Raw genomic sequence first — 57024 nt, forward strand, 5'->3', positions numbered from 1 at the left:
CAGCGCAACGTCATCGCCGCGCAGCTCGTCGCCCGCAACAAGATCTGAGGGAACGCCATGACTCTGCTCACCGGCCGCACCGCTGTCGTCACCGGCGGCGCACAAGGCATCGGACTCGCCATCGCCCAGCTGTTCGTCGCCCAGGGCGCCCGGGTGGTGCTCGGCGACATCGACGGCGACGCGGCCGCGAAAGCCGCCGAGAGCTTGGACGGGGACGCTGTCGGCGTCGCCTGCGATGTCACCAAGGCGTCCGATGTGGACGATCTGCTGGCTGCGGCTCCGTCTCCGGTGGACGTGTTCGTCAACAACGCCGGAATCACCCGCGACGCGACCATGCGGACGATGACCGAGGACGAGTTCGACCAGGTCATTTCCGTGCACCTCAAGGGAACCTGGAACGGCACCCGCAAGGCCGCCGCGATCATGCGCGAGCGCAAGAGCGGCGCGATCGTGAACCTGTCGTCGCTCTCGGGCAAGGTCGGCATGGTCGGGCAGACGAACTACTCGGCCGCCAAGGCCGGGATCGTCGGGCTGACCAAGGCCGCGGCGAAGGAGATGGCGCACCACGGCGTCCGGGTGAACGCGATCCAGCCCGGACTGATCCGCACCGCGATGACCGAGGCCATGCCGCAGAAGGCGTGGGACCAGAAGATGGCCGAAATCCCGATGCGCCGGGCGGGCGAGGTCGGCGAAATCGCTTCGGTGGCCCTGTTCCTCGCGTCCGATCTGTCGTCGTACATGACCGGCACGGTGCTCGAGGTGACCGGCGGACGGTTCATGTGAGCGGCTGGGAACCGCACGCCGTCACGACCGCGGAACTGGTGGACCCGGCCCCGGTCGCGGCGCTGGCCGCGCTCTTCGACAACGGCCTCCCCGCGCCGCAGCCGGGCAACGACCTGCCGCCGCTGTGGCACTGGGTCGCGCTCCCCCGCTGGCCGGTCTCCTCCGGACTCGGGCCCGACGGGCACCCGGCGCGCGGCACGTTCCTGCCGCCGATCGACCTGCCGCGGCGGATGTTCGCCGGCGGAGAGGTGACTGTGCACCGGGCCCCGAAGATCGACGAGACGGTCACCCGAAGGTCCATTGTGGACTCTGTGACGGAGAAATCCGGCCGCTCCGGGAAGCTGGTGATCGTCGTGGTGCGGACCGTGCTGTCCGGTGTGGACGGTTCGCCGCTCGTTGAGGAACGGCAGGATCTCATCTACCGCGAGGCAGGCGCTGCCGCTTCCGAGGCAGCGCCGGTGGAGCCTGCGGAGCTGGTGGGAGCACCGTTCCGCCGCACCGACGACGGCTGGGACTTCGCCACCGACCCCACCCTGCTGATGCGCTTCTCCGCCGCCACCGCGAACCCGCACCGCATCCACTACGACTGGCCGTACGCGACCCGGGTCGAGGGCTATCCCGGCCTGGTCGTGCACGGGCCGTTGATGTCCCTCGCGCTGGCCGAAGTGCTGCGCCTGGACTCCCCCGCCGCGCGGGTCACCCGGCTGGCGCACCGCAATCTGGCGCCGTTGTTCTGCGGCCAGCCCGCGCAGCTGCGCACCGAACCGCGGCCCGGCGGCGCGACCCTGACCCTCGTCGGGGCTGCCGGACCGCGCACGAGCCTCGACGCCGACTATCACGAGGAAGGCACTCCCCATGCGTGACGCCGTCATCTGCGAACCTGTCCGCACCCCGATCGGCCGCTTCGGCGGTTCGCTCAAGAGCGTGCCCGCCGCCGACCTCGGCACCGTCGCGCTCAAGGGCCTGCTGGAACGCACCGGCCTGCCCGCCGACGCGATCGACGACGTGATCCTCGGCCACTGCTACCCCAGCGCCGAAGCCCCGGCGATCGGCCGCGTCGTCGCACTCGACGCCGGGCTGCCGGTCACTGTCCCCGGCATGCAGGTCGACCGCCGCTGCGGTTCCGGCCTGCAGTCGGTGCTGCTGGCCGCCCTGCAGGTGCAGGCGGGCGCGAGCGACCTGATCGTCGCGGGCGGCGCGGAAAGCATGTCCAACACCGTCTTCTACGCCAACGACCTGCGCTGGGGAGCCACCGGTGCGGGCGTCCACCTGCACGACTCGCTCACCCGAGGCCGTCAGACTCCGGGCGGCAAGCACTATCCGGTGCCCGGCGGGATGCTGGAGACGGCTGAGAACTTGCGGCGGCAGTACGGCATCACTCGTGAAGAGCAAGACCGGCTCGCCGCCACCTCGCACCAGCGGGCCGTCGCCGCGCAGCAGTCCGGAGTGTTCGCCGAGGAGATCATCCCGGTGCCGGTGGAAACGCGGAAGGGCACCGTCGTCGTGGACACCGACGAACACCCGCGTCCCGACACCACCGTCGAAACGCTCGCCAAGCTGCGCCCGGTGCTGGGCAAACAGGATCCGGATGCCACCGTCACCGCGGGCAACGCCAGCGGCCAGAACGACGCTGCAGCGGTCTGCATCGTGACCACGCGCGAACGCGCCGCCGAACTGGGCCTGCGCCCGCTCGTCCGGCTGGTCTCCCACGGCGTGGCCGGAGTCGAACCGAAGGTGATGGGCATCGGTCCCGTGCCCGCCTCCGCACTCGCGCTGGAACGCGCCGGGCTGAAGATCTCCGACATCGACCTCATCGAACTCAACGAGGCGTTCGCCGCGCAGACGCTGGCCTGCACCCGCGAATGGGGCTTCGGCGAGTCCGACTTCGACCGGCTCAACGTGCACGGCTCCGGAATCTCGCTGGGCCACCCGGTCGGCGCCACCGGCACCCGGATCCTCGCCACCCTGGCGCGGGAAATGCAGCGCCGCGAAGCCCGCTACGGGCTGGAAACCATGTGCATCGGCGGCGGACAGGGCCTCGCCGCGGTCTTCGAGCGGGTGTCGGAATGAGCCGGGTCTTCGCTTCGGCCGAAGAAGTCCGCACGGCGATCGGCGAGGAAATCGGGCCGACCGACTGGTTCGCCGTCGACCAGGCGCGGATCGACGCGTTCGCCGAGGCCACCGGCGACCGCCAGTGGATCCACACCGATCCCGAGCGGGCCGCGAACGGACCGTTCGGGTCGACGATCGCACACGGCTTCCTGACCCTGTCGCTGATCCCGTATTTCAGCGCGCAGCTGGTCCAGCTCGACTTCGGGTCCGCGCGGATCAACTACGGGCTGGGCAAGGTCCGCTTCCCGGCCCCGGTTCCGGTCGGCTCGCGGCTGCGCGCCCGCGCGACGTTCGCCGAGGTGAAAGACGGCGCCGCCGGGGTCACCGTCACCACGCGGTACACGGTGGAACTCGAAGGCGCGGCGAAACCGGCGTGTGTCGCCGAAACTTTGGTGGTCGTGGCCGGATGACCGAGTTCTGCCGTCTGGACGAAGCTGTTGCCCGCCATGTTCGCGAGGGTGACGCGCTGCACGTCATCCTGGGACACAGCCGCTGGAGCGCTCTGGTGCGCGAGATCGCGCGGCAGCACTGGCAGCGGCCGTCGCGGTTCACGCTGATCATGGCCAGCCTGTCCTCGCTCGGCGCGGTGCTGTTCCGCTCCGGGTGCCTGGAGAAGGTCGTGACTGTCTACTCGGGAGACTCGTTTCCCGTGTTCACGCCGAATCCGGTGTTCCAGAAGTCCTATGCGGACGGCACGGTCGAGGTCGAGAACTGGTCTTTCCTGAGCTACATCCAGGGTTTGCGCGCCGCCGCGACCGGGGTGCCCGCGGTGGTCACCGGCTCGGTGCGCGATTCGTCGATGGCCGAGAACCCCGGTTACGCGGAGGTCGACACGCCGTTCGGCCGGGTCGGCCTAGTCGCGCCGCTCACCCCGGACGTCGCGATCGTGCACGCCGCGGTCGCGGACCGGCAGGGCAATCTGGCCATCGCACCGCCGATGTTCGAGGGTTCGATCGGTGCGTTCGCCGCGCGGCGCGGAGTGCTGGCGACGGTGGAGAAAGTCGTGGACGACCTGCGGCCGTGGGCTCCGTTCGTCCGCATTCCGGCCCACCGCGTGCTGGCCGTGGTCGAGGCTCCGTTCGGCGCCCATCCCGGCGGGGTCTTCCCCGGCACCGAGGGCGCTCGGCTGCCCGTCGACGGTTACGCCGAGGACGTCGAATTCTGGATCGCCGCCCGGGAAGCCAGCCGTTCGGCGGACTTCGACGACTGGATCCGCGAATGGATCCTCCTCGACCACGACGCCTACCTGGCGAAACTCGGTCAATCGCGGCTGGATCAGCTGACCCGCGCGCTCGGGCAGCCGACCCCGCCCACCGGCCGCGGCGAACACACCGGGCCGGTGACCCGGCCGGAACGCGCGGCGACCTGGCTCGCCGCAGTCGTCCGGTCGCGGATCGCCGAAACCCGCGTGGACGGCGTACTGGCCGGCGCCGGGCTGGCGAATCTCGCCGCTTGGGTGGCGGTCGAACAGGCGAAGGCGGACGGGCACGAGGTCGCGCTGGCGGCCGAACTCGGGCTCTGGGACTACTCTCCGACGCCCGGCGACCCGTTCATCTTCAGCTTCGCCAACTTCCCGTCGTCCTCGATGCTGCTCGACACCGAGCAGGCGCTGGGGAATTTCGTCAACGGACCGGCCACGCGATCGATCGCCTGCGTCGGAGCGGCGGAGATCGACCGGCACGGCAACATCAACACCACCCGTGTCGTCGGCGGTCCGTATCTTGTCGGTTCGGGCGGCGGCAACGACGTCGTGACCGGAGCTGACGAAACCTACGTCGTCGGCACGATGAGCCCGCGGCGGTTCATCGAAAACTGCAGCTACGTCACCAGCCCCGGCGCGCGAGTCCGGGCAGTGGTCACCGACCTCGGCATCCTCACTCGGCGCGACGGAGAACTCGTGCTCACCGCCATCGCGCCCGGGCCCGAGCCGCTCGCCGAACGCGTCGCCCACGTCCGCTCCCGCTGCGGCTGGGACCTCGCCGTCGCGGACGACCTGAGCGACCTGCCCGAGGTGACCGCAGACGACGTCCAGGCACTCCGCAAATACGACCGCGAGGGCTTGTTCCTCGGCGATGGCAGGAAAGGAACGGCATGAGCCGCTACGCACGATTCGAAAACCTGCGAGTCGACGGACCCGACGAGGACGGTGTCCTCGAACTGGTCCTCGACGCCCCGAACCTCAACGCAGTCAGCGAAGCCGCGCACGCCGAACTCGCCGACATCTGGCGCGAGTTCGACCGCGACCCCGAGGTCAAAGCCGTCCTGTTGCGCGGCGAAGGCAAAGGTTTCTCCGCAGGCGGATCATTCGACCTCGTCGAAAAACTCGCCACCGACTTCGAAGCGCGCTCCCGCACCATGCGCGAAGCGCGTGACCTCGTCTACAACGTGATCGACTGCTCGAAGCCGATCGTCTCCGCGATCCACGGCCCCGCCGTCGGCGCGGGACTCGTCGCCGGCGTGCTCGCGGACGTCTCCGTCGTCACCGCCAACGCGAAAATCATCGACGGCCACACCCGCCTCGGCGTCGCCGCGGGCGACCACGCGGCGGTGTGCTGGCCCTTGCTGTGCGGCATGGCCAAAGCCAAGTACTACCTGATGACCTGCCGCCCGCTCAACGGTGCCGAAGCCGAACGGATCGGCCTGGTGTCGCTGTGCGTCGACGAGGAAGCCGACCTCCTGCCCACCGCCCGCGAGATCGCACACGAACTGGCGAACGGCGCGCCCACCGCGATCCGCTGGACCAAACAGAGCCTCAACCTCTGGTACCGACAGCTCGCGGGCGCGATCTTCGACGCCTCGCTGGCGCTGGAGTTCTACGGCTTCGGCGGCCCCGAAGTGCACGAAGGCCTAGCCTCGCACCGCGAACGCCGCAAGCCCGACTTCTCCCGGGTGCACGACGCATGAACCCCGCACTGCTGGCCGGACTCCGGGTCGTCGAACTGTCCGCCTACGTCGCGACCCCGCTGTGCGGACTCACCCTCGCTCAACTCGGCGCGGACGTCGTCCGGGTCGAACCGCTCGGCGGCGCTGCCGACCGCACCCGCTGGCCCTTGTCCGACTCCGGGACCAGCCTCTACTGGTCCGGCCTGAACAAGGGAAAGCGGGCGATCGCCGTCGACCTGGAGTCCGAAGTGGACCGCCGCCGGGTCGCCGACCTGATCGTCGACGGCGGGCCGTGCGTGGTCGTCACCAACACCGAACGACACGCCGACCTCGGCTACGAAGCGCTGCGCCAGCGGCGACCGGACCTCATCCACGTCCTGCTCACCGGCCGAGCCGATGGCGGCGCCGCGGTCGACTACACCGTCCAGGCCGCCACCGGCTTCCCGCTGCTCACCGGCACCGGATCCGAACCGGTCAACCACGTCGTGCCCGCGTGGGACGTCTGCGCCGGGCTGTACCTGGCCGTCGGGCTCCTCGCCGCGGAACGGCACCGGCAGGTCACCGGTGAGGGCCGGTCGATCCGGGTCGCGCTCGAGGACGTCGCGCTCGCCACCGCCGGGAACCTCGGCTACCTCGCCGAAGCACAGCTCACCGACCACACCCGCACCAAGTCCGGCAACGAAATCTACGGCACCTACGGCGACGACTTCGAGACCGCCGACGGCGTCCGGGTCATGATCGTCCTGCTCACCGAACGGCACTGGCAGAAGATGCTCGCCGCGACCGGCCTGTCCGACGCCTTCGCCGCGCTGAGCGAAACGCTCGGGATCTCGTTCGCCACCGAATCCGACCGGTACCAGCACCGGGACGTGATCACGCCGCTGCTGGCGCGGTGGTTCGGGCAGACGCCGTACGCGGAAGTGGCGGAAGCGCTGACCCGGCACCGAATCCTGTGGGAACGCTACCGAAGCTTCGCCGAACTCGGCCGCGACGGCGGCGCGGCTCTACGGGAACTGGCACTGTTCGGCGAAGTCGACCAGCCCGGCGCGGGACCCCATTGGGCGCCGAGCTCCCCTATCCAGGTCGACGGACACCGGCTCGCACCCCAGCCCGCGCCGGAAGTGGGACAGCACAACGACGAGGTACTGCCGACCTCCGCAAGCCGGTGAAGCGGCGGCTCGTCGACCCGTACGCAACCGGGCGGTCGAGCCACGCAGCAACAATTGGCGGACTCAGCCGGGCGGGCTGGCAGGCGCGCCAAGGCAGCCTCTCTGCCTTGCCAGCCACCCGACCGGCCCGTCCGCGCCAGCTGGTCGCCGCACCCGAGCGACGAGCCCTTCTCTCCACCGGACACCTGCCGTGCCGAACGAACTCTGCCGTGACTGCTTGCCCCCGCGGGCTCGTTCCCGGATGGAACTCCCCGATCCGGGAAGCGCCTCCGCCACAGTGCATCCCCTCTTCCATATATAATGTTATATTCGTGAAGTGACCATGGCCTTCTTCACCGCGGAACCCGGCCCGGACGGCGAGCTCCTGCACCCGCTCCCCGACGCACGCGCGAGCTGGGGCGGCGGTGCGCAGCTGCGCGGGATGGCGACGAGCGGAGCGCTCGCGCGAGCCGCCGAACGGATCGTCGCACCGGGACTTCTCCGCCCTGTCCGCTGGACTGTCGACCTGCTCCGCCCGGCCGGGTACGTCCCCGCTGCCGCCCGTGCGGAGGTCGTGCGGCGCGGGCGCAGGCTCTGCCTGGTCGAAGCGACGCTGTGGCAAGGGGACGTCCTCGTCGGAAAGGCTTCCGGGCTCTTCCTCGCCGGCGGGTCCCCTTCGGTCGGCACCGCGTGGGCTCCGGAACGCTGCCCCGCGCCGCCTCCGCCGGACGTGTTCCCCGCGACGGACGAACCCCGGGTGTTCCACAGCGACGGAGTCGGCTGGACCGGATCGCCCGATCCCCATCAGAACGCCGCGCGCAAAACCCTCTGGGTGTTCCCGCAGGAGATCGTACGCGGGGAGCGGCCCACCCCGTTCCAGCACGCGGCCACCGTGGCCGACCTGGTGAACCTCGTGACGAACTGGGGAGACGCCGGCCTCGAATTCATCAACGCCGACCTCACCCTCTCGCTCGGCCGTGCGCCCGCGGCCGACCTGCAACTGGGCCTCGCTGCCGGACAGCGCGTCGAGCACGACGGCGTCGCCGCCGCGACCGCGACGCTCTTCGACCGGGAAGGGCCGCTCGGCACCGTCAGCGGCAGCGCGCTGCTCGCCGCCGCGCCGGTGGATCCCCGGCGAGTCGGCGCGCCGGAGAGCCTGCCGCCCGTGCCACATTGACCCGCCCTTTGTATATGATGTTATTTCTTGGACAGCACGAGACGGTTTTCGACTGACGATTTCGGCAAGGACCCTCGAAATCGCTTCGAGGCAGCGGGAAGGTGGCACGTGGCTGACGAACTGGCCCGGCTGCGCAGCGGCGACCGCCGCCAGCAGCTGCCCGAGGAAGTAGCGACCTACGTCCGGGAACTGATCATGTCCGGCGAAGTCAAACCGGGCGAGTTCCTGCGCACCGAACCGATCGCCGAAGCGGTCGGGGTGAGCAACACCCCGGTCCGCGAGGGATTGCTCTCGTTGCGCAGCGAGGGTTTCGTCGAACTCGTGCCGCGTCGCGGGTTCGTCGTCGCCCCGGTGTCGCGCCAGGACGTGCGCGACCTGTTCTGGGCCCAGGCGCAGTTCTCCGCCGAGCTGGCCGCGCGCGCCGCCAAGAAGATCACGCCGGACCAGGTCGCCCGGCTCGAAGCGATCAACGAGGATTTCGAGAAGGCCGCGGGAGCAGGCGACCACGAAGCCATCACCCGGCTCGGCCACGAGTTCCACCGCCAGCTGAACCTGGCCGCCGACTCCCACCGGCTGACGCTGCTGCTCAGCTCCGTGGTCAAGCATCTGCCGAACCGCTTCTACGCCGCGATCGAAGGCCACGTCGACCACACCCTCGCCGACCACGCCGAACTCGTGCAGGCCCTGCGCGGCCGCCACGCCCGCAAAGCCCGGACGATCGCGGAGCGGCACATCCTCGACGGGGCCGACAACGTCGTCCGGATGCTCGAAGAGCGCGGTCTCTGGGCAGACGAGGCCGAATAGTCCGCACAAGACAAAGGCCAGGCCCCCGCGGGAGCCCGGCCTTTTGCCTCCCGGCGCGAAGCCGTCAGGCGTTCGCCGCGATCGCCTCGGCCTGCGCGACGATCCCCTCCGCGGTCTTCACGTGCGCGATGTCGACGTGCTGGCCTTCGAAGTCGACCGCCGCGCTGCCCGCGGCCTCGGCCGCGCGGAACGCCTCGATCAGCCGGCGCGAGTGGTCGACCGCCTCGGGCGTCGGCGTGAACACCTCGTTGGCGATCGCCACGTGCGAGGGGTGGATGCACACCATGCCGCGGTAGCCGAGCTGCTTGTTGTCCACGCAGAACTGACGGGCGCCGTCCAGATCGCGGATGTCCTGCCATACCCCGGCCACCGGGTGGTGCAGCCCGGCCGCGCGCGCGGCGAGCACGATCCGGCTGCGCAGGTAGAGCGTCTCCAGTCCGGCCGGGGTGAACTCGAAGCCCAGTTCACGGCCGACGTCGGCGCTCGGTCCGGTCGCGCCGAGCAGGCTGGACACCCGGGGCGTCGCGGCGGCGATCTCCTCGCAGTGCGCCATCGACGCCGCGGTCTCGTAGCTCACGATCAGCCCGACGCTCCCGGCCGGAAGACCTTCGCGCGCCTCGATGTGCGACACGACCGCGTCGATCCGCACCAGTTCCTCGGCGTCGAACACCTTCGGCAGGAACAGCCCGGCCAGTCCGGGCCGGATGACCGCTTCCAGGTCCGCACCCTGAAGGCCGCTTACCGACGCGTTCGGCCGCACCCAGATGTCCGGGCGAATGCCCTGGGCATGCAGGCGGTCGATCGTCTCCGCGACAACCGGGCGCGCCGCGTCCTTGCTCGCGGCGGGCACGGAGTCCTCGAGGTCGAGGATCAGCGCGTCGGCGCCGGACGCGAGACCCTTGTCGGCCCACGAAGCCTTGTGGCCGGGTACGAAAAGCATAGAACGGTACGGCTTCATCAGTGTTCTCCAGTTGTCGGTCAGGATTCGTACAGGACGCCGGTCGCGAACAGCTTTTCGACGTCTTCCGCCGCCAGCACCTCGCTGGCGACCGCACGGGAATCGGCGCCCACCTTCGGCGCGACGGGAGAGCGGTCCGGACGCTCGCCGCCGAACGTCCACGGCGGGCGGAGCAGCGCGAGGCCGTCCGGCTGGCGGTCGGCGATGTCCAAGTGCCGCACCTGCGGGTGGTCGAGGTAGCCGGTCATGGACAGCACCGGCGCGAACGGCACGTCGTGCTCGGTCAGCACGCGCTCCCAGTGCTCCTTGGGCTTGCGCGCGAACTCCGCCTCGACGATCGGGACCAGCTCGAAGTAGTTCGCCTCGCGCGGCCGGTATTCGGCGAACCGCGGGTCCTCCAGCAGGTCGGTGCGCTCCAGCGCGCGGCACAGCGACTGCCAGAACTTCTGCGACGACGACAGGTGCACCGCGAGGTACTCCCCCGTCGACGTAGGCACGCAGAAGTTCTGCGCCTGCGGATGCCTGCTCGTGCGGCTGGGGTCGCGGCCGAGTTCGAAGGCCTGGGTGATGCCGTCGGCGGTCAGGGTGCTGACCGCTTCCATGATCGAGGTTTCCATCCGCTGCGGCTGTCCGGTCTTCAGTCGGCCGACGAGCGCGGCGAGCACGCCGGCCGCCGTGGTCAGCCCGGTGACCAGGTCCGCGCTCAGCCCGCCCGCCAGCTGCGGCTGCCCGTCGTCGCTGAACAGCGAGTAGAGGCCGCCGAACGCGTGCCCGATCGTGTCGTAGGCGGGCCGGTCGGCCAGCGGCCCGGTGGAGCCGAACCCGGTCACCGAGCCGTAGACCAGGTCCGGGCGCAGCGCCCGGCAGTCCTCCGGGCCGAGGCCCATCGCGGCCAGTTTGCCGGGGCGGAGGTTCTCCAGGACGACGTCGAAGCGCGGCACCAGCGCCTTGACCAGTTCGACCCCCTCGGCGGTCTTGAGGTCGACCGACAGGCTGCGCTTGCCCGCGTTGTACTGCCGGAAGTACGGGCTGCCGTCGTTCATCCGCCGCCGGAAGTCCTCGCCGTGGACCGGCTTCTCCACCTTGACGACCTCCGCGCCGAGGCCGCACAGCATCGAGGTGCCGAACGGGAGCGAGATGTAGCCCCCGATCTCCAGGATCCGGATGCCGTCGAGTGGCTTGTGCTGCATGTCGCCCGCCTTCGCTCAGGGGTGGGTCTAGATAATATTTTATATTATCTAGCGGTACGCGCGTCAACCCGCGGGACCGGTCGCCCGAAAACCTGGTCTAGATATTTTATATTACGTATGCTTCCGGAAGACTCCCCGGACCGGCAAGGAGCGTGCCCCGATGCCCGCGCAACCCCCGCTGTGGCAAGGCCACTACGACAAGCTCTTCCTCGACGGCAAGTGGGCGGCACCCGCGTCCGGCCGGGTTTTCGACGTGGTCTCCCCCTCGACCGAGGAGGTTCTCGCCCAGGTCGCCGAGGGCACCGAAGCGGACATCGACACCGCCGTCTCCGCCGCGCGGCACGCGTTCGACCACGGTCCGTGGCCGCGGATGGCGCTCGACGAGCGCATCGCCGTGCTGCGCAAGCTCAGCGCCGCGCTCGCCGAGCACGAAACCGACATCGCGCATCTGGTCAGCGCCGAGATGGGCTGCCCGATCACGCTGTCGACGAAGATGCAGGCGATCGGCCCGCGGCTCCTCCTCGACGCGTTCCTCGACCTCGCGCCGGACTACCCGTGGCAGGACACCCGCCGCTCGGCGACCGGGCACGCGCTCGTCACGCGGGAGCCGGTCGGCGTGGTCGCCGCGATCGTGCCGTGGAACGCGCCGCTGCTGATCACGATGATCAAGCTGGCCCCCGCGTTGCTGGCCGGGTGCACCGTGGTGCTCAAACCGTCGCCGGAGACGCCGCTGGACGCGTACCTCCTCGGTCACCTGCTGGAACGGATCGGGCTCCCCGGCGGGGTGGTCAACATCGTTCCGGCGGGGCGGGAGGTCAGCGAATACCTGGTCCGGCACCGCGGCGTGGACAAGGTGTCGTTCACCGGCTCCACGGCGGCCGGCCGCCGGATCGGCGCACTGTGCGGGCAGGACCTGCGCCGGTGCACCCTCGAACTCGGCGGGAAGTCCGCGGCGGTGCTGCTCGGCGACGCCGACCTCGACGCCGCGATCGCCGCCGTCCGCGCCGTGTCGCTGCGCAACACCGGCCAGGTCTGCAGCAACAAGACCCGCATCGTCGTCGCCCGCTCGCGCCGGGACGAACTCCACGACCGGCTGGTGGACCTCGTCGCGTCGATGCCGGTCGGCGACCCGTTCGACCCGGCGACCGAGATCGGCCCGCTCGCCAGCGCGGCCCAGCGCACCCGTGTCGAGCGCTATCTGGCCGACGGCAAGGCGTCCGGCGCGTCGCTGCTGATCGGCGGCGGACGGCCGGAAGGGCTCGATCGCGGCTGGTACGTCTCCCCCGCTGTCTTCGCCGACGTCGACCCGGACGCGAAGATCGCCCAGGAGGAGATTTTCGGCCCGGTCCTGACCGTCCACACCTTCGACACCGAGGACGAAGCGGTCGCCATCGCCAACAACTCCGACTACGGACTCAACGGGTCGGTGTTCTCCGCCGATCCCGAGCACGCGCTGGCCGTCGCCCGGCGGATCCGCACCGGAACCGTCGAGGTCAACGGCAACCCGGTCGGCTTCACCGCGCCGATCGGCGGGTTCAAAAACAGCGGCATCGGCCGCGAAGCCGGTCCGGAGGGCTTCGACGCCTACGTCGAACTCAAGTCCTACGGCCTGCCCCTCTCCTGAAAGGCACCCACAGTGAGCACCTTCTCCCCGGTCGAAGAAGCCGCCGCCCGGCTCGTGACCGACCTGACCTTCGAGGCGATCCCGGCCGAAGCACTCGCCGGGACCCGCAGGCTGCTGCAGGACCAGCTCGCCCTGCAGGTCGGCAGCGCGGCCCTGCCGTGGAGCCAGGCCGTGCTCGACGTGACCCGGGCGTCCCACGCGCCGGGGACCGCGCACGTCGTCGCGAGCGGCGACGCGATGAGCGCGGCCGACGCGGCGTTCGTCAACGCGACGTTCGGGCACGGCTTCGAGTACGACGACGCGCATCGCGCCAGCTCCGCGCATCCGGGCAGCTGCGTGGTCTCGGCGGCGCTGGCCGTCGGCGAAGAGCTCGGCGCGGACCTGCGCGACGTGCTCACCGCCGTCGTCGCGGGCTACGAGGTCTACACGCGGATCGGCACGCTCGCCAACCCGGACCTCCTGATCCGCGGGTTCCACCCGCACGGGCTCCTGTCCGCCTTCGGGGCCGCCGCGGTGGTCGCCAAGCTGCGCGGCTTCGACGTGGAGACCGCCGGGCACGCGCTGTCGATCGCGCTCAGCCACGCCTCCGGCACCACCGAATACACCTCCGGCGGAGGATCCATCAAGCGCGTGCACTCCGGCATCGGCACCCGGAACGGCATCCGCGCGGCAGAACTGGCGGCCGCCGGGATCACCGGTCCAACGACGTTCCTCACCGGCGGCAAAGGATTCTTCCGTGCTTTCGCCGGGCTGGACGTCGGCGACGAGGCGGCGGTCCATTTCGGACTCGACCGCACCTTCGAAATCTCCCGCATCTGGCTCAAGCCCTACTGCTGCTGCGGCATCAACCACGCGTACGTCGACGGGGCCCGGCAGCTGACCGGGAATCCGGACCAGGTCGAGTCCGTCCTGTTGGGCATCCAGACCGGCGGCGACGTCATCATCGGCAACCAGAACCGCCACGCGTACGCCCCGACGATCATCGAGCACCTGCAGTACAGCCTGCCCTTCCAGTTCGCGCTCTCGATGCTCGGCCGCGGCAACGGGTTCTCGACGCATCAGGCATACCTGGCCGGGCAGCTGGATCTGAGCGAGGACAGCGACGTCGCCGCGCTGGCCCGCAAGGTGAAGATCGAGGTGCGACCCGACCTGGACGAGCAGTACGCCGGACGCTGGGTCGCGGACCTGACCGTGTCCTATCAGGACGGCGCCGCCGAGCACGTGTTCGTGGACAATCCCGTCGGCACCGCGGAAAACCCGATGTCGCAGGCGGATCTGGACGCGAAGTTCCACGACGTGCTCTCCTCGGCACTGCCCGAGGACCGGCGGACCGAACTTCTGCACGCGATCAAGGACGGCGACCTCGACCAGCCCGTCGCCGAATTCGCCAAGCTGCTGCGGGTCTGAACAGACGAAAGCGCCGACGGGTCTTCAAGAACCCGTCGGCGCTTTCTTAGTTTCAGAACTCGATGACCGCCTTGCCGCCGGTCTGCTTGTCGAACGCGGCGTAAGCCTCGACCACGTCGTCGAGCCGCCAGCGGTCGGTGAAGACCCGGTCCGCCTCGACGCCGTGCCGGGCGATGAACCGCGCGCAGTCCGCCTGGCCGACGGGCGAGAACGTGTACGAGCCCATGACCGTGAGCTGCTTGCGGATCAAGTCCGGGCTGACGTCGAGCGTCACCGTCGAACCTTCGCCGACAAACGCCACCGCGCCCCACTTCGCCGCCGACTTCACTGCCGCGGCCCGTGCGGGCGGCGCGCCGGAGCAGTCGAGCGCCTTGGTCACGCCCTTGCCGCCGGTCAACTCCCGGATCGCTTCGACCGGATCAGCGGCGGTGGAGTCGATCGCGTGCGCCGCACCGAACTCCTTCGCCCGCGCCACCCGTTCCGCGGCGATGTCGACGGCGATGACCTCCGCGCCCATCGCGGCGGCGAGCTGCACGGCGGCCTGACCGACCGGGCCTTGGCCGAAGACCGCCAGCGTGTCGCGTGCGTTCACCTCCAGCCGGGTCAGCGCGCCGTACGCGGTGCCGGTGCCGCACGAGATCGCGGCCCCGGCGGCGAAACTGAGCTCGTCGGGCAGCGGCACGAGCGTTCGCGCGGGCACCTTCAGGTAGTCCGCATGCCCGCCGTGTGCGGTGGCGCCGTAGATGACGTTGCCGCGTTCGCACATCTGCGGCCAACCGGTGCGGCACAGGTCGCAGAACCCGCAGCCGTCGTAGTGGTGGACCATCATCCGGTCCCCCACCCGCACCGCGCGCGGGTCGACCGCCGAGCCGATCGCCGCTACGACGCCGCAGGGCTCGTGTCCGCCGATGAACCCGGCGCCGTCGCCGGCCATGCCGAACGCGGCCAGAGCCTGTCCGGCGGGAGCCCGGTAGAAGTGCAGGTCGCTGCCGCACATGCCGGACGCCCTCATCTCCAGCACCACTTCGTCCGGGCCGGGTTCGGGATCGGCGAAGGTCTGGATCTCGAGGACCCGGTCGCCTTGGAAAATTGCTCCGCGCATGAGAATTCCGTCCTTGTCAGTGCACCGCGGCGAACATGAGGCTTTCCTCGTCGGCTTCCTCCGGGGAGAACTCCGCGGCGATGCTGCCGGCGCGCGCCACGAGCACGCGGTCGGACAGCGCCTGGATCTCCGGCAGGTACGAGGAGATGACCACGACCGCGACCCCGTCGTCGGCGAGCGCCCGGATCATCGCGTGGATTTCGGGGATCGTGCCGAGGTCCACGCCGCGGGTCGGCTCGTCGATGATCGCGACGAGCGGTTTCCGGGTAAGTCCCTTGGCCAGCACGATCTTCTGCTGGTTCCCGCCGCTCAGCTCCTCGACGGTCGCCTTCGTCGGCTGCAGCGTGCGGACCTGGAACTGTTCGACAAACCGCTTCGCGACCGATTTGCGCGCACCGGGCCGGAAGAGGAACGGCAGCCGCCGCGCACCGCACAGGTGCCCGAGGTAGATGTTGTCGGCGATCGTCAGATGGCTGAAGAAGCCAGAGGCCTTCCGGTCCTCGGTGATGTAGACGATCCCCGCTTTGCGTGCCTGCCGGGGCGTGCGGAACCGCACCGGCTCGCCGTTCAGCCGCACCCGGCCGCCGCGCAGCCGCCGTCGTTTCAGGATCCCGCTGACGATCATCGCGGTCTCGCTGCGTCCCGCGCCGACGAGACCGTAGATGCCGACGATTTCCCCGGCGTAGGCGGAAAACGCCATGTTCCGCACCACCGGCAGCAGCGTCACGTCCTCGACCTGCAACCTCGGCGTCGGCTCGGGCGCGCGGTTCGGCTCCACCCGCCCCATCTCGACCGTGCGGCCGACCATCATCTTCACCACGCGGTCCCGGCTGAACTCCGGCCTCTCCAGCGTTCCCTGGACCACGCCGTCGCGCAGGACGGTGATCCGGTCGGCTTGTTCGAAGGCCTCGTCCAGCATGTGCGTGATGAAGATGACGCCGATCCCGCGCTTGCGCAGCTGCTGCATGGACAGGAACAGCTGAAGCCGTTCCTCCGGCGTCACCGACGACGTCGGCTCGTCCAGGATCACCAGCTTCGCGTTGCGGTGCACCGCGCGGGCGATCTCCACCATCTGCTTCTGCCCGACGCCGAGCGCGCCGGCCGGAACGTCCGGGCGGATGTGGAAGTTGTGCGATTCCAGCAGCTCCCGCGCGACCACGTTCAGGTGGCCGAGGTTGTTGAACACCTTCTCGTCGCCCATGAACAGGTTCTGCGCGACGGTCATCGACTCGACCAGCGAGCCCTCCTGGTAGACCATCGCCACGCCGGCCTCGACCGATTCGCGCGGCGTCGTGAACGCGCGCGGCGTCCCGTCTACCTCCAAGGTGCCCGAATCGTGCGCGACGGCCCCGGAGACGATCTTGACCATGGTGGACTTGCCCGCGCCGTTCTCGCCGAGCAGGGCGTGGATTTCTCCCGGCCGCACGTCGAAGTCCACGCCGTCGAGCGCGTATGTCCCACTGTAGCGCTTGCTGATGTTCGTCAGCCGTAACACCGTGCTCATGCGTCCTCCAGCCGCAGCAGGTTCCGGGCGCCGCGCGCGGCGGCGACTGCTTGTCCGTTGTGGACGGTCACGCCGGTGACCCCGTGCCGCGGGCTGTCTACCCGGGCATGCGCGCTCTCGGCCACGCGGCCGGTGGAGTCCATCCGGAACACCAGACCGCACGACCGCGCCGGGGCCCAGCTCTTGACCACGCCGAGCACGCGCAACTGCCCCATTTGCATCGTGTCGGTGAACGGGTCGCCCGCGCGCAGCCGCGGCACGAACCATTCCTCCGGGCTGATCGTCTCCGTCATCTCGGCCAGCAGCGCGGGTTCGTCCAGCAGCAATTCGGTGACCCGGTTGCGGATGTAAGGCGCGGCGAACCACCAGCCGTCCCCGGCGACGTGCACTCGCCCCGGGTAGACGGGAAGGTTCGCGCTCAGCACCCGCCCGCTCTTGCCCAGGGCAGACCGTGCTTCCACTCGGTGGTCCAAGCTCAGCGACAGCAGCACTTCGTCTCCGGTGACGCCGACGCCCGACGGCCACGCAAGGCGCTCCGCGACCACCTCCGCCCGCGCACCGTCGACCCGCACGAGCAACCCGGACCGGTCCCCAGTGACGAGTGCCCGGGGCCACTCCGCGACCTTCGTCGAACCGACAGTAGCCAGCAGCGCGGCCCCGTCCGTCGCGAGCGCCGTCACGCAGCCGGTGACCGGCGCGTCGGTGCACAAGTCCTCGGTCTCGCCGGATTGCGACACCGCGACCAGGCCACGCCCTTCGACTGCCGCGATGATCTGTTCGTCGCGCACGGTCAGCGCAGTTACCGGACTGCCGAACGAAGCCAGCCGCGTCACCTCGTCCGCACGCACTGTGCAGACGTCGTTGCCGCTGCTGAACACCAGCCCCGCGGCGGTCACTACCACGTCGTCCGGCTCGTACGCGTCCGCGGGCAGCAGCTCCGCCGCGGCGTCCAGCCGGAGGTTCGGCCGCAGCCCGGTGTCCATCGGGGGCACCGTCCGGGCGCGGCCCCGGTTCGGGTTGATCCATTCCTTCACGGTGTCCAGTACCGGGCTCATCGCACCGCCTCCGCCGCCTCGCGCACGGCGGTCCCGGGGACGGCGGCCGGGTCGATGTCGCCGATCTCGCTCGGGTCCAGTTCGAGCCTGCCGATCCGGTTGTTGCTGACGCCGCACAGGTACAGGTGCCCGTCGCGTTCCTTGACCGCGGTCACCATCGGGTAGTTCTCCATCGTCTCGTCCCACAGCACGGCGAGGATCTCGCCGCGGTCGCTGAACTTGATCGCGCAGGAGGTGTTGAGCTGCGGCACCACCCAGTTGTCGACCGCCGCCTCGCGGGTCATCCGCCGCCGCACCGCCGGGTAGCGGCCGAGCAGGTCGGACATCTGGGTCCGCATGGCGCACAACGGCATCCAGTAGTTGCCGTCGGAGGACCGGTTGATGTTGTCCGGATAGCCGGGCAGGTTTTCCAGCACCGGTTCCAGCTGTCCCTTCTTCGGCCCGGCGATCCAGAGCCGGTCGACGCGGCACAGCCCGGTGCTGGCGATCAGGATCGACTCGCCGTCGTGCGCGGTGCAGATGCCGTTCGGGAACACGTAGTTCGACACCACGACTTCGGTCTTGCCCTCCGGCGTCACCCGGATCACCCGGCCGTTCGGGCGGAATTCCACCAGCTCCAGCAGGAAGTCGGCGGTGTTGGTGCGGGTCGAGAAGTCCGAGGCGTAGATCGAGCCGTCCGGCGCGATGTCGAGGTCGTCGATCGCCCGCAGTCCCGAGTCGTCGATCAGCGACAGCGGGCTGCGCTTGACCTTGTTCGCGACCAGTTCGGGTTCGCCGTCGGCGCCGATCCGGTAGATGCCCATGCCGCCGACTGCGACGACCAGCCGTCCTTGCGCGTCCCACGCGTGACCGCACGGGAATCCGCCGGTGCGCGAGAAGATCTCGCCCTCGGAGTCGTCCAGGCCGCGGAACCGCCACACCCAGCCGCGCTGGTCGCCGCAGTAGACGTTGCCCTCGGCGTCCACAGCGCAGTCCTCCGCGCCGCGGATCTTGCCGAGCCCGACCGGAGGCGCGTCGGTCAGCCGGCGGTTGAGCGACCAGACCGTGCCCGGCTTCGTGACGTCGATCAGCGGACCGAGCCGCAACCGCGCCGGGTCGATCTTCAGCTTCTCCACCGCACGCTGCCGGTACTTGCCCCATTTGAGGTCCAGCACGGTGAACACGAGCAGCACCGCGGCGAGGATGACGGTGTAGTACGAGCCCTGCGCTCCGTCCGAAACGGTCGCCTGCTCGATGATCGTCACCACCGCGACACCGACGGCCGCGCGGAGCACCGAACCGCGCCCGCCCTTGATGCTGACGCCGCCGAGCACCACCGCGGTCAGCGCGATGATCTCCCAGCTGTTGCCGACGTTCGGATCGGTCCGGGCCAGCCGCGCCGACGTGAGGATCGCGGCTGTTCCCGCGAGCGCACCGGACAGCACGTAGGTCCAGAACGTGACGGCGGTGACTGGGATCCCGTTGCGCCGCGCGGATCGCCGGTCCGAACCGGTCGCGGTGACCCACCAGCCCCAGCGAGAACGCGTCAGCGCCAGGTGGACGACGATCAGCACCACCGCGAAGAGGAACCACGCGGTCGGGATGCCCAGCACCCGGCCCTCGCTGAGGAAGTCCCACGCGAGAGACGGTTTCGTGACGCCGATCTGCGTGCTGTTCGCGTTCTGCAGCACCGAAGCCGCGCCGCCGAAGGCGATCAGCGTGACCAGGGTGGTGATGAACGGGCGCATCCGCAGGATCGCGATGAGGAACCCGTTGATCGCCCCGAGCACCGCACCGGCGGCGATCGCGGCCGGGACGACCAGCGCGGTCGGCCACAGCCACACCCGGTCGGCGACCATCGCGCCCAGTCCGCAGAACCCGACGACCGAGCCGACCGAGAGGTCGATGCCGCCGCCGACCAGCACGACGGTCAGGCCGACCGCGAGCAGGCCGTACTCGGACACCTCGTCCAGCACGAGCGGTGCGTTGGCCGCCCCGACGTTGGTCGTGGCGAGCACGTAAACGCACAGCGCGAGCGCCAGGACCAGCGGCACCGCGCCTTCCATCCACCGTTTCTCGAACAGCTCCGAGACGGTGCGGTAACGGGCGATTCTTTCCGTGGGCCGGCCGCCGGTCATGCCGAACGCGTCCAGCCCGCGCCGCAGCGGAGACGTAGTCATCGGGCCCCGCTCACTTGCTCTGGTAGCACGCGATGGTGGTCTGGTCGATGTTCGCCTTGTCGACCACCGTGCTCGACACGTATCCGACCGAATGCGCGGCGCCCGGCTTCGCCCCGTTGGTGAGCAGGTTCTGCACCGCCACCGCACCGGCGGCACCGATGCCCTGGACGTCATAGGCGGCCGAAGCGGTCACCGTGCCTTGCTTGAGGGCGTTGCACCAGTCCGCGTCCGCGTCGAGCGTGTAGACGCCGACCGAACCAGGGGCGACCTGGCCACGGCCTTCCGCCGCCTTGACGGTTTGCCCGACGGTGATCGAGTTCAGGTCGAAGGTGACCATGAAGCCGCATACCTTGCCCTGTTGCTGCTGCAGCACCGATTCCGCGGCGGCCTGCGCCTGGGCGTTCTGGAACTGCGAATGCGCGACAAGCGTCTTGTAGCCCTCCTTCTCCACGACGTCCTTGATGCCCTGGTCCCACAGGATCGAGGCCGGGTCGTTGCCGGGGCCGTCGATGACGGAGATGGTCTTGGGGGCGTTGCGGGAGTTGCAGTCCGAGACCGCGCGCTTGGCGACCGACTGCGCCGCGCCGTAGACGTCGACGCCGACGAACGCGTCGCCGAGCCGGGTGGAAGGCATGTTGAGCACCACGGTGTAGATGCCCGCCTTCTGCGCCCGGTCGATCGCGTTGTCGAGCAGGCCGAGGTCCTGGTTCTGCAGCACGAGCACGTCGGCGGCCTTGCGCGCGATGAGGTCGTTGATCGTGCTGATCATCCGGTCGCTGCTGAAGTTCGAGTCGTAGACCTTGAACTCGGCCCCGAGGTTGTCGAACGTGCGCTGCATGGTGGTGCCCCAGTTCTCGGTGAGCTTGTAGCCCTTGTAGAGAATCGGGACGAAGGCGATCCGCTTGCCCTTCATCGCGTCGTGCGACTTCTGCCGCATCGGCATCAGCTGCTCGTTCGCGCCGAACACCGCGTTCGTCGCGGCGGCCGCCGAATCCGACGACCCGCCGCCGACCGAACAGGCGGACAGGCCCGCCGCGCCCAGCGCCGCCGACGCGGCGAGCACGAACAGCTTCCTGGTGATCTTCATGTGCTTCCTACTTCCGTTCCCCGGCGTCGTTGCCGGTCACAGTTCGCCGGATTTCTCGGTTTCCTCGTTGCGCGGATGCAGCCACGCGTCGAACGCGATCGCGGCGGCCAGCACCGCGCCGCGGATCAGGTCCTGCACGGCCGTGCTCAGCCCGTGCAGCACCAGCAGGTTGTTGAGCACGCCCACGAACAGCGCCCCGGCGAGGACGCCCAGGATCGTGCCGCGCCCGCCGGACAGCGAGACGCCGCCGATGACCACCACGGTCAACGCGGTGAACAGGATCGGGTCGAAGGACGTCACCGTCGTCTGCACGCTGCCCTGGATCGACACCGTCACGAAACCGGCCAGCGCGGCGAGCAGCGCGGACAGCACATAGGTGAGGATCTGCAGGGGCCGCACCGGAGCGCCGGTCGACCGGGCGGTCTCGAAGTTGTCGCCCATCGCGCGGATCAACCGGCCGGGCGAGGTGAAGGCGACGAACAGCCAGGCGAGCAGGAACGCACCCGCCGCGATCAGCACCGGACGCGGCACGCCGAGCACGGACCCGCCGCCGAGGTGCGACAGGAGCGACCCGGCCGGCACGCCGTAGACGTTCTGGCTGAGGAACAGGATGTCGATCCCGCCGATCGCCAGCATGCCGGTCGCCAGGGTCACGAACAGGGCAGGCACCTCGAAGACGGCGACGAGGACGCCGTTGACGAGCCCGATCGCCAGCGCGAGTGCGGTCATCAGCGCGATCGCCTGCCATTCCGGCATGCCTTCGCTGATGAACGCGAGCGTCGCCTGCGCGCAGCCGAGCCCGATCCCCGCCACCGAAAGGTCCAGCCCCTTGCCGAGGATGACGATCGCCTCTCCGATCGCGAGGATGCCGAACGCGGCGGACAGGTTGAGGATGCTGCCGAAATTGCCTGCGGTGAGGAAATTCGTCGTCGTGGCTCCCGCGGCGAGGGCGAGCAGCACGGTGATGACGAGTACCAGGTAGGTCTGGTCGAAGCCGCCGAGGCGTGCCCGGAGCGGCACGCGTGGCTTCGTTGCCACTGATGCGGTAGTCATGGGATTCCCGGTTCGATGGGTGGGACTGCGCGGGCCAGTGTGTCGGCCGTCACCCCGGCTCCGCATCTGTCGCCGGTCGTATTCCGCTACCCCGTTCGGCCGATCGCCCGGCTGGCCTCGGTGCCGGTGCGGATATATAATGTGCGAAATGTCGGCAAGGGAGCTGCCATGAACGCGACGGGCTTTGCGCGGCTCGACAGCGTCCGCCTCGGCGCCGAACTCGCCGAAGAGGTCCGCGAACTGGGGCTGGACGCGTGCACTCTCCTCGACCGCGCGCTGCCGGTCGGCCGCTGCGCCGAGGTGCTGCCCGCGAAACGGCTGCTCGGCCAGGTCTGGGACGCCGCGATGGCCGAGCTGGGCACGGCTCCGGCACCAGACCGGCTGCCGGGGCTGACCGCCCTGTTGAGCCGGGTCCGGGAGCTGGAGTCCCGGGTGGACGATGCCAAGGTCGCCGACGGGGTCGCGACGATGCGCCGCGTCCGCCGGGCGCTGACCCGCCTGCACACCTCGTCGACCGCCGACGAAGTGCTCTCGCGCGCCGCCGAAGAGGGCTGCACGATCGGGTTCGACCGGGTCTTGGTTTCCACAGTGGACGACGCGACCTGGATACTGCGGAAAATGGTGATCGAACAGGACCCCCGGCTGGCCGCGGAAATGCTCGCCGCCGGCCGCGAAGCCCCGCCACGGCTGGACGGATCGCTGGTCGAATCCGATGTCGTACGGCAGGCCCGTGCCGGTCTCGTCTACGACGTGCAGGAGAACCCGCGCGTGAACCGGCAACTGGTTTCGATGTCCGGCTGCACCTCGTACGCCATCGCGCCGTTGCGGGCCTACGGAAAGGTCGTCGGACTGCTGCACGCGGACAGCTACTACTCGCCCCGCCGGGAAGTCGACGCCACCGACCGCGCCGTGCTGAACCTTTACGCGGAAGGCGTGAGCGAGACGCTGGCTCGAGTGTCCGTCCTCGAAGGACTGGCCTCGCTGCAGGAGGGAATGACCCGGCTGGCCGCCGATGTGCGCATCGCCCCCCCGCCGGAGCCGGGCCCGCCGCGCCATCCGCTGCTGTCCGCCCGCGAAGCGGAGGTGATCGGCCTGATGGCGCGCGGCGACGCGAACCGGGCGATCGCGCGGAAACTCTCGATCTCCGAGGGGACCGTGAAGACGCACATCACGCACATCCTGCGCAAGCTCGGCGCGGCGAACCGGGCGGAGGCGGTGGCGTACTGGCTCCGGAATTGAGCCGCCAAACCCGGGTAATATATTTTATTCTTAACCCATGCGCACTGACGAAGCCCTCGAGAACCTGCTCGCCGCGCGGTGGAGCTGCCGCGCCTACCAGGACCGGCAGGTGCCGAAACCGGTCGTCGAGCGGCTGCTGACGCTCTCCCAGCGAACGGCGTCGTGGTGCAACACGCAGCCCTGGCAAGTCATCGTCACCGGCGGCGCGGCCACCGAACGCTTCCGTGCCGCGATGACCGATTGGGCGCGCGACCACCCGGCGAAGTTCGACTTCGCCCCGCCCGCCGAATATCGCGGCGTGTACCGGGACCGCCGCCGCGCTAGCGGCTGGCAGCTGTACCAGGCGGTCGGCGTCGAACGCGGAGACCGGAAAGCGTCCGCGCGGCAGGCGTTCGAGAACTTCCGCTTCTTCGGCGCCCCGCACGTCGCGATCGTGACCACGGACGCCGGGCACGACGTATACGGCGCGGTCGACAGCGGACTGTACGTCGGCACCTTCCTGCTGGCTGCGCAAAGCCTCGGGCTGGGCGCGATCCCGCAAGCCGCCCTGGCCGGGCACGCTGCCCTCGTCCGCCGGCACTTCGCGATCCCCGACGACCGGAAGATCCTGCTCGGCATCTCGTTCGGCTATCCCGACGAGAACCATCCGGCGAACAGCTACCGCACCGCCCGGGCCGGTCTCGACGAGGCGGTGACCTGGGTCGATCAGTGATCCGGTTCAGCCCGCCGGCACCGCTCACGGCGCGTCGAACTCCAAAGTGGACGAATCCACCACCGCACCGCCGCCGTCCGCGACCAGGACGTGGCCGGTCACCATCGAGGCGTCGCCCGACGCGAGAAACGCGCACACCGACGCGATCTCTTCCGGCTCCGCGGCCCGGCGCAGCGGCACGTGCTTCGTCGTCAGCGCATACGCCTCGTCGAGCGTGATTCCTTCGCGTTTCGCCAGGTAGGCCATCGCGCCCTCGCCGAGCGGGGTCCGGATCCAGCCCGGGCACACCGCGTTGACCCGGACCCCTTTCGGGCCGTAGTCCCGGGCGAGCCACCGGGTGATGCCGATGATCCCCGCCTTCGCGGCGGTGTAGCCGACCGTCCCGGGCGGGCCGGCGATCAGCCCGGCGGTCGACGCGAGCAGCACCAGCGAACCCTGCCGCTCCACCAGGTGCGGCAACACCTCCCCGGCCAGGTAGTACGACCCGTGCAGGTTCACGTCCAGCGCCCGCTGGTAGGCCTCCGCGTGCTCGGGCCGCGCGGTTCCCGACACCGCCGCGCCCTGAGCCGCGATCACCGTGTCGAGCCCGCCCAGCCGGGCCGCGGCCTGCTCGACCACGTCGCGGATCGCCGCGCGATCGGTGCCGTCGGCGGGCAACGCGACCGCGCCGAGTTCGTCCGCCAGCTCCTCGAGCCGTGCGGCGTTGAGGTCGGTGAGCACGACCTTCGCGCCGTCCTCGACGAGCCGCCGCGCGGTGGCCGAGCCGACCCCGCCGGCCGCGCCCGTCACCAGCGCCAGTTCGGGCTTGCTGCGCCGGAGCAGGTTGTTCATCGGGTGCCTTCCTCTCCCGGCCGCGTTCCCGCGAGGATGCCGGAATCCTTGGGAGCAGCGGGCTTTTCGTACTTCTCGCGCAACTTGAACTTGAGAATTTTTCCGGACGCGTTGCGCGGCAACTCAGGTTGCGCGACGAAGTGCCGGGGCACCTTGTAAGCCGCCAGGTGCGCACGGCAATACGCGCGCAGTTCGGCCTCGTCGAGCGACCGGCCCTCGGCGAGGACCAGGACCGCGCAGCCAGCTTCGAGGTACTTCGGGTCCGGCACCGCGACGACGGCCGCGTCGAGCACCGCAGGATGCCGGGTGAGGACTCGCTCGATCTCGGCCGGGTACACGTTCTCCCCGCCGCTGCGGATCATGTCCTTCGCCCGGCCCGCGAGGACGAGGAAGCCGTCCGCGTTGACGTACCCCAGATCGCCGGTACGGCACCAGCCGTCCACGAAGGTGTCCCGGTTCGCTTCCGGGCGCTGCCAGTACCCGGCGCACACCGCGGGACCGCGGACGAGGATCTCGCCTACTTCGCCGCGCGCGGCCGGCGCGAGCCCGTCGCCCGCGACCCGCACCTCGGTCAACGGCAGCGGCCTGCCGACGCTCTTCGGCTGGGCGTCGAAATCCTCGTCGTCCAGCGACGTCGCGATCGCGCCGCCCTCGGTCAAGCCGTAGACCTGCGTCAGCCGGACCCAGGGCAGCTTCGCGCGCACCTGCTCGACGACCCACGGCATCATCGTGTCGCCGCCGATGACGAAATGCGTGACGAACTTCGGCAGCCGGTCCTCGATCCCGTCCACGCGCAGCAGGTCGTGCAGCATGAAGGAGAACAGCAGGCAGTCAGTCACCTGCTCGGTTTCGAGCACCTCCAGCAGCCGGTCGACGGTGAAATTGCCCGACCGGATGCACACGACGGTGCCGTGCATCAGGAATGCCGGCGCGCTCATCGCCTCGAATGCACCCGCGTGGTAGAGCGGGCCCGGCACCAGCGCGACTGTCCCCGGCGAGAACCCCCAGCGCAGCGCCTGCGCGGTCGCTGCCGCGACCGTATTGGCATGGGTCCACACGGCGCCCTTGGGCAGTCCGGTCGTGCCTGAGGTGTACAGCAGCGACATCGGGTCCGCGTCCGCTACCTCCGGCGCGTCGGCCAGCGGCTCGCCGCCGAGCAACACCTCGAAGGGAAGCGCCCATTCCGGCACCGGATCAGCCGAATCCTGCCGGACCACGAACGCCTCGACCCCGGTCTCCGCGCGCACCGGCTCGACCCGGTCGAGCAGGCTGCGGTGCGCGATCACCGCCTTGCAGCCAGAGTCGGCGAGAATGAACTTCAGCTCGGCGGACGCGAGCCGGAAGTTGAGCCGCACCGCGACCACCCCGAGGCGCATCGCCGCGAAGCACAGCGGCAGGTACTCCGGGTCGTTGCACAGCAACAGTCCCAGTCGATCGCCCTTGCCAAGGCCGAGTTCCCGCAACGCCGACGCGTACCGCAGCGATTTGTCCCGCAGCTCCGCGTAGGTGAGCCGTTCGCGGCCCTCGTAGCTGACCGCGATCCCGTCGCCGCCCGGCGGCGGAAGCTGGTCGGCCGCCGCGTCGAGAATCCGGGTGAACGTCATGACGTGCGCTCCTGCCTCATCCGCGCGTCACGACTCGCGGCTCGAGCGGAAGAACGGGCTGACCGGCTTGAGGAACATCGTCGCGAACGGCGGGCTCATGAAGTCCGGCAACACCATCTCGCCAGACATCAGCTGCCGCTTGACCTCCGCCCGGAACCCTTCGAGTCCGCCGGCGGTCTCGTAGATCGCCAGATGCCCCTCGTCGACCGGCTTGACGCCGGGCAGCGGCTTCACGTCGGACACCTCGAACCGTTGCGCGCGCAGCATTCCCGGCGCGGACATGATCTGCGGAATGTGCTCCTCGTCATACCACTTCGCGAACGTCGCGTCGTCGCCCGTGTGCCGGCTCCACGCGAAGAACAAATGCCGGTCGTCCAGGTTCTCCGCCGCCGCGAACTGTTCGGTGTGGAACGGCTCGCTCACCGGCTTCGCGAAGAGCGCCTGGAACGGCTGCACCATGTACTCGGGCAGGACCATCTCCCCGGAGATCAGCTTTCGCTTGACCTCGTCCCGGAATCCCTGCGGACTGCCGTCCATTTCGTACAGTGCGAGGTGCCCGAAGTCGAGCGAGCGCACGCCCGGCAACGGCTTCGTGTCGGCGATGACGAACCGCTGCGCGCCTGCCATGCCGGGTGCGTCCATCACCTGCGGGATGTGCTCCTCGTCGTACCACTTCGCGTACGTCGCGTAGTCCGTCGTGTAGGTGCTCCACGCGAAGAACAGGTTCCGATCCCCGAAAACCGGGACCGCGGCGGAAACCATCAGCTCACTCCTCGTTCGTTCGACCGGCCGGAACGCAGCCGGGCAGTTGCTTCCTCGTCGACGCGCAGACACTCGGGGTCGTAGTGCGGGTCGCCGACGACGACCACGCCGTAGTCCCGCGCCGCACCTTCGACGCTCACGTATTCGTCGCGCACATCGGCGAGCACCTTCTCCGGCGCGCGGTCGAACGGCGAACCCCATACGCCGCCGCCGTTCGTCAGGCACCGCAGGACCGAACCCGCCTCGGTCAACCACGCCTTGCGGCTCGCGAAGTAGTGGTAAACCCCGCCGTCCGGGTCCAGCGCCTTGGTTTCCGGGTCGAGCACCCCGGCGACGGGCGTGCTCCCGGCGTAGACGTCCGGGGCAACCCCCAGCAGCCCGTCCGGCCCGGAGCTCCCTTCCCGCGGCGGGAAGATCCACATGGCGCCGGTCGGTCCCGGCTTCCCGCCGTCCGCGCCGACGCCGCTGGGCTCCTTGGTCCGGAACGGAGACAGGTGCTGCGCGGCCGCGGTCAGCCAGAGCGTGTCCTTCAGGTTCGCCGCGCCGCCGCGGTGCTTGCCCGGTCCGCCGGTGTCGATGGCGTGCTCCTTGCGCAGGAGGACGACTGGCGAATCGTGCTCGATCGTCTCCGTGGCCGGGTCCAGATTGTTGAGGTTGTACAGCACGGTGTAGCTGTCGCCGTCGCCCTCTTTGGTGGCGCCCCACGGACCGTGCTCGCCGCCGCACTGCGTCGCGCTCGTCCACGGCGTGCCGTCTGCCCGCACGCCGCTCGCATTGTGCGTGTTGGTGGAACCGTAGTCCCCGCCGATCGCGCGTTCGCCCAGCACCGGGTTCAGCGCATCGAAAATCGCGGAGATCAGCGCCCCGGACGGCTCCCAGAACATCATCGGCGCGCCCTCCGGCGGCAATGCGCTCAGCAGCGTCCCCGGCGGCGCGACCAGGTCGACGTTCCGCCAGGTGCCCGAGGTGAACGGGATCGCCGGGTCGAGCAGCATCGTCAGCGCCACGCCCAGCGCGGTTTTCGCGTCGAGAACACCGCAGTTGATGCAGGTCCTGGCTTGCGCTGAGGTGCCGGAAAGGTCGGCCTCGATGTCGTGCCCGCGTTTGTGCAGCGTCACGTGCACCTGGTAATCGACGGTGTCGTCGAGCCCGTCCGCGTCGATCAGCGCGCGACCGGTGTAGTCGCCGTCCGGAATGCTCGCGATCGCTTCGCGCATCTGCTCGGCTGACGTGTCGCACGAGTATTCGAGCGCGCCGAGAAACGCGTCGAGGCCGTAGCGCTCGATGTTCTCCCGCACCAGCCGCTCGCCCAGCTGCAGCTGCTGGTGCATGCTGCGGAAGTCCGGCAGCAGCAGGCCGCCCCAGCGGGTGTTGTCGAAGATCAGGCTGAACGTCGACCGCACCGGCTGGTCCTTCGCCCACAGCAGCATCGGCGGCAGGACGAGGCCGTTCTCGTAGACGTTGGTCTTGGTCGCCGAGAAGCCGCCGGGAACCGTGCCGCCCATGTCCAGCTGGTGGGCGCACATCGTCACGAACGCGACGATCTCGCCGTCGGCGAACACCGGCCGGGTGAACAGCACGTCGTTGACGTGCCGTCCGCCGCGGTACGGGTCATTGCAGATCAGCACGTCGCCCGGGGACAGGTTCTCCGGGCCGAATTCCTCGACCGCGTTGCGGGTGGCGTCGGGCATCGTGCCGAGGAACGGCGTCAGGCTGTTGCTGACGACGGCCATCCGGTAGTCCTGGGACGGCGGGCCGCTGATGGTGCACGCGAAGTCGTACCAGTCGCGGATGATCGGCGAGAACGCCTCCCGCAGAAACGCGGTGCTCATGTGCCCCACGGCGTATTTCAAGCGGTTCACGATCACCGACGCGGTGAAGCGGTCAGTGCGGTAGGCACCGGCGAACTCGTCGTCGGCCAGATCGCGGATGCGGACGGACGGAGTGTCCAAAGTGGTCATGACGCTCACTTCTTCCGGATGACGAGTTCGCCGTAGCGACCGACGACGAGATGCTGGCCGGCGCCGACGTGGGTCGTGGACAGTCCTTCGTGGACGATCGCCCGGCCGTCGAACTCGTCGCCCGCCCGGAGCGCTGCGCGGTCGTACACCGGCGCTTCCTGGTCTTCCTCACCCTCGCCCAGATACCGCAGGGTCGCCGTGCGGACCGGGCGGAGCGGCTCGTCCGCGGCGCGGGCGGGCAGTTCCGGATACTCGACCTTCGGGGTGTCCAGCACCGCGCGGACCCGGAACGTGACGCCCTCGACCGGGACCATTTCGAAGCGATTGCCCGACCGCTCCTGGTAGGTGTCGTGGAACGACGCGATCATCGCGGCGACCGCCGGCTCGTCGAGGGTCCCGGCAGGCACCGGCACGAACGGCGTGTCCCAGCTCTGCCCGACGAGATGCCCGTCGTAGCTGCGTTCTAAAGTCACCGCGGCGTCCGGGCTCAGCCGCTCGCGCAGCTGCTCCTCCATCTCGGCGAACAACCCGTCGATCCGCTCCGCCGCGTCCGGCGTGAGCACGGTGTAGGCGCTGCGGTTCACGGTGAACACCTGGTCGGCCGACAAGAGACCCAGCGCGGAGAACAGCCCCGGGTTCGGCGGAACGACGACCTGCTTGCAGTGCACCGCGTCCATCGCCGCGGGCAGCAGCATCGGCCCGGCGGCGCCGTAGGCGATCAGGGTGTAGTCCCGCGGGTCGACGCCGTTCTTGATCGCGACGTTGAAGACGCCCTCGGCGATGTTGTGCACCGCCATCTCGTACGCGTAGCGCACCCGCTGAGCCAGCGTGAACTCCGAGTCGAGGTTCTCGAACGCTTGCCGGGCCAGCTCCGGATCCAGCGCCAGCTCGCCGTCGGCGAACGTTCCCGGGTCGATGACGCCGATCAGCAGGCAGGTGTCGGTTGTGGTCGGCTGGGCGCCGCCGCGGCCGTAGCAGGCCGGGCCGGGCGTCGAACCGGCGCTGCCGGGGCCGACCTGGATCTCGCCGGTCTGGCCGATCGTCACCAGGCTGCCGCCGCCCGCGCCGATCGCGCTGACGTCGTTGGCCAGCGCGTTGACGACGAGATCGTGCTCCAGTTCGAAAGTGGTGTCGACGAACGGCTCGCCGCCGGTGACCACGCTGATGTCGCACGACGTGCCTCCGACGTCCGCGCACAACAGGTGGCGCTCGCCGATCAGCGAACCGAAGTGCGCGCTGGCGACGGTGCCCGCCGCGGGCCCGGAGAACACGATGCGGAACGGTTGTTCCATCGCGCGGTGCGACGGCACGAGCGTCGCCGCGCAATCGGCGAAGTTCAGCTGCCCGGTGAAGCCCAGCTCGGCCAGCCGCTTTTCGAGCCGCGCGGTGTAGTCCGCGTAGATGAGCTTCATCAGCGCGTCGACCACCGTCGTCGACGCCCGCGCGTACTCCTTGGCGAGAGGGGACACCTCGCTGGACAACGAGCACGGCACGTCCCCGAGCACCTCGCGGACCAGGTCGCGCAGGCGGAGTTCGTGCGCTGGGTTCACATAGGCGTTGATCAGGCAGACGGCCACGCCGGTCACGCCGCACTTGCGCAGCACTTCGAGTTCGGCTCGCGCCTGCGCCTCGTCCAGCTCGAACAGCACGCCGCCGGTCGCGGTGAGCCGCTCCCGGATTCCCCGGCGCAGGTACCGCGGCACCAGCGGCCGCGCGGCGTCGCCGAAACTGCGTCGCCAGCCGGGGTCCAAAATGGCCTCCGCCGGCCGCCACACCCGTCCCATGTCCAGGATGTCGCGGTGTCCCTCGGTCGTCAGGAACCCGATCTTCGGCACGTCGCGGGTGATCACCGCGTTCAGCCCGTGCGTGCTGGCGTGGTTGAACACCGAGGCTCCCGCGACGCCGAGCAGCGCGGCGCCTTCGAGCACCGGGCGCGTCACATCGGTGTAGTCGGTGGAAACCTTCGCGGTGCGGATTTTCCCGTCCCGCAGGGCGACCACGTCGGTGAAAGTGCCGCCCACGTCGACTGCGATCATCGTCGGTCCTTTCGCTACACGAGGTCGGAGAGCAACTGGATCGGCCCGAGCCGCGGTCCGCGCTCCCGGCTGACCGAGAACAGGCACGCCTGGCATTTCACGACCTCGAACCAGCCGCCCTCGGAGTTGACCGGATAGCGGGACAACTCGGCGGCCCGGCACCGCGGACAGACGCCCTCGACTGGTTCCCGCTCGAGGGAGGGCGGGTGTGTTTTCTGGTCCATTCCGGCGCAACTCCATTGTTGGCTCGATCAGGCGGCGCTGGTGCGCTGCCGCACATCCGAACGGTAGGCCGGGTGAGACCGGGGCAACAGCCGCTCACCGCACAGCCGAGTCCGCAAAACGAAGCGACCGCAGGGGCGGACATGGAGACGGGCAGGACAGCGGCCTGTTCAGCCGCTGTCCTGCCCGTTGCTTTTTCTTTTCAGGCCGCCTCGCCGGCCGCCCCCAGCGCTGCCGCACCAGCCGGCGTGAGGCGGGCGCGGACCCGCTTCCCGAGCACAGCCGGTCCGGATTGGACGATCAGCCCTCGATGGGCGAGCGCGTGCGCGGTGTACTGGTCGCAGCACGGCACGCCGTCGACGAACATGTCCGGCTCCCGGCTGCAGGTGATCTCGGCCCGTCCGGCGGCCACGACGCGGAGGAGGGCCAGCGCCCGGCAGCTCAGGTCCGGATCCGTCCGAGGCGCCATCGCGCACCTCCTTGCCGCAGAAATAATATTTTATATTAAACTTCCACAGCGGCGCGGTCAAGACAGCCCCGGCCGAGGGGCCCGAGCCACGCCGACAGCCGCGCAGTTCCTTCGGTCATCTGATTGCCGCGATCCGCGCGGCGACGCTCCCTCGGCCGGGAACCGTGGTGGCGCTTGCCTCGGCCGCCAGCCGCGCCCCGAGCCCCGCCGCTGTCCCTCTCGCCGACTGGCGGAGAACGCCCACGCAGCCCGGAAGCACCTGCGACATAGCGGTTCGCCATGCCCGCTTGGCTGTGCTCCTCGATCTCCAGCGGCACCGGAGCGGGGCCGGGACAGCGGCGGTCATGAGAGGCCGGGTCCGATGAGGATCTGCTTGGTCTCGGCGAATTCCCGGATTCCTTCGGGCCCGCCTTCCCGTCCCCAGCCGGATCCTTTCCGCCCGCCCCAGGGCGCGGCGACGCTCGGGCCGAACGAATTCAGCGCGACCGAGCCCGCGGCGATGCGGTCCGCGCAGTACTGGCCGCGTTCGAGGTCGGTCGTGTAGACCGTCGCGGCGAGGCCGTAGGACGTGTCGTTGGCGAGCGCGATGCCGTCGTCGAGGTCCGTGTAGGTCAGCACCGCCGTGACCGGGCCGAAAACCTCGTTCCGGGCCAGGTCCGACTCCCGCTGGACGTCGGTCACGATGGTGGGCTCGAACCACCACCCGGAACCAGGCGGACGCCCTCCCCCGGCGACTACGCGGCCTCCTTCCGCGACGGCGCGCTGGACAGCCCGTTCGGTGCGGTCGCGAGCGGCCGCGTTGGCGAGCGGGCCGATGTCGGTATCGCGGTCGAGCGGATCGCCGATCTTCAGCCGCGACCACGCGCCGGTCATCGCCTCGACGACTTCGTCGTGCCTCGATTCGGGGACGAGCACGCGGGTGAGCAGGGCGCAGACTTGCCCGGTGCCGCCGGTCGCGCCCGGGAGCAGGCTGCGCAGCACCTTGTCCAGCGGGGCGTCCGGAAGGATGAGCGCCGGAGATTTCCCGCCCAGTTCCAGGTGCGTGCGCGCAAACCGGCCGCGGGTCGATTCGATGATGTCCTGCGCGGCGACGCGTCCGCCGGTCAGGGAAACCAGGTCTACGCGCGGATCGGCCGACAAGGCACGAGCGACGTCGGTGCTCCCGGCCAGAATGGACAGCGTGCCGGGCGGGAACCCGGCCGCTTCGGCGCACTCGGCGACCAGGCGCATGATCAGCTGCGATTCCACCGCCGCTTTCACGATCACCGGGCAACCGGCGAGCAGGGCGGGGATGATCTTGGTGGCCATCGTGACCAGCGGGCCGTTGTACGCCATGATCCCGGCGACCACCCCGGCCGGCTCGTGCTTCACGAGCACGTCGCCGAGCGGGGTGCTGCGCCGTTCCGGCCGCAGCGCGTCTTCGGCCTGGTCGAGTGCCGCGGTCCACGCTCCGACCGCGCCGAAGCGATGCAGGGTGGTGCTGTAGCGGACCGGCATCCCGGCCTCGACCGCCCACACCGCGCCCATCTCCGGGAGCCGTTGTTCCACAGCGGCGCAGAAACGCCGGACGGCCTCGACTCGTTCCGCGACGGGCAAGCGGGCCCACGAAGTCAATCCCTGCTCGTGCGCCGCGGCCACCGCCGCCTCGGCTTGATCGGTTCCCGGCAGCCCGACGTCGGCGACGACCTTTTCGTCCGCGGGCGACACGATCTCGTACCGGCCCCCGCTCGCGGGCAGCCACTCGCCGCCGACATACACCTCGTTCAGGTGCCTGACCTCGACACCCGCGATCTCGATCGAGTTCGACAACTCGTCGTCTCCGTTCTCGTCCGCACCGGCCGCGCTACGCCCGGAAGATCGTCTTGTACTCCAGGTACGCGTCCACGCTCTGCGGCCCCAGTTCCCGGCCGATCCCGCTGTTCTTGACGCCGCCGAACGGCGTCTCGATCGGCAGCGTCGAGGTGTTCACTCCGACGCTCCCGGTCACGATCCGGCGGGCCACTTCCGTCGCCCGATCGCGGTCCGGCGAAAACACTCCGCCGCCCAAGCCGTATTCCGAGTCGTTCGCGATGGCGACCGCTTCGTCCACCGTCCGGTACGGCATCACGGTGAGCACCGGGCCGAAGATTTCCTCGCGGGCGATGCGCATGTCGTTGGTGACGCCGCGGAAGATCGTCGGTGCGACGTAGTAGCCGCGCTCGAACGGGCGGCCGCCGCCGATCACCAGTTCGGCGCCCTCCGCCTTGCCGAGTTCGATGTAGGACTCCACTCGCTCTCGCTGCGTCGCGTTCACCAGCGGGCCGAAGAACACCGCCGGGTCGAGCGGATCCCCTTGCGGGATTTCGGTCATCGTGGTCGCGAGCAGGTCCACGACCTCGTCGTAGCGCGACGCCGGAGCCAGTACCCGGGTCAGCGCCCGGCAGGTCTGCCCGGTGTTCGGCGAGCAGGCGGAAAGCACCAGCGGCCGGAACGCGTCGAGATCGACGTCGTCGAGCAGGATGCCCGCCGACTTTCCGCCCAGCTCCAGCGTGACGTGCTTCAGTTGCTTCGCGCACTCGGCGGCGATCGCTTTGCCCGCCACGGTCGAGCCGGTGAACGCCACCTTGTGCACGCCAGGATGCGCGACCAGTGCCGCGCCAGTTTCGCGTCCGCCGGTCACGATGTTCACTACGCCTTCGGGAATTCCCGCCGCGGCAACGATTTCCGCGAAGACGAGCGCATCGAGCGACGTCTCTGGCGCCGGCTTGATCACTGAGGTGCAGCCGGCCGCCAGCGCGGGGCCGAGCTTCCACGCGATGAGCGGCTGCGGGCCGTTCCACGGAGTGATGGCCGCGACCACGCCGACCGGTTCGCGCAGGACGATCGCGTCGCCGCTCGCCGTCTCGACGTGTTGCTCGACCGAGAGTTTCTCCGCGAGCGAAGCGAAGTACCGGTAGCAGACCGGCACTTGGCTCTGCATCGCGCGGGTGATGCTGATCGGCGTGCCGTTCTGGCGGGTGACCAGCTCCGAGATCTCCTCGGATCGCTTTTCGAACTCGTCCGCCAGCGCGCGCAGGTAGCCGGCGCGGGTGGCGGGCGACAGAGCCGACCAGGGGCCGAGGGCTGCGCTGGCGGCGGACACGGCGGCGTCGACGGTCGCCGCGTCGCTGTCCACGATGGACCCGATCGCCTCTTCGGTGGCCGGGTTGATCACCTCGATCATGCCTTCACCGCCGGCTTCAACTCGTTCAGCAGCTCCGCGACGTCCTTGACGTTCTGCAGGTCGAACACGGCCTGGACGATCGCGTCCGGGTCCGCCACCACGCCTTCCACGTTGTGCCGGAACTTGGCGGCCAGCTCGTCGTCGCTCATGTAGGTGGCCGGATCGGGCGAAGGGCTGCCCTTCGGGTACGCCCGCTCGCCCCGGTAGGTGGTGCCGCGAGCCTCGACCTCGACCAGCGACCGGCGAGCCGCCGGATTGCTCTTCAACGCCTCTGTGTAGTCCGGGTGCGCCTGGAACGACGCCTTCTTCGTCAGGTCGAGCACCGACGGGTCCAGCACCGCTTCCGGGGTCTGCCAGTCCTTGCCGGGCGGAATCCGGTGCGCGGCGAGGGCGAGGCCGTGCGTCATGCTGAACTGCGCGTCGCGCGGGTTGCGGATGGTTTCGTTCACCCACACCGGCTGCATGACGAAGCTCTCGCCATACGCGGTGATCGCGTCGATCTCGCCGGGACGGAGGTCGTGTGTCTCGACGATTTCGGTCAGCGCGTCGAGCAGTGCGTGCATGACCCGGCAGTGCGGATACGGCTTGAACGACTGGAACGGCGTGAACGTCCACTCTGCACCGAGGTCCGCGGTGATCGGCGCCGGTTCCCAGCGGGAGGTGCCGATGAAACGCGGGAATCCGTATTCGCGGTCGTCGAGCATCTGCCGGTCGCCCGTGTGGCCGCGTTCGGCGAGGTTCGCGGCCGTGACCGCCGACAGCGCCAGCCCTCCGGCGAGCTGGTACTTGATCGTCGTCGACGGGGCGTGCATCATCCACGCGCGCTGAGTGTTGGTCGGCGCGGTGGAGCCCATGATGCCGAGCGCGTCGGCCAGAGTTTCGCCGTCGAGGCCCTTCACGACGCCGACTGCGGCCGCGGCGCCGAAAAGCGTGCTGCTGTAACCGATGATGTCGGGGATGGTGACGACGCCGTCCTTGATGTCGCGCAGATAGTCGGTCGCCTTCCCGATCCGGTACGACATCTCGTGGGCCACCGCGATCGCCTCGAGCAGCTTCGTGCCGGATGTCCGCAACGACTCCGCGGTGGCCAGTGCGCCGGGCAGCACGTACGGCGTGACATGTCCGGGCGGCAGGACCGCGTCCTGGTCGAGCGCGTTGATCAGTTCGGCGTTGGCGAACGCGGCGGCGGGGACCGAAGTCTTCGTGCCGGTGCCGAGGATCGACGCCGGACCTTCAGTGCCGCCGAGGTATCGCGCGTAGTCGACGCTGCGCTGCGCGCCTTCGTCACCGAGAGACGCCACCGCGCAGCCGAGCGAGTCGAGCAGGATGCGCTGGGACTCGCGGATCACCTCGTCGGGGAATTCCCGGGCGTCCGCGCCTGCGGCGAACCCCGCGAGCTGCTCGATGATCGTCGCCATGCCTGCTCCTCGTCGATGTCAGGTCGGCCGCCACCCGGCAGCGCGCATGAAATATATAATATCTAGTCAAGGGACCGGGTCAAGCCGCGCGGAGAGCGGCTCGAAGAATCAGCGGATGCGCAAGGCTTTCATCCGGTTGTACAACGTCGAGCGGCTGATCCCCAGCGCCCGGGCGGCTTCGAGTTTGTTGCCGCCCGCAGCCGCGATCGCCGCGACGATCACTTCGCGCTCGGCCCGGTCGAACGGCGAAGCGAGCGCCGATCCGTCCCGGTGAGACGGCGGCAGGTCGGCCGGGACGACGTCGCCCGCCGAACGCAGCTCCGCCACCGCGCGGACGACCCGGCGCAGTTCGGCCAGATTCCCCGGCCACGGCTGAGCCGCCAGCACCCGCAAGGACTCCGGCGTGAACCGGGCCGCGCACTCCCCGCTGAGCATTCGCTGCGCCAGCCGCGGGATCTCGTGGCGGCGGACGCGCAACGGAGCCAGCTCCCGCCGCTCGCCGCAGCACGCCGTGATCGGCGGGTGAGGTTCGCCCGGGGCGGAGGTCAGCACGAGGTTCCGCTTCGACGTCCGGGCCCGCGCCGCGACCAGCGCGGCCAGCCGCCCCGACAGCAGCTGGACGTTTTCGACGATCACGGCCGGCCCGTCGCCTTCCAGCAGGCGGCTGGCCTGCTCGGCCCATTCCGCCTCGCCGACCCGGACCGTTTCGACCCCGTCCAGCACCACCGCGCCGTCCCCGGCGGCCTCCCGCGCGACGGTCGTCTTGCCCGTGCCCGGCTCCCCCGCCACCAGCAACGGCCATCGCACCGGTACCGCGGCGCGGAGCCGCGGCTGCGTCTCGGCGACCAGGTCGACCATGGTCCCCTCGGTGCCGTCCACCGGCGCCCAGGACAGCCGCACCGGCTGACCGGACGCCAACATGATCCGCGTGTTCTCACCGCCGTCCTCGATGCAGGCTTGGACCGCGGCATGGTCGGCCGGCGCCAGGAGGTCGAGCGCGGGCTGAGTGGCCAGCACAAGGCCGTGCCCGACGACCAGCACCCGACGGTCCCGTCGCCGGGCCGCGGATTGGAACGCGGCGAGCAGCCGCTGCTGCGCCTCCGCCGCGTCCGTCCGCAGCCTGCTTTCGATCTCCGTCACCAGGTGGCGCACCAGCGCTGGGGCCAGCCGTTCGTCCCGGCTCACCGGCACCGCGAAGTCGAGCACTCCGGCGACCCGCTGGGTCCCGGGATGGACGATCGGATGACCGAAGCATGTGAACCCGTGGAACGCGGGCAGGGCGTGCTCGGCACCGCGCAGCAGAAGGCTCCGGCGGGTTTCCAGCGGAGTGCCGATCGCGTTCACGCCGACGTCGTCCTCCCCCAGCCGCACGCCCGGCAGGACGCCCAGGGAAGCGACTTCCCGGCCGAAAGAGCGTTCGCCGTACCGGATGTCCACCACCCGGGCCTGGCGGTCGGCCAGCAGCACTGCGACCGCGCTGCCCCGCACCTCCGTCTGCACGCGGTCGAGCACCGGACCCGCGGCGAGGGCCAGCGCGCCGCGAGTCGGCACCGCACTCATGGAACATAATATTTCATGTGGCCATCCACCGGGTCAATGAAACGGCCCGCTCAGTACAGTGTGTAGCCGCCGTCGACCGGGAGTGTCACGCCGGTGACGTACGACGCCGCGTCCGACAGCAGCCACATCGCCGCCTGCGCCTGTTCGACCGGTTCGCTGCCGCGCCGCAGCGCGTGCGTGGCCGCGACAGTCTTCTCGTACTCCGGATTGAGCTTCAGGTACTCCAGGTACATCGGCGTGCGCGCGGTGGACGGGCCGATGGCGTTGACGCGGATGCCGTGCTCGCCGTATTCGGCCGCCGCCGCTTTCGTCAGGCCCATCAGCGCGTGCTTGGACGCGGTGTACTCCGCGGCCAGCGGGATGTAGATGAACGAACCGACCGACGCCGTGTTGACGATCGAACCGCCGCCCGCGCGCAGCATCGCCGGCACCTCGTGCTTCATGCAGAGGAACGGACCGGTCACGTTGATCGCGAAGACCCGGTCGAACTCCTCGCGGGTGAGGTCGGCCAGCTTCTTGCCGTTGTTCGGCACGCCCGCGTTGTTGAACGCGCCGTCCAACCTGCCGTACGCGGATTCCGCCGCTTCCACCATCGCCGCCACCTGCGCCTCGTCGGTGACATCGGTGGTGACGAACTGGGCCTCGTAGCCCTTGCCCGACAGTTCCTCCGCCAGCGCTTCGCCGGCTTCGGTGCTGATGTCCGCGATGGTCACCAGCGCGTCGTTCTCGGCGAACAGCCGCGCGGCCGTCTCGCCGATCCCGCTGGCGCCGCCGGTGACGATGATGGAGCGTCCTGCGATTGCACTCATCGAAAGTCCGTTTCCCGCCTAGACGGCGATGTCCATCTCGGGGCCGATGTATTCCTCGGCCGAGACCGCCTTGCCGTCCTTCACGGTCACCACCTGAATCAGGTGCACCCGCGCGGCCGCCAGCGTGGCCGAGGTCTGCACGAAGAAACCCTTGTCGGTCAACGTGTAGCGGGAGTTTTCGAACGTCGGAAGGCCGCCACGCTCGTGGACGGCGTCGACAGCTCCCTTGACGGTCATCCACTTGTCGTCCGCGCTGTGCCAGACCTTGCAGTCGTCCGCGCACAGCGAGTAGAAAAGTTCGACGTCCGAGAGCGCGCGGATCCAGCCCTTGGCCAGTTCTTCATGAGTCGTCGTTGACATGCGAAGAACGCTAAGGGCGCGCTGACCGCTCGACTGTCCGGATACTTGGACACTTCAGCTGTCGAAGGCCACCGTCGAGGCGTCCACTGCCGCGCCGCCGCCGTCGGCGACCAGCACATGGCCAGTAACCATCGAGGCGTCGCCCGAAGCCAGGAACGCGCAGCAGGCCGCGATTTCTTCCGGCTCCGCGACCCGGCGTAGCGGCACGTGCGCCGCGCTCAGCGCATAAGCATCGTCCAGGCTGATGCCTTCGCGCTCGGCGAGGTGCGCCATGCTGCCTGCGGCGAGCGCAGTCCGGACGAATCCCGGGCAAACCGCATTGACACGCACGCCTTTCGGCCCGTAATCCCGGGCCAACCAGCGGGTGAGGCCGATGATCGCCGCTTTCGCCGCTGTGTAGCCCGCCGCTCCGGGCGGACCCGCGATCAGCCCGGCGGTCGAGGCGAACAGGACCAGGGAGCCTTCCGCAGCAGCCAGGTGCGGGAGCACTTCCCCGGCCAAGTAGAAAGACCCGTGCAGGTTGACGTCGAGCGCGCGGTGGTAGGAGTCGACGTGTTTGGGGTTCGCTCCCCCGCCGATCGCCGCGCCCTGTGTCGCGATCACTGTGTCCAGGCCGCCCAGTTCCTCGACTGCTCGCGCGACCAACGCGTGGATGGCTTCGCGGTCGGTTCCATCGGCTGGGACAGCGATCGCGCCGGTTTCGTTCGCGACCTTCGTCAGGCGTTCCTCATCGATGTCGGTGACGACGAGCTTCGCGCCGCCCTCGGCGAGCCGCCGCGCGGTCGCCGAGCCGACGCCGCCCGCGGCACCGGTGATCAGGGCAAGTTCCGGCTTGTCTCGCCGTGGTGGATAGCTCATCGCGCGGCCACGAAGAACGGGCTGACCGGCTTCAGGAACATCGCCGCGAAGGGCGGGATCATGAAGTCCGGCAACACCATTTCCTCGGAGATCAGCTGACGTTTGACCTCGGCGCGGAAGCCCTCCAGGCTTCCGGCGATCTCGTAGATCGCCAGATGCCCGAGATCGGGGGTTTCAACGCCGGGCAGCGGTTTGAGGGCCGAGACCTCGAACCGTTGCGCGCGAAGCATTCCCGGCGCGGACATGATCTGCGGGATGTGCTCTTCGTCGTACCACTTCGCGAACGTCGCGTCGTCGCCGGTGTGGCGGCTCCACGCGAAGAACAGATGCCGGTCGTCCAGGTTCTCCGCCTTCGCGAACTGCTCGGACAGGAACGGTTCGCTCACCGCGTCGAGGAACAACGCCTGGAACGGGCGGTTCATGAAGTCCGGAAGCAACATTTCGCCCGAGATCAGCTTGCGCTTGACCTCTTCGCGGAATGGCTGCGCCGAGCCTTCCATCTCGTAGATCGCGAGGTGCCCGAAATCGAGCGCGCGCACGCCCGGCAGCGGTTTGGTCTCTGAGAGCAGGAACCGTTGGGCCCCCACCATTCCCGGCACGTCCATCACCTGCGGGATGTGCTCGTCGTCGTACCACTTCGCGTAGGTGTCGTAATCGGTGGTGTAGGTGCTCCACGCGAAGAACAGACTCCGGCTGTCGAAAGTCGGCACCGCCATGTATTTCACTCCTTCTGGTTCACGCGGAATTCAGACCCGGCGCTGCAGGCCGGTCCACAATTTCTCGCGCAGGATCTGTTTCTGGATCTTGCCGGTGCCGGTCTTCGGCAGATCCTCGACGAAGACCACCTTCTTCGGCACCTTGTAGCCGCCGAGCCGGGCGCGGCAATGCGCGAGCACCCCGTCGGCGGACACGGTGTTCCCGGGTTCCGCCGAGACGAACGCCGTGATCGCCTCGCCCCACCGCTCGTCCGGCGCGCCGACGACGGCGACTTCCCGGATTCCGGGCAGCTCGGAGACGACGTTCTCGATCTCTCGCGGGTACACGTTGAACCCGCCGGTGATGATCATGTCCTTGCGCCGGTCGAGGATGAACAAATACCCGTGCTCGTCGAGGCAGCCGACGTCGCCGGTGTGCACCCAGCCGTCCGCAAAGGTCTCCGCCGTGGCTTCCGGTTTCCGCCAGTACCCGGCGCTCACGTGCGCACCGCGGGTACGGATCTCGCCCGTCTCCCCTGGTGCCAATGGACGGCGATCCGCGTCCACGATCTCGACCTCGACGTGCGCGGTCACATTGCCCGCTGACGCCAGCCGCGGCAGACCGCGCTCGTTGAGCGTTTCGACGTGGTCCTCCGGACGAAGCGTCGCGATCGGCAGCTGCGCTTCGCTCGCGCCGTACAGCTGCTGCATCGCCTCGCCGAAGTACGCGCGCGCCTTGGCCGCCCGGCCCGGCTGGATCGCCGAACCCGCATACGGCAGGATCCGCACGTTGCCGACTCGACCGGCCGGAGAACCGCGCCGGGCCAGCTCCTCCAGCAGCATCGTGATCATCGTCGGAACCAGCGGAAGCACAGTCACCTCCCCGCCTGCCGCAGCGCCCGCGACCTCCGCCGCATCGAACTTCGCCGCGTAGATGTTCAACCCGCCACTCGCCGTGATCACGTCTGCGATCCCGCCGCTGAAGTGGCTGATCGGCGCGGAGTGCAGAGCGGCGTCGCCCGGGCCGAGAGGAGGCAGGACCTCACGGGCGTTGCGCACGAGCGCGCCGACCGTCCGGTGCGGCACTCGCACGCCTTTGGGCAGCCCGGTCGAGCCGGAGGTGTAGAGCAGCCACGCGTCGTCTTCGGCATCGGGCAGCGGCAACTCGTCTTCCGAGCCCGACGCGACGAACTCCTCGAACGGGATGCCGCTTCCGGGGCTTTCGCCCAGCACGATGATTTCCTTGACCTGCGGCGGAATCCACGCCGTGCCGTGCTCGGCGAGCCATTCGCCGTCGACGAGCACGAAGGCCGGTTCCGCGTCCGCGGCGATCTGGGCCAGTTCGGCGGGGTGCAGCCGGGGCAGCAGCCCCACGCGGACTCCGCCGCCGAGCACGAGCCCGTGGTACGCCTCGGCCCATTCGCAACTGTTCGGCCCGAGCAGCACCGCGCGGGTGCCGCGTTCCGCACCGAGCGCCCGGAACGCCTGGGCGATCCGCCGGGCGCGGCTGCCGAGTTCGCCGTAGGTCAGCTCGCGCCGGGAGTCCCGGATCGCGGGCCGGTCGGCGAACTCGGCGTACGCCTGGGTGTACAGCCGGGCCAGCGGGGTCGGGGACATGCGCGTCACCCCAGCCGCGAGGGCGCCCAGTCGCGCGTCGGCGAGCGCCACGCGGGCCAGTTGTCCTCGGGCTCCGGCCGGGTCACCGACAGATGCGTGAAGCAATCCTGGCACTTCACGACCATGCGCGGGCCCAGGTAGTTGGCCACCGGGTACCTTTTGACGTCGGTGCTCCCGCACGACGGGCAGGTGGTGTCCACCGGGGTGCGCTCGACGGACACGCGCGGGGTTTCCGGACGGGGGAAGAGAAGTCGGTCGACAGACATGGGTGCTCCTATCCCAGGATCCAGTTGACGGGCGTCGCGACCGGCACCGACCAGGTGCCCGCGTCGCGCTGGGCGGCGAGTTCGGCGCGCCGCTCAGCGGTCGCCGCCTCGTCGATCCGGCCGTCGCGCAGCACGGCGCCGAACGCCTTGGCGGCGAATTCCTCGCTGTAGAGCCCGTCGGCGAGGTCTCGGCCGAGCCGGTCGAGGTCGCGGGCGAGCGGGTCGCCCCATCCGCCGCCTCCGCCGATCACGAAGCGGATCGCGTCACCCGCTTTGAGCACCAGCCCGGAGAACTTGCCGGTCTGGTACCGCGCGCCCCGGCAGAACCCGCCGTTGTTCGGGTCCGGGCGGCCGTCGTCGTCGAACATGCCGAAGAGCGGTTCGGCGCCGCGGAGGTCGAGCGGATCCGCGTGCCGCGCCAGGTCGAAGTTCTCGATGTACCAGCCGAAAGCGGGCGCGCCAGGACCAGCTCCGGCAGCCCCCGGCGCACCGACGCGCACCCGGTCGCAGGTGATCGTGACCATCGTGTCCGATTGCGCGGTGAGCGTGTACACCGAGCCGAGCCCGCCGCGGTACTCGCCCGCTCCGGCGGTGTCCAGCACCATCTCGTGCTGCGCCACGATCAACGGGCTTTCGATCTCGACGTGCTCCTGCACCGAGGTCCGGCAGTTGCCGATCGGCGTGACGCAGAAGGAAATCCCGTCTTCCTTCCACGTTCCGCCCCACCCGCCGCCGGCGAGGGCGAACGCGCCCCACGGCATGCCCTCGTGCCCGGCGCGAGTGTCGATCCCGCCAAGGCTGACCACCAGCGCGGTACCGGTGTCGCACGCGATCGCGCGGTCGCCGACGGCCTGGCTCAGTGCGCTGGCGACGGCGTTGATGCCGCGGGCTCCGATGTCGGCGTGGTTCGAGCAGCTCGACGGCGGCAGCACGCACACCACGCTGCCCTGCGGCAGGAGTGTCTCAATAGGACGGAGCGTGCCACTGTTGACCGGCGTGCTCGGGTCCACCATCAGCTTGACCGCTTCGATGCACCGGACCGCCTCGCACCACGCCGTGCCGCAGTTGCCCAGCGGCTGCCGGCCGGAACCGGAGAAGTCGATCTCCATGCTGTCGCCACGCACCTTGACCGTCACGCGCACCGGGATCGGTTCGTCGGTGACGCCGTCCTCGTCGAGGAAATCCTCCACGGTGTAGTCGCCGTCCGGGATGCCCGCGATGCCGCGGCGCATGCTCGCCTCGGTGGCCTCGATCGCATAGCGACCGGCCTCCTTCACCTTCTCCAGGCCGCCGCGGGCGACGAGTGCCTGCAGCTGCCGCTCCCCCACGACCAGGCAGCCGTGCAACGCACGCAGGTCACCGAGGACGAGGTGTGGCACCCGGTTGTTCTCCAGAATGAAGTTGAACAGCGGCCGCACCGGCACGTCGTTGGCGTACAGGAGCGACGGCGGCAGCTTGATCTGCTCCTCGAACGACGTCTGCGTGCCGTTGGAGAATCCGCCGGGGATCGGGCCGCCGAGGTCGACCAGATGCGACGTCGAATGCAGCATGAACTCGACCCGGCCGTCCACGAACACGGGCCGGAGCAGGTTCACGTCGGACTGGTGGATGGTGCCGCGCCACGGGTCGTTGACGAAGATGACGTCGCCGGGCTGCAGCGAGTCCAGGTCGAACTCGTCCATCACGAAGTTCACGATGTGCGGCGAGGTGAAGGCGTGCTGCATGCAACCTTCCCACTGCGCCACAGTCTCCCAGCCGTCGCCGCTGCGGACGTGGATGGCGGTGGTGCAGTCGAGAATGTCGCGGCACACCGGGGAGAACGCGCTGCGCATCAGCGCCTCGTTCATCTCGCGGGCGACCTCGATCAGGCCGTAGCGCAGGATGTCGAGTTCGAACTCGGCCGTCCCGGCGGCGGGTTCCGCGGAAATAGTCATGGCGGCGCTCCTCAGTCCTGGTTCTCGATGATCAGGAGACGGTCGGCGTCGACCCGGGCCCGGCGGTCCGGGAGCACGACCGTGGTGGCGAACTTCTCGGAAACGATCGCCGGTCCGTCGACGACCTCGCCCGCGGCGAGCCGTTCGCGGACGTGCACCGGGACGCTCGTGGTCTCCCCGGATCCGGGGACCCGGAGGTCGCGTTCGCCGAGCAGGGATTCGCCTTGCTCCGCGGCGGTGGACGGCACCTTGTTCGGCCTCGGGATCACCGCGGTCACTTCGAGCGTCGAGACGACAACCGGGATTTCCGCCGCGGAGAAACCGTAGGAATCCTGGTAGAACGCGTGGAAATCGGCGACCACGTCCGGCACGCGTTCCGCGGTCATCGGGCCGGGCGCGAGGGGCAGCCGGTTGTCCCAGGTCTGCCCGCGGTACATCGCGAAGACCGCGCGGTCAAACGCCAAGCCGTCCAGCTCCACGCCCTGCGCGGCCAATTCCTCGGTGAGGCTCTGTTCCATGGCGGCGAATTCCGCGTCGACCGTCTCGGCGTTATCGGCGGCGAGCGGGACCATCAGCGACTGGGCCCGCGTGGTCCGAAGGTCGCTTTGCAGCAGCCCGAGCGCGGAGAACTGGCCCGGCGTCGACGGCACGACAACCGTGTCCAGTCCGAGGATCCGCGCGACGCGATCGGCCAGCATCGGACCGGCCGAACCGAACGGGAGCAGGGCGAACTCGCGCACGTCCAGCCCGCGGTAGACCGAGATGGTGCGGATCTTCGCCGCGATGTCCTCGCACGCGATCTGGTAGGCGGCCTCGGCCAGCTCCAGCGCGGAAAGCCCCCACTGTTCGCCGGTCCGGGCCAACGCGGTGCGCGCGGCCTCGACGTCCAGCGAGATCCGGCCGTTCGCAAACAAGTCGGGCTGCAGCACACCGAGCAAGAGGCAAGCGTCCGTGAGCGTGGCCTCGATGCCGCCGCGCCCGTAACACGCTGGGCCGGGGTTGGAGCCCGCCGATTTCGGGCCGACCGCGACCTGCCCGAGCGCGTTCGGGCCGATGATGCTGCCCGCGCCCGAGCCGACGCTCTCCACATCGACCAGCGGCAACGTCAGCGTCAGACCGGTCTCCAGGGTCCACAGGTCGGTGAGCGGGGTCTGCGCGTCGACGATCGCCGCGACGTCGGTGCTGGTGCCGCCGACATCCATGGTCAGCAGGTTGCGCTTGCCCGATTCGCGCGCGAGCTGAAGACTGCCGGTCACGCCGCCGACCGGCCCGGACACGAGCTGGAACACCGGAGCTTTGCCCGCGTCCTGGACGGTCGCGACGCCGCCGTTCGTCGTCATGATCCAGAGCGTGCCGCCGAACTGCCGCTCCTCCAGTGCAACGGTGAGCCGCCGGAGATAGCCGACCACGGCCGGTCCGACATACGCGTCCAGCGCGACGGTCGTGGTCCGTTCATGCTCCTTCGTGACCGGATACAGGTCCGAGGTCTGCACGTAGGCGTGCGGAATCTCCTCGGCCAGAATTTCCGCCGCACGCCGTTCGTGGCCGCGTTCCCGGTAGGAATTCATGAAGCACACCGCGACCGCCTGCACACCCTGCGCGGCGAAATCGCGGGCCGCCGCGCGGACGGCGGCCTCGTCCAGCGCCAGCAGTTCCGTGCCGTCGTAGCCGATCCGCTCCGGGATGCCGATCCGGTCGCGCCGGTGCACGATCGGCCGCTCCTGGTGCGGACGCAGCCAGGTCGGGTCGTAGAACCGGTCGCCGAACTCGCGGTGCATCCGGCCGATGTCGAGCAGGTCCCGGTGCCCGCGCGTGGCCAGCAGCGCGGTCTTCGCGCCCGCCCGGCTCAGCAGCGCGTTGATGCCGACGGTGTGCCCGTGCACGATCTCCGCGACATCGGCCGGCTCGACGCCGATCGCGGCGAGCGCCTCGAGGACGCCGTGTTCCTGTTCCTTGGTGGACAGCACCTTGCCGTCCCGGATCTCCCCGGTGGCCCGGTCCAGCCCGATGATGTCGGTGAAGGTCCCGCCGACGTCGATGCCGACCAGCCAGCCTGCCGAGCCTCGTTGCTCAGTCACCTCATGCCTCCACGGGTCGTGGTGTGTGAGGTGATTCTGTGGCCGGTGCGACCGCGGTCACATCGGCCAAGGGTCCGAGACGGAGCCGTACCTTAGGACAGTCCCCCGCCGCGCAGCCAGAGCGCGATCGCCTCCGTGCGGCTGGCGACGCCGAGCTTGCGCAGGATCTGCGTGACGTGCGACTTCGCGGTGCGCTCGGTGATCAGCAGCTCGCGGGCGATATGCCGGTTGGACCGGCCCGCCGCGAGAAGCTCCATCACCTCGTTTTCCCTTGCGGTCAAAGGAATCTGCGGGCTCGCCGCGGGTGGTGCGACTGGCGCGGGGAGAGCTGCCGGACGCGTCATCAGGCCGTCGGCGGTGTCGCGCAGGAACGCCAGGCCTTCCAGCATCGTCAGGCGGCCCAGGGAATGGCTGAGCGCCTCGGCCATCAGTGTGAGCAGCGCGCGGTCGGTTTCGTCGACGTCGCGTCGCTGGTGGTAGCGATCGCCGTGCAGCAGTCCGACGACTTGGCCCTGCACCGTCAACGGGGCGATTCCGTACGAAGTGGACTTCGTGACCCGGATCAGGTCGCGGTCCACCCGTGCGCTGTGCTGGGTGTCGAAGATGAGCCGGGTTTCGGCCCGGTCGACCACATCAGCCTCGATCAACCCGCCGCGCAAGGCGGGCGGCGAAGCTTTCCCGACCGCGACGATCTCGTCCGCCCACCGCGGCTCGTGCACGACGCACATCGTGTGCAGCCGCCACACGGAATCCACCACGCGGGAGACCAGGACCCGGTCGAACCCGAGCCGGCACCCCGCTTCCGGGACCCGGCCGAGGAATTCGTCCACGGACTTCGCGTCGCGAACCGACGCGAGCGACGCGGCCACCTGGCGCAGCAGCACATGCCGGTCGGCGAGCCGCGCTTCCGCCAGTTCGGCCTCGACCGCGCGGATCCGGCCGAGCAATTCGGCCAGCTCCCGCCGCCGGGCGCCGGAGACGCCGGGTTCGTCGGCGATCTGCAAGGTCTCGGCGAGCACCGCGTTCCACAGCCGGCTCATCGCCCCGACCGCTTCCCCGGCCCACGGCCCGTCGAGCCGCGGCACGGGCACGTCGAGACCCAGTGTGGCCCCGACATCCGCGCACAAGTCCCGGTACCGAGCGCCCAGCCCGGCGGCCCCCGAGACGGTGCTGTCCACGTCCATCGGCCACCTCTGGTACTTCCGAGGGCGCGGCATCCCCGCCGCGCTGATGCACAATATATGCGCCGCTCGGGCCAGGTTCAACCGAAGCCGGTCCGGCCCGCCGGGATCGCCGGCGGTCCGAACCGGTCACTTCGCCGCGGTGACGGCGAGATTTTCCCGGAAGAACGGCACCGCTTCGGCCACCGTGCGGTCGACGTACTTCGACACGTCGTAGAGGTCCATGTGCGTGCCTGTACCGTGCCAAAACTCGCGACTTGGTCTGTGATCCGCGGTTTTGTGATCGGTTCAGGGTGCTCGGCGGTATTCGTTGATCACGCCGCCGAGGACACGATGCCGCCGGACTGGCCGCCGAGCGGGACGACGGCGGCGGAATCATGGTTAGGCGGGCGGTGCTCACGTCCCTCGTGCGGACGATGATCATTGAAGTGCCGGGCGAACCCATCAAGGACTGCGACAGCGTGGCGTTCGTTGTAGATCAGCATCCTGTCGGTGCACTCCGACCGGAGACTGCGCACGAACCGCTCCGCAAAGCAGTTCGCTCGGGGCGTTCGCGGCGGGGTCCTCACCACGTCGATGTCCTCGGAGGCGAACACTGCGTCAAACGGTGCCGTGAACTTCGTATCCCGGTCGCGGACAAGGAACCGGAACCAGGAGATTCCCTCGCCGAGACTCATCATCAGTTTGCGATCAGCCTGCGTAGTCCAAGCCGCAGTCGGATGCGCGGTCACGCCCTGCAGTTGCCAGGCAGCTGGAATACGCCGTCGCCGCCAGTTTCCGGGACCGCACTCGATGCGCAGGCATCCCCTCCTGGATCCCAGACCGCGTAAGGAGCGACTGGGGTGGGCTGCTGGCAACTGCCTCATTCACGACAGGCTTCCTAGCCTTGAAATACCGGACGGATCCGATCGGTTCCTCCGCTCCGGCCACCCGCTTCCGGAGGCCGGTCAGAAATCATTGAGCAGTTGCAGAAGGAGCACGTCGTGTCGACTGTCGAACACGTCAAGTTCAAGAACCGCGGCATGTACTGGGAAATCGCGGCGGACATCTACTTCCCGCCGAACTTCGATGCGTCCGAGCAGTACCCGACCATCGTCGTGGCGCACCCGATCGGTTCTTGCAAGGAGCAGACTTCGGGTGAGGTCTACTCGGCACAGCTGGCCGAGCAGGGCTTCGTCACTCTCGCTTTCGACGCGAGTTTCCAGGGCGAGTCGGGCGGCGAGGCGCGTTCGACCGAGGATCCGTCCCTGCGAGTGGAGGACTTCCGCCACGTGGTCGATTACCTCGTCACCCTCCCGTACGTGGATGCGAACCGCATTGGCCTGGTCGGCATGTGCGGAGCGGGCGGGTATGCCATCAACACCGTGATGACCGAGCGCCGCTACAAGGCTGTCGCGACCGTCACGGGCGCGAACTACGGCAAGCTGCTGCGCGAGACCGAGGGCTCTGTCTCCGGTGTGATCGCCAAGCTCGAGCAGATCGGCGAGCAGCGCACCGCCGAGGCTCGCGGCGCCGACTGGCTGATCGATCCGGGGCTGCCGTCCTCGCTGGAGCAGGCCGCGGAGTGGGGCATCACCGATGTCGACATCCTCGGTGCGACCGAGTATTACAAGACCGACCGTGGCGCCAAGCCCAATGGTGTGAACCTCGCCCTCCGCTCCCGCATGGGTGTCGCCTATGGCTGGGATGCCTTCCACCGGAGAAGGGCGAGACCGCACGCAGCGTCGTCGTGTTCGGCTGAAGCGAGAAATCATCTGCGAAAGGGCACCGGCTGGGCCGCGCGCCCCTTCCGCGTGTCCCTCGCGCTCGCGCGCGGAATCAACGCTCCACACGACGTCGCCCGGCAGCGCCTCGACAGGCCTCGGCCCGAATCTGGCCACAATGCCGCGGGCTCGCAGCAGCCAAGTCCTTCGGCGGTCGTCCGCGGATGCTGTCTGTGCATCCGCAGTGGTCAGGCCGAAGCGGCTTCGCCGGTCTCCTCGACGGGCGGTCTCCAGACGAGCACTGCGACAGCGCCGGCGAGGACGACCGCGGCGAGAGCGAACGGCACTGGGATCAGCGGGTCGATCAGCACCAGGAGTCCGGCCAGCGGAATGACTATGTTCACCACTCGGTCAGCGTGGGGCCTGATCGCCAGCGCCCAGATGCCGAGGACGAAGACGGCGAGGGGCACCGTGAAGGCGAACGAGGCCCAAGGCTGGCTCAGTTCGCTGTGGCCCGCCAGCACGTCGATCTCGACCTCGATGCCGGCGGAGAACGCGCCAGCGGCGGCGAAGATGAAGAAGTGCCCATAGCCGTAGGCCAGGGAGCTGATGAAGCTGCTGATCGCGTGGTGGTGCGGCGGCCAGAAGTAGATCCACCACAACGCCGCAGTGGCGATCAGGGTGAGAGCGGCAACCCCGATCAGGGTCCCGAGATCGCCAGTGTCGTGGAGGGCCTCGATGATCGCGTTGGCCGAGCCCAGCAGGCTCTCGCCGAGCAGGATCAGGGTGAACAGCCCGTAGCGCTCGGTGATGTGGTGCGGGTGCCACGGCGTGGAACCGGTGCGTTCGGCGAGGACTGGCACGCTGACCTCGGCCACGATCAGCACGACGAGGGCGATGGCGAACATCGAGTCCGGCAGCAGCAACGAGGCGAGCCACAAAGCTTGGACCACGGTGATGCCAGTGGCGTACACGAGCGTGGCCCGACGTGCGGCGCCGGCCGAGCGGGAGGCGCGCAGCCATTGGGCGACCAGCGCCAGGCGCATGACGACGTAGGCGATGATCAGCACCGAATAGTCGTGCTTCTCGAACGCCGGTGCGATGCCGGAGGCGAGGACGAGCACGCCGCCCATCTGCACGATCGTGAACACCCGATACAGCCAGTCGTCGGTGTCGAAGGACGTCGCGAACCAGGTGAAGTTCATCCAAGCCCACCAGATCCCGAAGAACACGATCCCGTAGTTGAGGATCCCGTCCAGCACATGGCCTTCGGTGAGCGCGTGGTGGAGCTGGACCGCGGCGATGCTCACCGCGACGACGAAGACGAGGTCGAAGAACAGTTCCAAAGTGGAGGCTGCCCGCCCCGCCTCGTGGGGGTCACGGGGGCGCATGGGCACGAGCCGGAGACGGGGCAGAGGTGTCATGTGGCCTGGCTTTCTGCACCTGAGTGCGGCTCAGCGGTCGATACCGGCCCAGGACGATCACTCTCTCGGACGCCCTCGAGAGTGTTACGGCCCAGCGTTCGCGAACTCCGTGACGTCGCGATTATCGACCAGCTCTCGCCGGTGCGCCTGGTCGATCAGTACCTCGAACACCGCGGCCCTCTTCGCAGCGTTCCTCACCCAAACGCAGCTGCAGCCTCGGCTCCGGTGACCGGCTGCGCCAAATATCCCGCGATGAGTTCTTCGGCCGCTGCCTGTTCCGCAGCGGTGCTGGCGGCGGTGCAATCGGTCAGCAAGTACTGCCGGTAGCCGAGGTCGAACCCGGCCGCCGCGGTCAGCAATACGCATCTGTCGGTGACCACGCCCGCGTACAGAACCGTCCGCACACCGAGATTCCGCAGCACGCCGTCCAGGTCGGAACTGCCGAACGCGCCCGAGCCGGACTTCGTGACGGACACGTCGCCAGGCTGGTACAGCCCGGCCAAGGGTTCCGCCTCCCAGCTCCCCTCGCGCGCACCGGCTGCCCGCACGTATTCGCGCAACGCGGGCACGATGTCGCCGTACTCGGCGGCCCGGCTCGCGAACCGGGCGTGCACGACGATCGCGCCCGCGGCCCGCGCCGCGGGCAGGACGCCGGCCAGCGCCGGCCGGACGATCTCCGTGCAGCGGACGATTTTGTAGTCGTCGCGCGACAAGCGGGCGCTGAGGCCCTCGGGATGGGCTTGCCAGTTGACCAGGTCGATCAGAACGACGGCCGTGTGCCGCGGCGCGAAGCCCGCCCATGGGTCGTCCGGGTCGAAAGCGGGCGCGTTGTACCAGCGTCCGCGCAGATCGCCGGGCAGCAGTTCGCGCACAGCACTCTCCTCAGTGGATGGTCAACCCGCCGGTGGGGCTGACCGTCAGGCCGGTGAGATAGCGCGATTCGTCAGAGGCCAGGAAAGCCACCACATCGCCGATGTCCGGTGGCGCCGCGACGCCGAGCGGGCTGCGTTCGAGGATCTTCTCGTACTGCCGCCGGTGCCGGTCGCTCACCGCGCCCTCGCTTTCGAACGCCGCGACCCAGGACGGCGAGTCCCGGACCACGGTCACGCACACGCAGTTCACCCGGATGCGCTCGGCAGCGAGTTCCTTCGCCAGCACTTTGCTGGCCATGATGAGGCCGCCGGAGAAAGCGGCGATGGCGGTCTGCCCCGGCGTCGGCACCCGGCCGCCCTCCGACGTCACGAAGACGACGCTGCCCCCGCCGCGCTCCCGCAGATGAGGCACAGCCGCTTGCACCACGTTCAGCTTCGCCCCGACCGCGGCGCCGACGAAAGCGGTGACACGGTCGAGATCGATCTCCGCGAACGGACCGCGGACCGCGGTGGTGCGGGCCTCGTCGTCATTGCCGCCGGCGCTCGGCACCACGATGTCGAGCCCGCCGAACCGCGCCACCGCTTCCGCCGCCGCGGCCCGCATGTCCACTGTGGACCGCACGTCGCCCGCGACGAAATGGCCGGTGCCGCCTGCCTCGGCGATTTCCGCCAGCACCCGCTGGGCTTTGCCCTCGTCGCGGCCGTTGACGACCACCGACGCGCCGCCCGCGGCGAGCCGGAGCGCCGCGCCCCGGCCGATCCCGCCGGTGCCGCCCGTGACGAGCGCTACCTTTCCGTTCAGCCGGCTCATCGCCGCACCTCCGTCGTGTCCGCCAGGCTGATCGCCTTCAGCAGCCGGGCCGGGTCGTCGAACACCGGGATGCCGGCCTCGCGCAGGACGGCCAGCCCGCGCCGCGCCAGTTCCGCGGCGATCGTCCACGACACCACGACCGGTTTCGGCGAGGCCGCCACCTGTTCGGCGATCTGGCCCGCGATCTGCTCGGCCATCGGGTCGGCGACCGTCGTGATCGAGATCGCGACGGTGTCGACCTCGTCCGAATCGAGCAGGACCTCGAGGGTCTGGCCGAAGATCGCCGGATCGGCGGTCACCCGGCCGGTCACGTCCACCGGGTTCGCGAAGGCCGCGTAGCCGGGAAGGATCGCGGCGAGTTCGGCTTGCAGTTCCGCGCTGAAGGTCGGAACCTCGAAGCCGTACTGGGTGCACAGGTCCGCGGTCATCGAACAGGCCCCGCCCGAAGTGGACACGATCGCGACGCGCGAACCGCGCGGGATGCCGCCGGACGCGTGGTGCACCTGCAACGTGTCCAGCATTTCCGTCATCGAGTCCACTGTGGTCGCACCGCTGCGGTCGAGCAGCGCTTGGTACACCAGGTAGTCGCCGGCGATGCTTCCGGTGTGCGACTGGACCGCCCGTGCACCGGCTTCGGAGCGGCCGGTTTTCAGCACCAGCACTGGCTTTCCCGCCGCGGTCACCTGCTCGATCGCGGCGAGCAGGCCACGGCCGTCGGTGACGCCTTCGAGGATGACCGCGATCGCCTCGGTTCCGTCGTCGGTGGCGAAGTGGCTGAGATAGTCCGCGACCGTGATCGACGCCTGGTTGCCGACGCTGACGTAGCGGCCGATGCCGATTCCGCGTTCCCACGCCTGCGACGCGAGACTCCCGCCGAGCGCACCGCTCTGCGCCACGATCGCGACGCCGCCGTCCGGCGTGTTCATCATGTCCTGCGCCTGGATGAACGAGATCTGGACCTTGCTGCCCGGGCTCATCACCCCGGCCGAGTTCGGGCCGCACAACAGGATCCCGTGCCGTTCAGCGAGTTCGACAAGCTGCTGTTCCAGCCCGTGCTCGCCGGTCTCGGAAAACCCGGAGCTGATCACCACCGCGGCTTTCACGCCGAGGGCGCCGCACTGTTCGAACACCTCCGGGCATCCGGCGGCGGCCACCGCGACGCACGCGAGATCGATCTCGCCGGGTTTCAGGTCGGTCAGGCTCGGCACGGCCGGGAACCCGTCGATCTCCTCGGCTTTCGGGTGCACAGCCACGACGCGGCCCGCGTAACCGTGCTGTTTGAGGTAGCGCAGCACCCGGTTGCCGGGCTGCACGACGCTCGCGCTCGCTCCGATCACGGCGATCGACTTCGGCTCGAACAGCGGATCGAGGTTCCGTACCGGCCGCGTGGCGGGCGGGACGGGGAGCGGCTCTCCTGCCACCGCGATCCGCGCGTCCACGACGATCGGTCCCCGCTCGGTCAGCACGATCGGGTTGAGGTCGGCTTCGACCAGGTCGGGCACTTCCGCCGGGAGCCGCGAGGCCGCGGCGACGACCTCCGCCACCTCGGCGAGGACGTCCGGCGCGCCACGGTAGCCGCCCAGCAGCTTCCCGAGCACGGTGCCGCGCAGCAGATCCGCCGCTTCGGCCGCGGTGACCGGGCAACGTGCGAGCATCCGGTCCGGCAGCAGCTCGACCAGCGATCCGCCCGCGCCGACCACAACGACCGGACCGAACGCCGGATCGCGCTTGAGCCCGGCGAAGACCTCGACCCCGGCGGGTCGCACCATCTCCTGCACCAGGATCTGCCAGCTCGCGAGGCCGAGTTCCCCGGCCAGCTCCCGCAACCGCGCGGCGCCGGAGACCGCGGCGTCGTGCCCCTGTACGTCGAGCAGCACGGCGCCGACGTCCGCCTTGTGCACGAGGTCCGGGCTCATCAGTTTCAAGACGACCGGAACGCCGAACTCGTCCGCGGCGGCGACCGCCTCCGCCGGGGACGCCGCGAGGCGCTCCCGCACGGCGGGAACCCCGGCCGCGGCCAAGGCTTTCGCCACTTCGTCGTAGCCCAGCAGCATTGCCGCCTCCTCGCGGTTCGGTGCGCTTTCCGGTGTTTTCACCGTAATTCTCGAACACCCGTCTATTCAAGTGACGAATTCCGAATCGGTCCTTCGGGAAGTCCGAATCACCGATGCCGGTCCGCGAAACTCACCACGCCGCGCACGTTCAACCCGTCGTGCATATCGGCGTACGCCTCGTTCACCTGCTCGATGTCGTAGGTGCGCGTGATCAATTCCTCGAGCTTAAGCGAACCGTTCCGGTACAGCTCCAGCAGCAGCGGGATCTCCCGGGCCGGGCCGCCCATTCCGTAGAGCGCGCCCTGGATCCGTTTTTCCGACATGGTGAAATCCAGCAGGGGCACCGGGATTCCGGTGAGATCGTGGTTCGCCGCACTCGTCACCACGAGCGTGCCGCCCTTGCGGATCGCGCCGTACGCCTGCGCGAGGTGCTCGACGGCGAGCACGCCGACGCACACGATCGCGGAATCCGCGCCCTGGCCGTTGGTCAGCGAACGAGCCAGCTCGGTCGCCTCGCCGATGTCCGCGAACGCTTCTGTCGCCCCGAGTTCCAGCGCGAGTTTCCGCTTCAGCTCCACCGGGTCGACCGCGATCACCCGCTCCGCCCCGACGTAGCGCGCGCCTTGCACCGCGTTCATCCCGATCCCGCCGGTTCCCATCACGATCACCACGTCGCCGGCGTCGATCCCGGCCGCCCGGACCGCCGATCCCCACCCGGTCGGCACCGCGCAGCCGACGATCGCGGCGACCTCGAACGGGATGTCGCGGCGGATCGGCGTCGCGGACACCTCGGGAATGACCGTCCACTCGGAAAACGTCGAGATGCAGGCGTTCTGCGCGACGCCGAGACCGTCCGCGCGCATGCGGAACGTGCCGTCGAGCTGGGTGCCGACGGTGATCAGCGCACCGTTGTCGCACAGGTTCTGCCGTCCGGCGACGCACATCCGGCAGTGCCCGCACGCCGGGATGAACGAGGTGACGATGTGGTCGCCCGGAACCACCCGGGTGACGCCCGGCCCGACCTCGCGGACGATGCCCGCGCCCTCGTGCCCGCCGCAGGCCGGATAGGAATGGAAGGGGATGTCGCCCTGGGCGAAATGGTCGTCGGAGTGGCACAGCCCGGACGCCATTACCTGGACGAGGACTTCTCCGGCCTTCGGCGGGTCCAGGTCGACCTCGCGCACGTCCCACCTGCCCGGTGCTTCCCACAGCAGTGCGGCGGTCGTCTTCACGAGGCGGCTCCCGGGTAGCAGGTGCGCAGGAAACTCCGGTAGGCGTCGACGATTCCGCTGCTGTGCGACTCGTCCGGGATCAGCTCGGTGCTGACCTCAAGACCGGGCAGCGGGCGCTCGGTCGCCACGTCGAGAAAGCGCAGGAACTCGATCCCCAGATGCCGGTAGAACCGGCTGGGACCCAGCATTTCGTACGCGTTCACGGTCAGGTGCAGGAAAGTTTCCCTCGTCGGAGATTCGGTGTCCGCCAGCAGTTTTTCGTAACGTTCGTAGATGCGGCTGTCCGGGACGACGACCCCGGGACTGCTGGCCCCGAAACGGGTGAACAAGCTCGATCCCGAAGTGAGCGCGAACAACGTGAAAAGCCCGCCGTAGGAATAACCGAAAAGACCCACGTCGTCGGCGCGGAACCGGTATCGAGCGGAGATTTCCCGGTGCAGTTCCGTCTCCAGGAACGCGAGGAAGCTGTCCGCTCGGGCGTTCTTCTGCTGGGCGAAGAACTCGTCGCACAGCGACTCCGGCGCCGCGCCCGACTCGACCCCGAGCCGCCGCCGGATGTGCGCGCGCATGAAGTCCGGCACGCCCTCTCCCGGCGGCACCAGGTCGCGATTGCGCAGCACCAGCTGCCTCGGCGCGTCGGCGGCGACATAACCGACGTTCACCTGCAGATACGGCTCCACCGGCCGCGCCTGCTGCCGATCGGTGATCGCGCCGCGCACGCCTTCGGTGAGCGGCGCGATGAGATTCCCGTCCGTCACATAGACCAGCGGGTACTCCCGGCCGTTTCCCTGGTAGCCGCGCGGGAGGAAAACGCTGACCGCGAACCGCGCCCCGACGGCGGCCGAGTCGATTTCGAAGTACTCGGTCGCCGCGCCCGGGGTGGCCATCGCGGTGCCGGTGGTCATGAGACCCCCTGCGCACTGAGCGTCGTCCAACTCCGCCGCGAATCGGCGCGCAGGACCCGGCCGAACGCCGAACCGGTGAGGTGGCATTGCGCGGCCACCGCGTGCGGATCGCCAGCCAGCTCGCCCATCATCCGGTCGCGGGTCCGTTTGCCTAGTTCGGCGT

The 57024-nt window shown here is 69.5% G+C and carries 49 protein-coding genes and 1 pseudogene (1 of these 50 only partly in view); 14 read left to right on the forward strand and 36 right to left on the reverse strand.

Going from position 1 to position 57024, the window contains the following annotated elements; translation table 11 throughout:
- The first annotated feature begins 57 nt into the window (after positions 1 to 57).
- The 9 genes from fabG to ACZ7OI_RS08235 all read left to right on the forward strand — a co-directional run bounded on the left by fabG (position 58) and on the right by ACZ7OI_RS08235 (position 8907).
- Positions 58 to 783, forward strand: a complete 726-nt coding sequence (gene fabG, locus ACZ7OI_RS08195) for a 3-oxoacyl-ACP reductase FabG (protein ID WP_470263470.1) — start codon at positions 58 to 60, stop codon at positions 781 to 783.
- Positions 780 to 1646: an HTD2 family dehydratase gene (locus ACZ7OI_RS08200; RefSeq protein ID WP_470263471.1), complete on the forward strand. Its 867-nt coding sequence runs from the start codon at positions 780 to 782 to the stop codon at positions 1644 to 1646. Before fabG ends, ACZ7OI_RS08200 begins: the two co-directional genes overlap by 4 nt.
- A complete protein-coding gene (locus tag ACZ7OI_RS08205; protein ID WP_470263472.1) occupies positions 1639 to 2853 on the forward strand; it encodes an acetyl-CoA C-acetyltransferase in 1215 nt (404 codons plus the stop codon). Before ACZ7OI_RS08200 ends, ACZ7OI_RS08205 begins: the two co-directional genes overlap by 8 nt.
- Positions 2850 to 3305, forward strand: a complete 456-nt coding sequence (locus ACZ7OI_RS08210; RefSeq protein ID WP_470263473.1) for a MaoC family dehydratase — start codon at positions 2850 to 2852, stop codon at positions 3303 to 3305. The genes ACZ7OI_RS08205 and ACZ7OI_RS08210 overlap by 4 nt, the downstream gene beginning before the upstream one ends.
- Entirely contained in the window at positions 3302 to 4990 is a 1689-nt protein-coding gene (locus ACZ7OI_RS08215; RefSeq protein WP_470263474.1) for a CoA-transferase, read from the forward strand. Before ACZ7OI_RS08210 ends, ACZ7OI_RS08215 begins: the two co-directional genes overlap by 4 nt.
- A complete protein-coding gene (locus tag ACZ7OI_RS08220) occupies positions 4987 to 5799 on the forward strand; it encodes an enoyl-CoA hydratase/isomerase family protein (protein WP_470263475.1) in 813 nt (270 codons plus the stop codon). Before ACZ7OI_RS08215 ends, ACZ7OI_RS08220 begins: the two co-directional genes overlap by 4 nt.
- Positions 5796 to 6947: a CoA transferase gene (locus ACZ7OI_RS08225; RefSeq protein ID WP_470263476.1), complete on the forward strand. Its 1152-nt coding sequence runs from the start codon at positions 5796 to 5798 to the stop codon at positions 6945 to 6947. Before ACZ7OI_RS08220 ends, ACZ7OI_RS08225 begins: the two co-directional genes overlap by 4 nt.
- 322 nt (positions 6948 to 7269) lie before the next feature.
- Positions 7270 to 8103 carry a thioesterase family protein gene (locus ACZ7OI_RS08230; protein WP_470264298.1) on the forward strand — a complete coding sequence of 278 codons (834 nt, stop codon included), beginning with the start codon at positions 7270 to 7272 and terminating at the stop codon, positions 8101 to 8103.
- A 108-nt stretch (positions 8104 to 8211) separates the two neighbouring features.
- A complete protein-coding gene (locus tag ACZ7OI_RS08235) occupies positions 8212 to 8907 on the forward strand; it encodes a GntR family transcriptional regulator (RefSeq protein WP_470263477.1) in 696 nt (231 codons plus the stop codon).
- A gap of 64 nt (positions 8908 to 8971) precedes the next feature.
- Here ACZ7OI_RS08235 and ACZ7OI_RS08240 read toward each other — a convergent pair whose 3' ends face one another.
- Together ACZ7OI_RS08240 and ACZ7OI_RS08245 are read right to left on the reverse strand one after the other, a co-directional pair.
- Positions 8972 to 9847, reverse strand: a complete 876-nt coding sequence (locus ACZ7OI_RS08240) for an HpcH/HpaI aldolase/citrate lyase family protein (RefSeq protein ID WP_470263478.1) — start codon at positions 9845 to 9847, stop codon at positions 8972 to 8974.
- Positions 9848 to 9885: 38 nt separating this feature from the next.
- Positions 9886 to 11055, reverse strand: coding sequence for a CaiB/BaiF CoA transferase family protein (locus ACZ7OI_RS08245; RefSeq protein ID WP_470263479.1), 1170 nt, complete (start codon positions 11053 to 11055; stop codon positions 9886 to 9888).
- Between the two features lie 160 nt (positions 11056 to 11215).
- On the opposite strand from ACZ7OI_RS08245, the gene ACZ7OI_RS08250 reads away from it, so the two are divergent.
- Positions 11216 to 12679 (forward strand): aldehyde dehydrogenase, encoded by a 1464-nt coding sequence (locus tag ACZ7OI_RS08250; protein WP_470263480.1) that lies wholly within the window; start codon positions 11216 to 11218, stop codon positions 12677 to 12679.
- A gap of 12 nt (positions 12680 to 12691) precedes the next feature.
- Complete coding sequence (locus tag ACZ7OI_RS08255) at positions 12692 to 14086, forward strand: MmgE/PrpD family protein (RefSeq protein ID WP_470263481.1); 1395 nt, start codon at positions 12692 to 12694, stop codon at positions 14084 to 14086.
- A gap of 52 nt (positions 14087 to 14138) precedes the next feature.
- Here the strand turns inward: ACZ7OI_RS08255 and ACZ7OI_RS08260 are convergent, their stop codons facing one another.
- Genes ACZ7OI_RS08260 through ACZ7OI_RS08285 form a run of 6 tightly spaced genes read right to left on the reverse strand, consistent with a single transcriptional unit; the run spans position 14139 to position 22013 of the window.
- Entirely contained in the window at positions 14139 to 15188 is a 1050-nt protein-coding gene (locus tag ACZ7OI_RS08260) for a zinc-dependent alcohol dehydrogenase family protein (RefSeq protein ID WP_470263482.1), read from the reverse strand.
- Between the two features lie 16 nt (positions 15189 to 15204).
- A complete protein-coding gene (locus ACZ7OI_RS08265) occupies positions 15205 to 16692 on the reverse strand; it encodes a sugar ABC transporter ATP-binding protein (RefSeq protein WP_470263483.1) in 1488 nt (495 codons plus the stop codon).
- A complete protein-coding gene (locus tag ACZ7OI_RS08270; RefSeq protein ID WP_470263484.1) occupies positions 16689 to 17747 on the reverse strand; it encodes a hypothetical protein in 1059 nt (352 codons plus the stop codon). The genes ACZ7OI_RS08265 and ACZ7OI_RS08270 overlap by 4 nt, the downstream gene beginning before the upstream one ends.
- Positions 17744 to 19906 (reverse strand): ABC transporter permease, encoded by a 2163-nt coding sequence (locus tag ACZ7OI_RS08275; RefSeq protein ID WP_470263485.1) that lies wholly within the window; start codon positions 19904 to 19906, stop codon positions 17744 to 17746. The genes ACZ7OI_RS08270 and ACZ7OI_RS08275 overlap by 4 nt, the downstream gene beginning before the upstream one ends.
- 10 nt (positions 19907 to 19916) lie before the next feature.
- On the reverse strand, positions 19917 to 20993 hold the full coding sequence (locus tag ACZ7OI_RS08280) for a sugar ABC transporter substrate-binding protein (RefSeq protein WP_470263486.1): 1077 nt from the start codon (positions 20991 to 20993) through the stop codon (positions 19917 to 19919).
- A 36-nt stretch (positions 20994 to 21029) separates the two neighbouring features.
- Complete coding sequence (locus ACZ7OI_RS08285; RefSeq protein WP_470263487.1) at positions 21030 to 22013, reverse strand: ABC transporter permease; 984 nt, start codon at positions 22011 to 22013, stop codon at positions 21030 to 21032.
- A gap of 201 nt (positions 22014 to 22214) precedes the next feature.
- On the opposite strand from ACZ7OI_RS08285, the gene ACZ7OI_RS08290 reads away from it, so the two are divergent.
- Both ACZ7OI_RS08290 and ACZ7OI_RS08295 read left to right on the forward strand, forming a co-directional pair.
- The gene (locus tag ACZ7OI_RS08290; RefSeq protein WP_470263488.1) at positions 22215 to 23285 is read left to right on the forward strand and encodes a LuxR C-terminal-related transcriptional regulator; all 1071 of its coding nucleotides are present in this window, start codon (positions 22215 to 22217) and stop codon (positions 23283 to 23285) included.
- Between the two features lie 37 nt (positions 23286 to 23322).
- Positions 23323 to 23997 (forward strand): nitroreductase, encoded by a 675-nt coding sequence (locus ACZ7OI_RS08295; protein WP_470263489.1) that lies wholly within the window; start codon positions 23323 to 23325, stop codon positions 23995 to 23997.
- A gap of 24 nt (positions 23998 to 24021) precedes the next feature.
- Here the strand turns inward: ACZ7OI_RS08295 and ACZ7OI_RS08300 are convergent, their stop codons facing one another.
- The 21 genes from ACZ7OI_RS08300 to ACZ7OI_RS08400 all read right to left on the reverse strand — a co-directional run bounded on the left by ACZ7OI_RS08300 (position 24022) and on the right by ACZ7OI_RS08400 (position 48726).
- Positions 24022 to 24828: an SDR family NAD(P)-dependent oxidoreductase gene (locus ACZ7OI_RS08300; protein ID WP_470263490.1), complete on the reverse strand. Its 807-nt coding sequence runs from the start codon at positions 24826 to 24828 to the stop codon at positions 24022 to 24024.
- Positions 24825 to 26432, reverse strand: a complete 1608-nt coding sequence (locus ACZ7OI_RS08305) for a class I adenylate-forming enzyme family protein (protein WP_470263491.1) — start codon at positions 26430 to 26432, stop codon at positions 24825 to 24827. Before ACZ7OI_RS08305 ends, ACZ7OI_RS08300 begins: the two co-directional genes overlap by 4 nt.
- A gap of 27 nt (positions 26433 to 26459) precedes the next feature.
- Positions 26460 to 27194, reverse strand: a complete 735-nt coding sequence (locus tag ACZ7OI_RS08310; protein ID WP_470263492.1) for a hypothetical protein — start codon at positions 27192 to 27194, stop codon at positions 26460 to 26462.
- A complete protein-coding gene (locus ACZ7OI_RS08315; RefSeq protein ID WP_470263493.1) occupies positions 27194 to 29155 on the reverse strand; it encodes a hydantoinase B/oxoprolinase family protein in 1962 nt (653 codons plus the stop codon). Before ACZ7OI_RS08315 ends, ACZ7OI_RS08310 begins: the two co-directional genes overlap by 1 nt.
- A 5-nt stretch (positions 29156 to 29160) precedes the next feature.
- Positions 29161 to 31191, reverse strand: a complete 2031-nt coding sequence (locus ACZ7OI_RS08320; protein ID WP_470263494.1) for a hydantoinase/oxoprolinase family protein — start codon at positions 31189 to 31191, stop codon at positions 29161 to 29163.
- 14 nt (positions 31192 to 31205) lie between these two features.
- Positions 31206 to 31415, reverse strand: coding sequence for a hypothetical protein (locus tag ACZ7OI_RS08325; RefSeq protein ID WP_470263495.1), 210 nt, complete (start codon positions 31413 to 31415; stop codon positions 31206 to 31208).
- A 200-nt stretch (positions 31416 to 31615) separates the two neighbouring features.
- On the reverse strand, positions 31616 to 31882 hold the full coding sequence (locus ACZ7OI_RS08330; protein WP_470263496.1) for a hypothetical protein: 267 nt from the start codon (positions 31880 to 31882) through the stop codon (positions 31616 to 31618).
- Positions 31883 to 32224: 342 nt separating this feature from the next.
- Positions 32225 to 33691, reverse strand: coding sequence for an aldehyde dehydrogenase family protein (locus ACZ7OI_RS08335; RefSeq protein ID WP_470263497.1), 1467 nt, complete (start codon positions 33689 to 33691; stop codon positions 32225 to 32227).
- A 34-nt stretch (positions 33692 to 33725) separates the two neighbouring features.
- Positions 33726 to 35084: an aldehyde dehydrogenase gene (locus ACZ7OI_RS08340; RefSeq protein WP_470263498.1), complete on the reverse strand. Its 1359-nt coding sequence runs from the start codon at positions 35082 to 35084 to the stop codon at positions 33726 to 33728.
- Positions 35081 to 36502, reverse strand: a complete 1422-nt coding sequence (locus ACZ7OI_RS08345; RefSeq protein ID WP_470263499.1) for an MmgE/PrpD family protein — start codon at positions 36500 to 36502, stop codon at positions 35081 to 35083. Before ACZ7OI_RS08345 ends, ACZ7OI_RS08340 begins: the two co-directional genes overlap by 4 nt.
- A gap of 108 nt (positions 36503 to 36610) precedes the next feature.
- The gene (locus ACZ7OI_RS08350) at positions 36611 to 38062 is read right to left on the reverse strand and encodes a helix-turn-helix domain-containing protein (protein WP_470263500.1); all 1452 of its coding nucleotides are present in this window, start codon (positions 38060 to 38062) and stop codon (positions 36611 to 36613) included.
- 50 nt (positions 38063 to 38112) lie between these two features.
- Positions 38113 to 38871, reverse strand: coding sequence for an SDR family NAD(P)-dependent oxidoreductase (locus ACZ7OI_RS08355; protein ID WP_470263501.1), 759 nt, complete (start codon positions 38869 to 38871; stop codon positions 38113 to 38115).
- A gap of 18 nt (positions 38872 to 38889) precedes the next feature.
- Positions 38890 to 39231 (reverse strand): nuclear transport factor 2-like protein, encoded by a 342-nt coding sequence (locus ACZ7OI_RS08360; RefSeq protein ID WP_470263502.1) that lies wholly within the window; start codon positions 39229 to 39231, stop codon positions 38890 to 38892.
- A 54-nt stretch (positions 39232 to 39285) separates the two neighbouring features.
- Complete coding sequence (locus tag ACZ7OI_RS08365) at positions 39286 to 40089, reverse strand: SDR family NAD(P)-dependent oxidoreductase (RefSeq protein WP_470263503.1); 804 nt, start codon at positions 40087 to 40089, stop codon at positions 39286 to 39288.
- Positions 40086 to 40805 carry a hypothetical protein gene (locus ACZ7OI_RS08370; protein ID WP_470263504.1) on the reverse strand — a complete coding sequence of 240 codons (720 nt, stop codon included), beginning with the start codon at positions 40803 to 40805 and terminating at the stop codon, positions 40086 to 40088. The genes ACZ7OI_RS08365 and ACZ7OI_RS08370 overlap by 4 nt, the downstream gene beginning before the upstream one ends.
- A 30-nt stretch (positions 40806 to 40835) precedes the next feature.
- Positions 40836 to 42401 carry a class I adenylate-forming enzyme family protein gene (locus ACZ7OI_RS08375; RefSeq protein WP_470263505.1) on the reverse strand — a complete coding sequence of 522 codons (1566 nt, stop codon included), beginning with the start codon at positions 42399 to 42401 and terminating at the stop codon, positions 40836 to 40838.
- Positions 42402 to 42406: 5 nt separating this feature from the next.
- Positions 42407 to 42667, reverse strand: coding sequence for a hypothetical protein (locus ACZ7OI_RS08380; protein ID WP_470263506.1), 261 nt, complete (start codon positions 42665 to 42667; stop codon positions 42407 to 42409).
- 8 nt (positions 42668 to 42675) lie between these two features.
- Complete coding sequence (locus ACZ7OI_RS08385) at positions 42676 to 44601, reverse strand: hydantoinase B/oxoprolinase family protein (protein ID WP_470263507.1); 1926 nt, start codon at positions 44599 to 44601, stop codon at positions 42676 to 42678.
- Positions 44602 to 44612: 11 nt separating this feature from the next.
- On the reverse strand, positions 44613 to 46679 hold the full coding sequence (locus ACZ7OI_RS08390; protein WP_470263508.1) for a hydantoinase/oxoprolinase family protein: 2067 nt from the start codon (positions 46677 to 46679) through the stop codon (positions 44613 to 44615).
- Between the two features lie 92 nt (positions 46680 to 46771).
- Complete coding sequence (locus ACZ7OI_RS08395) at positions 46772 to 47863, reverse strand: helix-turn-helix transcriptional regulator (protein WP_470263509.1); 1092 nt, start codon at positions 47861 to 47863, stop codon at positions 46772 to 46774.
- A gap of 311 nt (positions 47864 to 48174) precedes the next feature.
- Positions 48175 to 48726 (reverse strand): integrase core domain-containing protein, encoded by a 552-nt coding sequence (locus ACZ7OI_RS08400; protein ID WP_470263510.1) that lies wholly within the window; start codon positions 48724 to 48726, stop codon positions 48175 to 48177.
- Between the two features lie 156 nt (positions 48727 to 48882).
- On the opposite strand from ACZ7OI_RS08400, the pseudogene ACZ7OI_RS08405 reads away from it, so the two are divergent.
- Positions 48883 to 49209: pseudogene (locus ACZ7OI_RS08405) on the forward strand (alpha/beta hydrolase); the annotation flags it as partial.
- A 602-nt stretch (positions 49210 to 49811) separates the two neighbouring features.
- Here ACZ7OI_RS08405 and ACZ7OI_RS08410 read toward each other — a convergent pair.
- The 7 genes from ACZ7OI_RS08410 to ACZ7OI_RS08440 all read right to left on the reverse strand — a co-directional run.
- Positions 49812 to 50954, reverse strand: a complete 1143-nt coding sequence (locus ACZ7OI_RS08410) for a low temperature requirement protein A (RefSeq protein WP_470263511.1) — start codon at positions 50952 to 50954, stop codon at positions 49812 to 49814.
- 227 nt (positions 50955 to 51181) lie between these two features.
- Complete coding sequence (locus ACZ7OI_RS08415) at positions 51182 to 51859, reverse strand: cysteine hydrolase family protein (RefSeq protein ID WP_470263512.1); 678 nt, start codon at positions 51857 to 51859, stop codon at positions 51182 to 51184.
- A gap of 10 nt (positions 51860 to 51869) precedes the next feature.
- On the reverse strand, positions 51870 to 52670 hold the full coding sequence (locus ACZ7OI_RS08420) for an SDR family NAD(P)-dependent oxidoreductase (protein ID WP_470263513.1): 801 nt from the start codon (positions 52668 to 52670) through the stop codon (positions 51870 to 51872).
- Positions 52667 to 54724: an acetate--CoA ligase family protein gene (locus tag ACZ7OI_RS08425; RefSeq protein WP_470263514.1), complete on the reverse strand. Its 2058-nt coding sequence runs from the start codon at positions 54722 to 54724 to the stop codon at positions 52667 to 52669. Before ACZ7OI_RS08425 ends, ACZ7OI_RS08420 begins: the two co-directional genes overlap by 4 nt.
- Before the next feature lie 107 nt (positions 54725 to 54831).
- Complete coding sequence (locus ACZ7OI_RS08430; protein WP_470263515.1) at positions 54832 to 55956, reverse strand: NDMA-dependent alcohol dehydrogenase; 1125 nt, start codon at positions 55954 to 55956, stop codon at positions 54832 to 54834.
- Complete coding sequence (locus tag ACZ7OI_RS08435) at positions 55953 to 56861, reverse strand: alpha/beta hydrolase (RefSeq protein ID WP_470263516.1); 909 nt, start codon at positions 56859 to 56861, stop codon at positions 55953 to 55955. The genes ACZ7OI_RS08430 and ACZ7OI_RS08435 overlap by 4 nt, the downstream gene beginning before the upstream one ends.
- Positions 56858 to 57024, reverse strand: the final stretch of a protein-coding gene (locus ACZ7OI_RS08440) for an MBL fold metallo-hydrolase (protein ID WP_470263517.1). The gene runs 703 nt beyond the window's last position; 167 of the gene's 870 nt are visible here — the last part of the coding sequence; its start codon lies beyond the right edge, outside the window; its stop codon occupies positions 56858 to 56860. The genes ACZ7OI_RS08435 and ACZ7OI_RS08440 overlap by 4 nt, the downstream gene beginning before the upstream one ends.

This window comes from Amycolatopsis sp. NPDC114503 (assembly GCF_055633655.1).

Bases quoted from the DNA above. Each gene is read 5' to 3' on its own strand.
- ACZ7OI_RS08425 (WP_470263514.1), bottom strand. From the start codon at position 54,724: ATGCTGCTGGGCTACGACGAAGTGGCGAAAGCCTTGGCCGCGGCCGGG.
- ACZ7OI_RS08310 (WP_470263492.1), bottom strand. From the start codon at position 27,194: ATGGTTTCCGCCGCGGTCCCGGTTTTCGGGGATCGGAACCTGTTCTTC.
- ACZ7OI_RS08315 (WP_470263493.1), bottom strand. From the start codon at position 29,155: ATGACCACTTTGGACACTCCGTCCGTCCGCATCCGCGATCTGGCCGAC.
- ACZ7OI_RS08400 (WP_470263510.1), bottom strand. From the start codon at position 48,726: ATGAGGCAGTTGCCAGCAGCCCACCCCAGTCGCTCCTTACGCGGTCTG.
- ACZ7OI_RS08385 (WP_470263507.1), bottom strand. From the start codon at position 44,601: ATGACTATTTCCGCGGAACCCGCCGCCGGGACGGCCGAGTTCGAACTC.
- ACZ7OI_RS08295 (WP_470263489.1), top strand. From the start codon at position 23,323: ATGCGCACTGACGAAGCCCTCGAGAACCTGCTCGCCGCGCGGTGGAGC.
- ACZ7OI_RS08325 (WP_470263495.1), bottom strand. From the start codon at position 31,415: ATGGACCAGAAAACACACCCGCCCTCCCTCGAGCGGGAACCAGTCGAG.
- ACZ7OI_RS08245 (WP_470263479.1), bottom strand. From the start codon at position 11,055: ATGCAGCACAAGCCACTCGACGGCATCCGGATCCTGGAGATCGGGGGC.
- ACZ7OI_RS08215 (WP_470263474.1), top strand. From the start codon at position 3,302: ATGACCGAGTTCTGCCGTCTGGACGAAGCTGTTGCCCGCCATGTTCGC.
- ACZ7OI_RS08250 (WP_470263480.1), top strand. From the start codon at position 11,216: ATGCCCGCGCAACCCCCGCTGTGGCAAGGCCACTACGACAAGCTCTTC.
- ACZ7OI_RS08240 (WP_470263478.1), bottom strand. From the start codon at position 9,847: ATGCTTTTCGTACCCGGCCACAAGGCTTCGTGGGCCGACAAGGGTCTC.
- fabG (WP_470263470.1), top strand. From the start codon at position 58: ATGACTCTGCTCACCGGCCGCACCGCTGTCGTCACCGGCGGCGCACAA.
- ACZ7OI_RS08260 (WP_470263482.1), bottom strand. From the start codon at position 15,188: ATGCGCGGAGCAATTTTCCAAGGCGACCGGGTCCTCGAGATCCAGACC.
- ACZ7OI_RS08375 (WP_470263505.1), bottom strand. From the start codon at position 42,401: ATGTCCCCGACCCCGCTGGCCCGGCTGTACACCCAGGCGTACGCCGAG.
- ACZ7OI_RS08205 (WP_470263472.1), top strand. From the start codon at position 1,639: ATGCGTGACGCCGTCATCTGCGAACCTGTCCGCACCCCGATCGGCCGC.
- ACZ7OI_RS08220 (WP_470263475.1), top strand. From the start codon at position 4,987: ATGAGCCGCTACGCACGATTCGAAAACCTGCGAGTCGACGGACCCGAC.
- ACZ7OI_RS08210 (WP_470263473.1), top strand. From the start codon at position 2,850: ATGAGCCGGGTCTTCGCTTCGGCCGAAGAAGTCCGCACGGCGATCGGC.
- ACZ7OI_RS08380 (WP_470263506.1), bottom strand. From the start codon at position 42,667: ATGTCTGTCGACCGACTTCTCTTCCCCCGTCCGGAAACCCCGCGCGTG.
- ACZ7OI_RS08300 (WP_470263490.1), bottom strand. From the start codon at position 24,828: ATGAACAACCTGCTCCGGCGCAGCAAGCCCGAACTGGCGCTGGTGACG.
- ACZ7OI_RS08230 (WP_470264298.1), top strand. From the start codon at position 7,270: ATGGCCTTCTTCACCGCGGAACCCGGCCCGGACGGCGAGCTCCTGCAC.
- ACZ7OI_RS08225 (WP_470263476.1), top strand. From the start codon at position 5,796: ATGAACCCCGCACTGCTGGCCGGACTCCGGGTCGTCGAACTGTCCGCC.
- ACZ7OI_RS08305 (WP_470263491.1), bottom strand. From the start codon at position 26,432: ATGACGTTCACCCGGATTCTCGACGCGGCGGCCGACCAGCTTCCGCCG.
- ACZ7OI_RS08435 (WP_470263516.1), bottom strand. From the start codon at position 56,861: ATGACCACCGGCACCGCGATGGCCACCCCGGGCGCGGCGACCGAGTAC.
- ACZ7OI_RS08265 (WP_470263483.1), bottom strand. From the start codon at position 16,692: ATGAGCACGGTGTTACGGCTGACGAACATCAGCAAGCGCTACAGTGGG.
- ACZ7OI_RS08355 (WP_470263501.1), bottom strand. From the start codon at position 38,871: ATGAGTGCAATCGCAGGACGCTCCATCATCGTCACCGGCGGCGCCAGC.
- ACZ7OI_RS08290 (WP_470263488.1), top strand. From the start codon at position 22,215: ATGAACGCGACGGGCTTTGCGCGGCTCGACAGCGTCCGCCTCGGCGCC.
- ACZ7OI_RS08420 (WP_470263513.1), bottom strand. From the start codon at position 52,670: ATGAGCCGGCTGAACGGAAAGGTAGCGCTCGTCACGGGCGGCACCGGC.
- ACZ7OI_RS08345 (WP_470263499.1), bottom strand. From the start codon at position 36,502: ATGGCGACGATCATCGAGCAGCTCGCGGGGTTCGCCGCAGGCGCGGAC.
- ACZ7OI_RS08280 (WP_470263486.1), bottom strand. From the start codon at position 20,993: ATGAAGATCACCAGGAAGCTGTTCGTGCTCGCCGCGTCGGCGGCGCTG.
- ACZ7OI_RS08275 (WP_470263485.1), bottom strand. From the start codon at position 19,906: ATGACTACGTCTCCGCTGCGGCGCGGGCTGGACGCGTTCGGCATGACC.
- ACZ7OI_RS08270 (WP_470263484.1), bottom strand. From the start codon at position 17,747: ATGAGCCCGGTACTGGACACCGTGAAGGAATGGATCAACCCGAACCGG.
- ACZ7OI_RS08370 (WP_470263504.1), bottom strand. From the start codon at position 40,805: ATGGCGGTGCCGACTTTCGACAGCCGGAGTCTGTTCTTCGCGTGGAGC.
- ACZ7OI_RS08340 (WP_470263498.1), bottom strand. From the start codon at position 35,084: ATGATCGAGGTGATCAACCCGGCCACCGAAGAGGCGATCGGGTCCATC.
- ACZ7OI_RS08360 (WP_470263502.1), bottom strand. From the start codon at position 39,231: ATGTCAACGACGACTCATGAAGAACTGGCCAAGGGCTGGATCCGCGCG.
- ACZ7OI_RS08410 (WP_470263511.1), bottom strand. From the start codon at position 50,954: ATGCGCCCCCGTGACCCCCACGAGGCGGGGCGGGCAGCCTCCACTTTG.
- ACZ7OI_RS08395 (WP_470263509.1), bottom strand. From the start codon at position 47,863: ATGGACGTGGACAGCACCGTCTCGGGGGCCGCCGGGCTGGGCGCTCGG.
- ACZ7OI_RS08350 (WP_470263500.1), bottom strand. From the start codon at position 38,062: ATGAGTGCGGTGCCGACTCGCGGCGCGCTGGCCCTCGCCGCGGGTCCG.
- ACZ7OI_RS08365 (WP_470263503.1), bottom strand. From the start codon at position 40,089: ATGAGCTATCCACCACGGCGAGACAAGCCGGAACTTGCCCTGATCACC.
- ACZ7OI_RS08330 (WP_470263496.1), bottom strand. From the start codon at position 31,882: ATGGCGCCTCGGACGGATCCGGACCTGAGCTGCCGGGCGCTGGCCCTC.
- ACZ7OI_RS08320 (WP_470263494.1), bottom strand. From the start codon at position 31,191: ATGATCGCAGTCGACGTGGGCGGCACTTTCACCGACGTGGTCGCCCTG.